The sequence below is a fragment of the Amycolatopsis sp. NPDC043885 genome (assembly GCF_056435685.1).
Genome location: NZ_JBWKEA010000006.1, coordinates 99,678 through 155,599 on the forward strand (window position 1 = coordinate 99,678; position 55,922 = coordinate 155,599).

Genomic DNA, 55,922 nt, shown 5'->3' on the forward strand with positions numbered 1-55,922 from the left:
ACGTGGCACAGGATGCCGGAGAACGCCGCGTGGAAGCGTTCGCATTGTTCACCGTCTTCACCAAACCGGCATCCTGCTCGGACCCGTCATCGGGCTCGCGTTGACCAGCCTTGCCTTCCAGGTCACCTGCCTGACCGCCGCCGCGGTGTTCGCCGTGCTCACCGGGTTACAAGTCCGGTCGTCCGTACCGTTCTCGCTGGCGATGGTCGGCTCGTACGTCCTGTCGTTCCAGGTGTTTCTCGCGCTCCCGCTGGACGCCCGCCGCATCGCCGGTCCGGGCGTGGCCGGAACTGTGTTGGTGACACTGGTCTTCGCGATGTGGTGCCGGACGACGTGGAGTGCGGGCCGCCGCCTTCATACCCCGGCCTTGGCCTCCGGCGGGATCTCAGGAATGCCAACGATATCGCGATGGCTTCCACTGCTCATCTCCGCCGCGCAGCTGGCGCTGGGCACGATCGTGGTGTTTCCCTTCGAGATGGACACCATCGTCGGGGTCGGCGTCCTGCTCGGCAACCTGCTCACCGGCAGCGCGCTCGACGCGGCCGGCCACCTGGCCGCCGTTCGGTGCGATAGCCGGCGGTAGCGTCCCGCCAGGTTCGAGGTCGCGCGTGCCCGCGACGCGCACCGAGCTATGACGTCTTCACATTGCCCTGTGCCGCAACAGAGCCGCCATGAAGTCGCGGAGCCATGCTGCTGGCCTCTTGCGGCCGCTTGTCCAAGACCGTCATGCTATCGACGTGACATCCGAACCGCCGCATGCCAGGTATGCCTCGCGCCGTCGCCTTTGGCGCGACCAAGCAGGTTCTCTCACCTTATCTGTCCACATTGGATGAATTGATGGTGCCGAGAAGGCCACCTGACCGGACAGCGCCGAGTGAGCTCGGGTGACTGCCGGGCGGAGGACGTCGATGACGCCTCGCCATGCCCATCGACTGTCGGGGCATCCGGCGGAGCCACCCGTGGATTCTGCTCGATACGGTCGATGTGCGCGACCTGAACCGTGACGGGCTTCGTCGGCTAATTACCGACGTGCCGCAAGAAGAACCACTGTGCGGCGAGACCGTGCGCGAGGAGCACTCCGCACCATGGGACCTGCCCTCGCCGTCACTCACGGCGAAGGCGGATCGGATCGTGTTGATCGACGAAGGCGGGCTCGTGCCATCGGCAGTACACGGCGCCAGTGAGAGCCGTCCCCACCCACCTTTCGTGAACTTGCTTTCTGTCCCGGGCGATCCGAGCCCGGTGGATCTTAGGAGATGATGCGATGTTCGGCCGGTTTCGCGCGTTCGTCATTCTGGCAATGGCCGTCGGACTGACGATGGTGCCCGGGGGCACCGCCGTCGCGATCGAGGGTGGCGCCGAGGTGCCACCTGGCACCTATCCGTGGCTGGTGAGAGTCGGGAACCCGGAGGAGGGCTACTGCTCGGGTTCGCTGGTGTCGCCCCGGCACATCGTGTCGGCAGCGCATTGCTTCGCCAAGAAGCCCGACAAGCCCGAGGGCATGTTCGCCTACTTTCGCACCGGGCCCCAGACCCAGACGGTCAAGGTGGTTCGCGCCGAACGCCACCCGTGGGGTACGGGTGATGCCCGTACCGCCGACGTCGCGGTGGTGACGCTCGAGCGTCCGGTTCGGACCACGCCGATCAAGCTCATCGCCTCCGGCGAATTCTGGCCGACCTGGCCCGGCATGAAGCTCACGGTCGCCGGCTACGGCAGTACCGGTCAACAGCGGCCGGAGCATGCCCACGAAATGGCTTTCACCGCGGCCTACCGGTGCGCCAAGCCTGGCCCGCAATGGTTCTGCGCCGACGCGCCCCGGCAGGGGGCCGGTGTGCGCCCGGAGGACAGTGGTGCCCCCGCCTTCAGGAAGGCCCGACTTGGCGGGGGCGGCCACGTGCTGGTGGGCACGGTCAGCAACCATCGCGATCACCACACCTGGTTCACCAATCTCGCGCAGCCGCCGGTGAACGAGTGGATCCGGTTCAAGATCTTCGGCGGCTGGTCCGCGTCCCGTGACCGTGACGCGGCAAGTGTGGCCGGGGAGCCGCAGCCCTGATGGCGGTCGTGTCAGCTGCCGTCGGAGACGTACAGGCCGCCCGGCGTGATCGTGTACAGCTGGCCGTCCGGGCCCGCGACGGCGTCACGCGTGCGGCCGAGATTGGTCCAGAGCTTGCCGCCGTTGCCGTTCAGGTCGAGCTTGTACGTGCCACCCTTGAGGGACGCCATGTACAGCGAACCCTTGTAGGCCGCGAGCCCGCTCGGCGTCGCCGAGGACGTCGGCCAGGACTTGACCGGATTGGTCATCCCGGCCGTGTTGCACGGGCCTTCGCAGGTCGGCCAGCCGTAGTTCTTACCCGGCTCGATCTTGTTCAGCTCGTCGAGCCTGTTCGCGCCGATGTCGGAGACGTACAGCTGGCCGTTCGCCCACGTCAGGCCCTGGACGTTGCGGTGGCCGTAGGAGTAGACGCGGCTGTTGAACGGGTTGCCGGGCGCGGCCGCGCCGTCGGTGGTGACCCGCAGGACCTTGCCGCCGAGGGAGTTCTTGTTCTGCGCGTTGGCGCCGTTCTGGCCGTCGCCGGTACCCGCGTAGAGGTAGCCGTCCGGGCCGAACCTGATCCGCCCGCCGTGGTGATACTGCGAACCACGCGGGATGCCGGTGACGATCGGCGTCGGCGTCTGGCCCAGCTTCAGCTTGGCGATCCGGTTGTCGGAACTGGTCGTGTAGTAGATGAAGACCGTCTGGTCGGTGGCGTAATTCGGCGAGACGGCGATGCCGAGCAGGCCGGCCTCCGCGGTGACGCTCACCCCGGGGATGGTCTGGACCGTGGTGACCTTGCCCGCCTTGTCGATCTTGCTGATCGTCCTGGCGTCCTTCTGCGTGAAGACGCCGGTGCCGTCGGGCAGGAAGTCGATCGACCAGGCCTGGTTGAGGCCGCTCGCGAGCTGTCTGATCGCCTGGATCGACGGCGCTTCGGCGGCTGTGGCCGGGACGGCCGCGATCGACACGGCCGTCGCCGCGGCGAACGCGGCGGCGAGAGTACGACGTAAGGACATGGGACGCCTCCTTCAGCTACACCCCTGGAGCTCGGATGGCGGCGGTAGGCGGGTGGTCGGGGCGCACCCGTCGAGTTGGATAGAAACACACCACGGGACGAAACGGACACCACTGGATGGGCTATCGGCGGCACCGGTCGTTAACCGTTGCGTGCGCCGAGCGTGACGACCGGCCCAGCTCGATCGGCCATAGGTAGGAAACTTTACAAAATGCCGCCGGAAGTCGGTCCTTACGTCTGGTCAGAATCGGCGACGCGCTTCTAGGGTGACGGTGGCTTCGGCCCTGTTCGATCCCATGTGGACGTTAGGAGCAGAAATGATCGAGGTATGGACCACCCCGGACTTCGTCGAATACGAAACCCCCATGGAGGTCACCGCTTACGCGGCCCGCATGGAGGACTGAATGCGCATCCGGTGGTGGGGGCCGTCCCCCACCACCGCCGCCGTCCCGATCAGCGAGCACCCGGAGGCAGCACGGTGTCCCTCATGTCGTCGTCGGAGTTCATCGCGGCGTTGCGCGGGCTTTCGCACCGCTACTGGGACACCCACCCCTTCCACGTGCGGATGCACGACGGTGACCTGTCCCAGCACGAGCTGAAGATCTGGGCCGCGAACCGCTGGTACTACCAGTGCGTTCTCCCGCAGAAGGACGCGGCGATCATCAGCAACTGCCCGTTGCCGGAGATCCGCCGGGAATGGCTCGACCGCATCGTCTACCACGACGGGACGAAGGCCGGTGACGGCGGAATCGAGCGATGGCTCCGTTTGTGCGCCGCGGTCGGGCTCGACCGCGAAGAGGTTCTCGATCAGCGGCACGTCGCCCCCGGGGTCCGGTTCGCTGTCGACGCCTACGTGAATTTCGCCCGCACGAGACCTTGGCTCGAAGCGGTCGCCTCGGGGCTGACCGAAATGTTCGCCGGCCATCTCATGCAGCGGCGGGTCGCCGACATGCTGGCGCACTATTCGTGGATCGCGCCGGAGGACCTCGCCTATTTCACCAATCGCATCGACAAGGTCTCCGGTGAGGGCAAGGGGACGCTCGACATCGTCGTCCGGCACGCCGTCACCCGCGAGCAGCAGGACAAGGCGATCGCCGCGCTGTCGTTCAAGACCGACGTGCTCTGGTCGATGCTCGACGCCATCGAGCGCGCGGCGGCCAAGGAGTAGTGATGACCACCCTCGAACCGGGCTCGGTGCCGCGGCTGCGGCGCGGAGTCCGGCTGAGCTATGACCAGACCAGGGAAACGCACGTCCTCCTGTTCCCCGAAGGTGTGCTCGTCCCGAATCCGACCGCCGCGGCCGTGCTTTCCCTCTGCGACGGCGTCGCGGATGTCACGGGAATCGCTTCGGCGTTGCGCGAACGCTACACCGGTGTGCGCGAGGAGGATATCCTGGACGTCCTGTCCCGGCTGGGAGAACGGCGGATCGTCGAATGGACCTGAAAACCGCGCAGCCGCCACTGGGCATGCTGGCCGAGCTGACTCATCGCTGCCCGCTGCACTGCCCGTATTGCTCGAATCCGGTCGAGCTGATCGCCCGCGACGGGGAACTGTCCACAGAGGAATGGCTTTCCGTGCTCACCCAGGCGCGGGAACTCGGCGTGCTCCAGGTGCACATGTCCGGCGGTGAGCCGCTCGCCAGAACGGATCTGCCCATCCTTGTCGAACACGCCACGAAACTGGGGTGCTACGTCAACCTGGTGACGTCCGGGCTCGGGCTGACGGAGTCCAGATTGGACGATCTCGCCGAGCGCGGCGTCGCGCATGTCCAGCTGTCCGTCCAAGGCGCGACCGCCGACCGCGCGGACCGGCTCGCCGGAGCACGGGCACACGACCGGAAGCTCGTCGCCGCCGAACTGATCAGGAAGGCCGGGCTGCCGCTTTCGGTGAACGTCGTCCTGCACCGGCGGAACCACGATCAGCTCGCCGGGATCATCGGCCTCGCCGAGGAGATGGGCGCGGACCGGCTCGAACTGGCCAACACGCAGTACTACGGCTGGGCCCTGCGCAACCGTGACGCCCTGATGCCGACCCGGCGGCAACTCGAGGAGGCCGAGCCGATCGTGCGCGCGGCCACCGAACAGCTGCGTGGCCGCATGGAGATCATCTATGTCGTCGCCGATTACTACGAGAAGTACCCGAAGCCGTGCATGTACGGCTGGGGCGCGCGGCAATTGACCGTGGCGCCCGACGGGACCGTGCTGCCGTGCCCCGCGTCGACAGCGATCGAGACGCTGGAATTCGACAACGTGCGGGACAGGCAGCTGGCCTGGATCTGGTACGAATCCGCTTCCTTCAACGCCTATCGCGGCGAGGACTGGATGCCCGACACCTGCCGCACCTGTGATCGGCGCACGATCGACTTCGGCGGCTGCCGGTGCCAAGCGTTCCAACTCACCGGTGACGCCTCGGCGACGGATCCGGTGTGCTCGCGTTCGCCGCATCGGGAGGTCGTCGACCTCATCCTCGCCACGCAGGCGAAAACGGACGAGCTCGTGATGCGGACGCCGCGATGAGGGTGATCTTGCTCGGCACCGCGGCGGGCGGCGGATTCCCTCAGTGGAACTGCGCCTGCGCCCTGTGCGTTTCGGACGCGCCGCCGCGGACGCAGGACTGTGTGGCGGTGAGCGCGGACGACGAAGGCTGGTACCTGCTCAACGTTTCGCCGGACATCCGCGCGCAGATCCTCGCCACACCACCGTTGCGCGCCGGGCCGGGGCCGAGGGAGATCCCGTTGCGCGGGGTGCTGCTGACCGACGCCGAACTCGATCATTCACTCGGCTTGCTTCTCCTGCGGGAAGCGGGCGGTCTGCCCGTGTGGGCACCGGACGCCGTGCTCGGCGCCTTGTCCGAGCACTTCCCCGCGCGGTCGATCATCGACGGGTACGGCGGCTGGGACTGGCTGCCGTCGTCGAGGGTCGCCATCGACGGGCTGCGGGTGAGCATGCTTCCCGTGAGCGACAAGCGGCCGAAGTACGCACGTTCGTCCACAGAGGACGGTCCTTGGGTGGTGGCGTATCGGATCGAAGACGTCGTGACCGGCGGCGTTTTCGTGTACGCGCCTTGTCTTAAGAGCTGGCCGGACGGATTCGACGACTTCACCCGCGATGCAGGGCTGGTACTGCTGGACGGGACCTTCTACGCGCCGGACGAGATGTCGGGCGCCACCGCGGCCGAGGTCGGCGACGGCGCCCAGCTGGCGATGGGGCATCTGCCGATCACCGGCAGTCTCGCGAAGCTCCGGCCCGGCCCGCGGTGGGCGTACACACACCTGAACAACACGAACCCGGTGATCGATCCCGCGTCGCCCGAACACGCCGCCGTACTGGACGGCGGCGCATCGCTTCCCTTGGACGGTACCGAGTTCAAGCTTTAGGCGACCCCTTCGGGGCTCGCGCCGGACACGGGAACGGCGTCGGCGGTGAGCCGATCGATCTCCGCGAGTTCGTCGGTGGCCAGATCGATGTCCGCGGCGGCGAGACTGGCCTCGATGTTGGCCGCCTTCCGCGCGCCCACGATCGCGACGTGCACGCCCGGCTGGGCGAGCGTCCAGGCGATCGCGAGCTGACTGACGGAGATTCCTTTGTCCGCCGCGAATTCCTTGAGCCGGTCGACGACGGCGAGAGTGCGCCGGAAGGTCTCGCCGGTGAACGCCGACGACCGTGAACGCCAGTCGGTCTTCTCGAACGTCGTCTCCGGCGTGAAGGACCCGGTCAGCAGTCCGCTGCCCAGCGGGCTGTACACGAGCACGCCGATGTCGTGCTCACGCGCGTACGGGAGAGGATCGGTTTCGATGTCGCGGCGGAACAGGTGATAAGGCGGCTGCAGGGTTTCCACGGGCCGGGTCTTGTCGAAGGCGGCCAGCCCCGCGGCGTCGTAGTTCGAGACACCGACGTGCCGGATCTTCCCGGCGTCGACGAACTCCTGCAGGATCCCCGCAGTCTCCTCGGCGGGAGCGTCGGGATCGGGCCAGTGGATCTGGTAGAGGTCGATGTGGTCGACGTCGAGGAAACGGAGGCTGTCCTCGATGCCCTGTGACAGCCACTCGCGCCGCGAGTCGCGCGGCCGTTCGGAACGCGGCTTGATACCGCCCTTCGTGGCGATGACGAGGTTGTCGCGGTCGCGCTTGAGTTCCTCACGCAGCGCCTTCCCCAGCATCGCTTCGGATTTCCCGAAACCGTAGGCCTGTGCGGTGTCGAAGAAGTTCACCCCGAGTTCGCGGGCGTGGTGGATCGCCGCGATCGCCGTGTCCTCGTCGAACGAACCCCAGTCCCCGCCGAGTTGCCAGGTGCCGAAAGCGATCCTCGACACCTCGAGACCGCTCCTGCCCAATGTCGCCGTACGCATGTCTCCAGCAGAGCACAGACATCGGATCACCGCACCGGATCTCCCGGCCAACGAGACCCCCAAATAACTGTTTGACGGTTCGCGTCCCGGCAGTCGATACTCGTCCCATGTCCGAGCCCCCCGGCCTCGACGGCTTGCGTGTCCTCGCCCATCCCGTGCGGCTGCGCATTCTGTCGCTTTTGACCGGTGTCGCGATGAGCGCGGCCGAAGCCGCCCGCGAACTCGGTGAGACACAAGCGAATGTCAGCTACCACCTGCGGCGGTTGCACGAGGCCGGCCTGCTGGACGTCGCCGAGGAGGTCCGGATCCGGGGCGGCCTGGCGAAACGCTACCGGCACGATCCGGAGTCCGGATCGCGGTTCACGTCGGCGAATCCGGGGGAGGAACAGCTTCTCATCGCGACGATGGCCGAAGAACTCAAGCGCCGCAGCGAATTCCGCGTTCCCGGCAAGCAGGGATCGACGAGCGACGCGGAGATGTGGGTCGACCGCGAGACGTGGGAGAAGGCACTCGAACACGCTCGCGAACTGAGCGACCTTCTGCACTCCGCCGCGAAGCCGCCCCGGACCCGGGGCACGATCCCGGTCAGCGCGACGGTCTCGCTGTTCGAAATGAGGCGACGGTGACGTCCCTGCGCGAACCATTGCGCCGGCACAACTTCCGCTGGCTGATCGCCGGCCGCACGTTCGGGGAGTTCGGCAACGCCGTCGCCCCGCTCGCGCTCGCCTTCGCGGTGATCGACCTGACCGGTTCGGCCGTCGACATCGGCATCGTCGTCGGCGCGCGGTCCGTGGCCAGCGTCGTCTTGCTGCTGTTCGGCGGCGTGCTGGCCGACCGGCTACCGCGGTCGGTGATCCTGCAAGGCACCGAAGTCGCCGCCACCCTGACCCAGGCGGTCATCGCGGCGAGTGTCCTTTGTGGATTCGCTTCGATCCCGCTGCTGGTCGGCCTGAGCGTGGTCAACGGCGCGGTGGCCGCGATCTCCGCCCCCGCGTCGGCGTCGCTCACCCCGCTGACGGTGCCCGCCACCCTCCTCGCGCAGGCCAACGCGCTGGCCAGATTGCTCTCGAACTCCGGCCGGATCGCCGGCGCCGGGCTCGGCGGCATCCTGGTCACCGCGGTCGGCCCCGGCTGGGCGCTCGCCGGGAACGCGCTGCTGTTCCTGGGCTCCGCCCTGTCCTACCGATGCATCCGCCTCAGCCGCCGGGAACGGGTCCCCGGCAGCCGCCCGCTGGCGGAACTCGTCGAAGGCTGGCACGAGTTCCGGTCGCGCACCTGGGTGTGGGTGGTGGTCGTGCAGTTCATGGTGGTGAACGCCGTCATCGCCGGCGGGATCGCGGTGCTCGGCCCCGTCGTCGCCGACAGCACCTTCGGGCGCTCCGGCTGGGGATTCGCCCTCGCCGCGCAGACGATCGGCTCGCTCGTCGGCGGGATCCTCGTGGCCCGATGGCAGCCGCGGCGCGCGCTGTTCGTCGGCGTCGCGGTGATCCTCTTCGAAGCGCCACCACTGATCCTGCTCGGCCAGGCACCCTTGCTTCCGCTGCTGCTGGCGGCCATGTTCGTCTCCGGGCTGGCGATCGAGCAGTTCGTGGTCGCGTGGGACGTCTCGCTGCAGGAGAACGTGCCCGAGGACAAACTCGCGCGCGTCTACTCCTACGACATGCTCGGTTCCTTCATCGCCCTGCCCCTCGGGCAGATGGCGGCCGGGCCCGCCGCGCAGCACTTCGGGGTCAGCACGACTCTGCTCGCGTGCGCCGCGCTGGTCGTGGCCGCCACCGGTCTCGCGCTGTGCAGCGGCCAGGTGCGCGGGCTCGTCCGGAAGTCGCACGCCGCGCAGCCCTGACGCCCAAGTGGCAGCAAAGGTCCCTTGCTCCCTTTCCGCAGGTCACGGCCAGGGACGGACCTCCTCGAGGAGCTTCGCGACCGCGAGCACCAGGTCGTCGGAGTGCCGCGGGCCGACGATCTGCAACCCGACCGGCAGGCCGCTGGAGGTGCGGCCCGCCGGCACGCTGATCGCGGGCTGCTGGGTCATGTTGAACGGGTAGGTGAACGGCGTCCAGTCCGGCCAGCCGCTCAGCCCGCTGCCCGGGGGGACCTCGTGCCCGGCTTCGAAGGCGGGAATCGGGAGGGTCGGCGTGATCAGCACGTCGTAGCGCGTGTGGAACTCGCCCATCAGGATGCCCAGCGCGGCCCGCTCGGCGTTGGCGCCGAGATAGTCGCTCGCCGAGAAGGTCTTGCCGAGTTCCCACACCTTCCGCAGGCCGGGATCGACCTTCGTCTCCGAACCGGCGGGGAAGGTGTCCAGCCACTTGGCCGCCCCCGTCGACCACAGGATGTCGAAGGCCGGTTTGGGGTCGGTGAAACCGGGATCGGTCTCTTCGATGTGCAGGCCCGCGTCGCCCAGCGACCGGACCGCCGACTTGACGATTTCCGCGACCTCCGGGTCGACGTCGACGTAGCCGAGCGTCGGCGAGTAGGCGGCGATCAGCCCGCGCACGTCCCGGCGGACGGCCTCGCGATAGGTCGAAACCGGTGGGGCGAGCGCGGCCGGGTCTCGATGATCGGGCAGGGCGAGGACGTCGAGGAGCAGCGCCGTGTCGTCGACCGAACGCGCCATCGGTCCGGCGTGCGAGAGCGGGCCGAACGGGCTCGCCGGGAACAGCGGGATCCGGCCGTGTGTCGGTTTGAGCCCGACGATTCCGCAGAACGAAGCCGGGATCCGGATCGAGCCGCCGCCATCGGTGCCGACGGAGAGCTCACCCATCCCCGCCGCGACGGCCGCGGCACTGCCCCCGCTGGACCCTCCCGCCGTCGTCGACGGGTCGATCGGGTTGCGGGTGATCCCGGTCAGCGGGTTGTCGGTGACGCCCTTCCACGCCAGTTCCGGCGTCGTGGTCTTTCCCAGCAGTACCAAGCCGTTCTCACGCAGCCGCGCGGTGACCGGGCTGTCGACGTCCCACGGCTGGTCGGGGTCGATGCACCGCGAACCGCGCAGCGTCGGCCAGCCCTGGGTCAGGAACATGTCCTTGATCGAGGCCGGGACACCGTCGAGCCAGCCGATCGGATTGCCGTCCCGCCAGCGGATCTCGGACGCCTTCGCCTGTTCGAGCGCGCCGTCGGCGTCGACCAGGCAGAAAGCGTTGGTCTCGCCGTCGCGTTCCTCGATGACACGCAAGGCGTTCTGAGTGGCCTCGACCGGCGACAGCTCTCCGGTGGCGTACGCGGCGACGAGCTCGCTCGCGGTCAACTTGGTGTCGTTCAATCCTGCCCCTAACCTTGGCGAAGCGTCTCCGACGGCACGTACCCGAGCCGCTTGTCCACGACGTTGCGCAGTGGCTCCCCCGCGCGCCAGCGACGGAAGTTGTCCGCGAACACCTCTACCAGAGTATTACGCCAGCCGACGAAGTCGCCCGACATATGCGGCGAGATCAGAACGTTCTCCATAGTCCACAAAGGACTGTCGGACGGCAGCGGCTCGGTGTCGAAGACGTCGAGCGCCGCGCCGCCGAGCCGCCCGTCCCGCAGTGCGCCGATCAGGTCCGAAGTGACGACCAGCTCGCCGCGGCCGACGTTGACGAACCGCGCTCCCGGTTTCATCGCGGCGAAGGTCTCGGCGTCGAACATGCCCTTCGTCTGCTCGGTCAGTGGCGCGACCGCGACGACGTAGTCCGCCCCGGGAAGATGACGGGCGAGGTCCGAAGACGCGTACACGTCCCCGAAGTCGGGATCGCCCTCACGAGGACGGCGTCCGACGCCCGCCACCGACATCCCGGCCGCCCGCAGCATCCGCGCGATCGACCGGCCGATCGGCCCGGTTCCGACCACGAGGACCTGGCGGCCGGAGATCCGTTCACTCTCCCGGTGCTTCCACTGCTTCTGCCGCTGCAGGTCCCACGAGCGGACGAAATCCTTGGCGAACGCGAGAACGACTCCGAGGACGTACTCGGCTATGGCCCCGTCGAAAACGCCTCGGGAGTTGGTGAGCACGACGTCGCTCTCCTGCAGCGCCGGGAAGAGGACGGGGTCGACGCCCGCGCTGGCGATATGCAGCCAGCGCAGCTTGTCGGCCGCGTGCCAGGCCCCCGGAACCGCGGTCGAAAGGAAGTCGTAGACGAAGAACGCGTCGGCGCCGGACAACGCGTCGGCCAACCCGGCCTCGCCGGTGTAACGAACCACCGCTCGGTCTTCGATAGCGCGCATGTCCGGTGGGCGCGTGTCTCCGCAGAGCACCGCCAGCACAGGGGCCACTGAGGAGATCACGTTGACACCGTAAAAGTGGCTCGTATGATTGTCAACAATCCGAGGAACGACCCCCGGAGCACCGGACCTGTGACAACAGAAGCTTTCCGGAGGCTGAGACTTGGATTTCGACTTATTGGAGTTCGAAGGCCCGTTGGCGCAGCGCGGCATCGGTGTGATCGCCCCCTTCGACCTGGCCCTGGAACGTGAGCTGTGGCGCTGGGTGCCCATGGAGGTCTCCCTCCATCTGGCGCGGACGCCGTACGAGCCCGTGCCCGTCAGCATGGAGATGGCCCAGCTCGTCAGCGACAGCAGGCATCTCGCCGCCGCCACGCGGGACGTGCTCCACGTCGAGCCCGAAGTCGTCGCCTATCTGTGCACCTCCGGCAGTTTCGTCAACGGTGTGGACTACGAACGCTCGCTGACCAAGGCGATCTGCGACGCGGGCGCGACGGACGCCGTCACCACGTCCGGAGCGCTGGCGGAGGTCCTGCACCAGCTCGACCTCCACCGGGTCTCGGTGCTCACGCCCTACGACGGCGACCTGACCGGGAAGCTGCACGACTTCCTGTCCGAACTCGGGGTCCGCACCGTCTCGAGCGACCATCTCGGCCTGGGTGGCGGCATCTGGAAGGTCAGCTACCGGACCATCGCCGAACGCATCCTCGCCGCCGACCACGCCGACGCCGAAGCCATCTTCGTCAGCTGCACCAACCTCCCCACCTACGATCTGATCGAGCCACTCGAAAGCGCGCTCGGCAAACCGGTCCTCACCGCGAATCAGCTCACCATGTGGGCCTGCCTCCGGCGGATGAACCTGCCGATCGTCGGGCCCGGCAAGTGGCTCCGGGAGGTCGACTGACCTCTTCGCCTACGATTGTCGACAATCTGCCCTCCGGAGGTTCCGTGCCCATCACGCCGTTCGCCCCGCCCGAGCCGCCGTCCGAGACGACCACCATCGGATTCATCTACCCCGATCACGCGGCCGAAGACGACTACCCGCTCGCGGAACAGCTCCTCGGCGGGGACATGGCCGGGATCAAGCTGCCGGTCGAGCACATCTACGGAACCGATCTGCACGCCGTGCCGGAGCTCTTGGACCTCGGCAGCGAAAGCCGGCTCGCCGACGGCGCCGCGCTCCTGGCCAAACACGAACCCGACGCGGTGGTGTGGGCATGCACCAGCGGCAGCTTCGTCTACGGCTGGGAAGGCGCCCGCGAACAGGCCGACCGGCTGGCCGCCGTCGCCGGTGTCCCGGCGTCGAGCACCTCCTTCGCCTTCGTCAACGCCGCGAGGGCCCTCGGCGTCCGGCGGGTCGCGGTCGCCGCCAGCTATCCGGACGACGTCGCCCGGCTGTTCGTCGAGTTCCTCGGCGCGGGCGGGGTCGAAGTGGTGTCGACGGGCAGCGCGGACATCGACACCGCGGCCGAGGTCGGCGAACTCAGTCCGGAAGCCGTCGTCGAGCTCGCGGTGAGCCGGGACCACCCGGCCGCCGACGCGCTGCTCGTCCCCGACACCGCCATGCGGACGCTCGGCGAGATCAACACGCTCGAAACCAGGCTCGGCAAGCCGGTGCTGACCGCCAATCAGGTCACCGTCTGGGAAGGTCTGCGGCTCACCGGGAAGTCCCCGCTCGTCCGCACCTTGGGCGCACTGTTCGGAAAGAGGGGCAACTGAACCATGTCCTTGCCGGATATCGAGCCGGTCAGCCGGGAGTCGACCGCCGGGATCATCGCGCGGCAGTTGCGGGACGCGATCATGACCGGCGCCCTCCCTCCCGGCACCCAGCTCGGTGAAACGGATCTGGCCTCCCGGTTCCAGGTTTCGCGGGGGCCGCTGCGCGAGGCGATGCAGCACCTCGTTTCCGAAGGGCTCCTGCGCAGCGAGCGCCACCGCGGCCTGTTCGTGATCGACCTCGAGCCCGGCGACGTCTACGACATCTACTCGGCGCGCTCGGCCATCGAGCGCGCCGCGATGCTGCGAGCGCTGCGCGGGGACCGTGAACGGGTCGCCGCCGAGCTCGAAGAGGCCGTACGCGCCATGGCCACCGCCGCGGACGACGACGACCCGACCGCGCTCTCCTGGGCGGACCTCCGTTTCCACGAGGCGCTGATCGCCGCTTCCGGCAGCAAACGGCTCGTGCGCATGGCCCGGACCCTGCTGATCGAGACCCGGATGTGCCTCACCGCGCTGCAGGCGACCTATCAGCAGGTCGAGGAACGGGTCACCGAGCACACCAGGATCATCGAAGCCCTGCGGGCCGGCGACGAAGAGACCGCGCTGTCGCTGCTGGAAGCACATATGGAGGACGCCGTCCAACGGCTCGCCCCGGGAACCAGCCTGCGGGAAGGCGAAGCTCCCGCGGTGCCTTAGGGATTCAGCCACGGCCCCGCACCCCCAGCACCGGCTGACCGCCCGTCCCGCCGCGGAAATCCCTGTCCCATGGCCACTTTCCGTGCTCGTCCTCGTAGACCAGTTGCAGCGCACGGAATTCTTCGCCGTACAGGAGAACGGCGGTGAGCAGATGCGCCGGCGGCGAACTGAGCGGAACGATCTCGAACGACGGCCATCCCACCGCGGCGGGCAGCACCTCACCCGCCTCAGGCGGCCCCGATCGGACCACCTGCTGGGCGAAATAGTTCAGCAGCTGGCCGGATCTTCGTTCTCTCAAGCCGGTGACGACGAGTTCGGGCAGCCCGGCGTCGGTGAGCCCGACCGTGTACGCGAAGCCCGGTTGGACACTTCCGCGCTCGACCGTCTGCACCATCCAGCCGTACTTCCGGATCAGCGGACGGACCTCCTCGACGAGGTAGTCGTCGCGGGTCTTCCCGGGGTTGTCGCAATGCCAGCACATCGGCGCTCCTCCAGTCGTCGAATCCGATGACCGGCACTGTGCACCGGGGCACCGACAAAAACTCACGGCCCCGGCTGCCAGGCAGGCGGCGAACGGTCCTTCGATGGCGAATCTCGCACCCAGATTCCCTTTCAGGGCAACATTTACGCCTTTTCTCGAGAAATTCGCCGAGGGGCAAGGCCAGGTTGCGTGACGGACTGCCAGCGCCTTACCTCGGGATCCCTAGTGACATGTGCTGGACAGGGAATGCTTGCAGGGAGCCGAGTTCACGGGCCTTGACGTCCCCAATGCGGCATTGGCGACCCTCAACGACTCCAATGCCACAACGGGAGCGCCGAACGAGTCACCCGACATGCTTGAGATCTCGGCGTATCTGGCTGCCCCAGGGGCGCAAGTGGCGAATCAAGAGCCGGCCAGGTTCCCAATGTCGCATTGGGGACGCTGAGCCTGGATCCACCGATGTGTTTGTTAGGTGATCTTGGTGGGGTTTGTTGATCTTTTGGCTGGTTGCTGGCAGGGCGGGGTGCCGGTCGTCTCATCCGGTGTGTCCACTGTGGTCTGTTGTCGGGGTGTGGGGTCAGGGTGTTCGGTGTGTTGCGGTAAAGAGGGCCTGGTAGGCGGCTTGCCAGGGCCAGTTGGCGGGTAGTCGGAGGGTGATGTGGCGGGCGGTGCGGGTGATGCGGGCGGGGATGGTGATCAGGTGCCGGCGAAGGGTGCCGGTGCGGGCTTTGGAGTGGAAGATGCTGGTCAGGCAGCCTGTGGCGCGGAGCAGGTTGTGGGTGAGGCAGGCCAGGATCAGCCAGGCGTGGTTGGCCGGGAAGCGGCCTGAGGGGAAATGGGCGAGGGCGGAGTCGTTGAGGTCGGCGAAGACCTGTTCGATGATCGCGTGCTCGCGGTGATATTTGTCGGCGGTGTGCAGGTCGAAGCCGGTGTCGGTGAACACGGCGTGGTAGTTCCAGACGTGGAACAACTCGCCCTGGTCGTTGGTGAGGAATCGCGGGGTGCGGCGGACCAGCAGTCGTGCGGTGACCTCGCGGCCGGGGTTCTGGGTGGTGTTGATGAACGCGGTCAACGTGGTTTCGGCGATCTCGGCATGTGTGATCAGCTCGCCGGATAGCGGGTCGGGGATCGGGTGCCGGTATTCGATCGTGCTCCAGTCGTCCTCGCCGATAGCGTTGATCGCGGCCTTGGTGGCCACGTTTTTCTGGGCTGTGACCGAGAAATACGCGCCCGCTTTCCGGATCGCGGCGATGATCGGGCCAGTGAAGAACGCCGAATCCGCGCGGACCACGATCGTCCCCGTCGCTCCGGCCCGGCGCGCCAGCCTGATCGCCTCGGTGATCATCGACGCCGCCCCGCGGCGGGAATCGCAGTTCCCGCTCCGCAGCCGGGCGGTCAGGATCACCGGCGCGCAGACCGGGGACGACAAGGTCGCTATCAGGTGGTTCAGGCCACGGACCCCGTTATAGGCGAACCCGCTGCCTTGTTTGCCGTGGCCGTAGGTTTCCTTGATCTTGGCGTCGATATCGACGAACGCCAGCTGCTCGATCCCGGGCAACAGCGACGGAATCCGCCCGGCCAGCCGGACCAGGGCCTCCGCGGCGGCCGAGGCAAGCTGGCCGACGTGGCCGTGGGTGAACCCCCGCAGCCAGGACCCGCAGGTCGAGGGCGCCCGAAGACCCGTGAACAACCGGCGCATCCCGCCGTGCCGGATCACGTCCAGATCCTCGATCGAGTCAGCCCCGGCAGCCATGCCCGCCACTACCGACAACGCTTTCGCGTCCGGGTTCGCGCCGACTGGAATCCCCAGGTCAACGCGCTGCTCGATCAGCTGGCCCAGGCCGATGTCCTCGGCCAGCCGCAGCACCGGGACAAGCCCCGCGCACGACACGAGACCCTCGTCATCGAACCTCACCGACACCGCCGAGGGGGTATGAGATGATCGCATCCAGCAGATGCCCTCTCGCTCAGTGGATTTTGTTCCGTCGCAAGAACAATCATCCCAAGCCAGAGGGCATTTGCGTGCCCGGACACACCCCAAACACCCACATCACACCGGTGGATCCAGGCTGAGCGTTTCCAATGCGACATTGGGAACCTGACGCGACTACAGACTTACGTCCCTTGAGTACATGAAGGGACCGTTCATGACTTCCGGGACTTGACACGCCACCATGCGGATGGTTCAAGATAGAGAGGCGACCACCGCGGACCCGAGTTCGGCGGTGGTGGACTTCCCGCCGAGGTCGGGGGTTCGCACGGCCCCCTCCTCGAGAACCTTTTCCACCGCCACGCGTACATCTTGTGCCGCGACGGTTTCCCCGAGATGGTCGAGCAGCATCGCCCCCGCCAGGATCTGCGCCACCGGATTCGCGATGCCCTGTCCGGCGATGTCGGGGGCGCTGCCATGCACCGCCTCGAACATGGAAGGGAGCTCACCGGTCGGATTGATGTTGCCCGAAGGCGCCATTCCGAGCCCGCCCGTCACGGCCGCCGCCAGATCGCTCAGGATGTCGCCGAACAGATTGGAAGCCACCACGACGTCGAGCCGGTCCGGCGCCTGCACCATCCGCGCGGCGAGCGCGTCGACATGGCACTGCTCGGCATGCACGTCCGGGTACTCCGCTGAGATTTCGGCGAAGATCTCGTCCCAGAAAGGCATCGAGTGAATGAGCCCGTTGGACTTGGTCGCCGAACAGACCCGCCCTGTGCGCGTCTTCGCCAGCTCGAAGGCGTAGCGGATGATCCGCTCCACCCCGACCCGCGTGAACACGGATTCCTGTAAGACGAACTCGTTCCCCAGCCCACGATTGTGCCTGCCGCCGAGCTCCGAGTACTCGCCCTCGGAGTTCTCCCGGACGATCACCATCTCCAGTTCGTCGGCACCGCGGCCCGCCAGAGCCGACGTCGTCCCCGGCAGCAGCCGGACCGGCCGGAGGTTGACGTACTGGCTGAACGCGCGCCGGACCGGAATGAGGAGACCCCACAACGACACATGGTCCGGGACGCCGGGAAAGCCGACGGCGCCGAGAAAGATCCCGTCGAAAGCGGAAAGCCGCTCGATCCCGTCGGCGGGCATCATCGAGCCGGTTTTGGTGTACCGCTCACAACTCCAGTCGAACTCCGTCCAGGACAAGGAGAAACCATGCGATGCCGCCGCGCGGTCGAGGACCTTGCGGGCCTCGACCGTCACGTCCACGCCGATCCCGTCGCCGGGAATGCTCGCAATGCGATAGGAAGTCACAGAGCCACCGCGATGTACTTGGTCTCGAGGAACTCGTCGATGCCGACGCTGCCGCCCTCACGGCCGAGCCCAGACTGCTTGATCCCGCCGAACGGCGCCGCCGGGTTCGAAACCAGTCCCTGGTTGAGGCCGATCATGCCGGCTTCCAGCCGTTCCGACACCCGCAGTGCCCGCTTGAGATCGGAGGTGTACACATAGGACACGAGACCGAATTCGGTGTCGTTCGCCGCAGCGATGGCCTCGTCCTCGCTGTCGAATGGAGTGATCGGGGCGACCGGTCCGAAGATCTCTTCCGAAGCGAGCCTGGCGTCCTTGGGCACGTCGGTCAGCACCGTGGCCTGGTAGAAGTTACCCGGACCGTCGACTGTGGATCCTCCGGTGAGGACGCGCGCTCCTCGCTCGGTGGCATCGGAGACCAGGCCACTGACCTTCTCGACGGCGGCTTTGTCGATGAGGGGGCCGACGACGACACCCTCCTCGGTGCCGCGCCCCATCGGCAAGGCCTCCATGCGCTCGGTGAGGCGCCGGGAGAACTCGTCGACGACGCCGCGCTGGACATAGAAGCGGTTCGCGGCCGTGCAGGCTTCGCCGATGTTGCGCATCTTCGCGGTCATCGCGCCTTCGATCGCCGCGTCGAGGTCGGCATCTTCGAAGACGAGGAAGGGGGCGTTGCCGCCGAGTTCCATCGAAGTGCGGAGCACCTTGTCCGCGCACTGTTCCAGCAGCTTCCGTCCGACGCCGGTCGAGCCGGTGAAGGACAGCTTCCGCGCGCGGCCATCGCGGATCAACGGCTCCATCACGCCGCCGGAGTCCGACGTCGTGAGCACGTTCAGCACACCTTCCGGCAGCCCCGCTTCGGCGAGGATCGCCGCGAGGGCCAACATCGAAAGGGGGGTTTGAGCAGCGGGTTTGATGACCATCGTGCAGCCTGCCGCGACCGCGGGTCCGATCTTGCGGGTGCCCATCGCCATGGGGAAGTTCCAGGGCGTGATCAGCAGACACGGCCCGACGGGCTGCTTCGTCACGAGGAACCGGCCAGACCCGTTGGGAGCGACGGCATAACCTCCGTCGATCCGGACGGCCTCCTCCGCGAACCAGCGGAAGAACTCGGCGGCGTAGGTGATCTCGCCCTTCGACTCCGCGAGCGGTTTGCCCATCTCGAGGGTCATCAGCAGCGCGAGTTCGTCGGCGCGCTTGATCAGCAGCTCGTAGGCGCGGCGCAGGATTTCCCCGCGTTCGCGCGGGGCGACGTTCGCCCAGTCGGCCTGTGCGGCGACGGCCGCGTCGAGTGCGCTGACACCGTCCGCCGGTGACGCGTCGGCCACCTCGCACAGGGCTTCGCCTGTCGAGGGGTCGAAAACGGGGAAGGTCTTCCCGTCCGTGGCGGGTACCCACTTGCCGCCGATGAACAGTTCCTTGCCGACCGACGTGACGACGCCGGCCTCACTGATCGAGCTCATCCCAACGCTCCTCCATGTTGTCCCGAACGCCATGCTATGGATATTGTCAACAATCGACAACAGCTCAGCCGACCTAGGAGCGCAGCCCATGGCCCAGCTATCACCGCTGCTCAAGCAGGCAACGCCGGTCGTGGTCGACCACGGTGAGGGGGTTTACCTCTACGGCACCGATGGCAAACGTCACCTGGATTTCACCGCCGGTATCGGCGTGACCAGCACCGGCCACTGTCACCCGCACGTGGTGAGCGCGGCGCGGGAACAGATCGGCAAACTCGTCCACGGGCAGTACACGACGGTCATGCACAAGCCGATGCTGGAGCTGACCGAGAAACTGGGCGGTGTCCTCCCGGAAGGCCTGGATTCCCTCTTCTACGCGAACTCGGGCAGCGAGGCGGTCGAGGCGGCACTGCGGTTGTCGCGGCAGGCCACGAAGCGGCCCAACGTCATCGTCTTCCAGGGCGGGTTCCACGGCCGGACCGTCGCGGCGGCGACGATGACGACGTCGGGCACCCGGTTCAGTGCCGGGATCTCGCCGCTCATGTCCGGCGTGCACGTCGCGCCCTTCCCCTACGCGTTCCACTACGGCTGGGACGAGGAGACGGCGACGAAGTTCGCGCTGCGCGAGCTCGACTACCTCTTCGCGACGGTCTGCGCGCCGAACGAAACGGCCGCGTTCTTCATCGAGCCGGTGCTCGGCGAGGGCGGGTACGTCCCGGCGAACACCGAGTTCCTGGCCGGACTGCGGGAACGCGCGGACAAGCACGGGATCCTGCTGGTGATGGACGAGATCCAGACCGGCTTCGGCCGGACCGGCCGGTTCTGGGGACACGAGCACTTCGGGGTGCGCCCGGACATCGTGCTCATCGCGAAAGGGCTCGCGAGCGGGTTCCCGATCTCGGGTATCGCCGCGTCGGAAGAACTGATGGCGAAGGCGCTCCCCGGCTCCCAGGGCGGGACCTACGGCGGCAACGCGGTGGCCTGCGCGGCGGCGATCGCCACGCTCGAGGTGATCCAGCAGGAGGGCCTGGTCGAGAACGCCGCCGAACGAGGACGCCAGCTCCTGGAAGGCGTGCGGGTGATCGCGGACAAATCAGCGTCGATCGGTGATGTCCGAGGGCTGGGGCTGCTGGTCGGTTCCGAGTTCACCACGCCGGACGGCGAGCCGGACACCGCGAAGGCCCAGGCGGCCCAGAAAGCCGCGTCCTCCAACGGCTTGCTGCTGCTGACTTGCGGGGCGTACATGAACGTCGTCCGGATGGTGCCGCCGCTGATCGTCGACTCAGCACAGGTCGACGAGGCACTGCGCATCTGGGGCGACGTGGTGGCGGGGGTCGAGTGATGGCCCGCTACATCACGATCACGCTCGACAAGCGCGGAGTGTCCTGCCGGGCCCGGCTGCTCGACGCCGAAGCCCCGCGGACCTGCCGCGCCGTCTGGGACGCGTTGCCGCAGAGCGGTTCGGCGTACCACGCGAAGTACGCGCGCAACGAGGTCTACACGCTCGTGCCGCCCTTCGCCGAACCGAAGCCGGGCCGCGAAAACCCCACGGTGACCCCGATTCCGGGGGATGTCGTGTACTTCGGGTTCGAGGCGTGGGAGATCGGCAACCCGGCGTACGGCTACGACGAGGGCAGCGAGGCGCACAGCGACCAGGGCGCGACGGACCTCGCGATCTTCTACGGCCGCAACAATCTGCTGATCAACGGCGACGCGGGCTGGGTACCCGGCAACGTGTTCGCGACGATCGAAGAGGGACTGGCGGAAATGGCCGAAGCCGCCCAGGACCTTTGGCTGCGAGGTGTCGAGGGCGAGACACTTTCGTTCGCACGCGCGTAGGAAACCCGTGGGCGGTGCGGGCTCCCACCCTCACCGCCCACGGGCCGGCACCCCACCCTGGCTTACTGTCGCGCTTCGGTGAGCCGGTACTCGACACCACCGACCTCTTCACCACGCTGGTCGACCTGGGTCACGTGGACGGTGTACTGCCCGCCGGCAGCTTCGGCCCCGGCGGTGAAGCTCAGCTTGGCGCCGACCTGTTCGCCCGATTTGAAGGTCAGGCCACTGATCCGGGCTCGCTGCGGGTTCACGATGGCCAGCTCGGTCTCACCGACCCGTTCGACGCCCTCGCCCTTCGCACCGGCCGCCCGAACTCGACGCGCCCGCACGAGGGCACCGCCAGCGCCGCCCCCAGCGCCGCGCTCCGTCTCATCCTGGATCCCATCGAGCGTCCACCCCTTCCGGCGGACCACCGCGGCCCGCTGCGACAGGGGTAACCGAGCGAGGTTGTCACGAGGTTGTGGACACAGAGGAAGACAAACGTGAAAAGGATTCATGGCCATCCTCGCCCACGACGTACTACGCTTCGACAACCAGGCAAAGAGGCGTGAGGAAGGGCAGTCGATGGGCGATGTTGCGGCACGGTTCGCCGAGATCGTCGGGGACACGAACTTGCTCTCGGGCGAGGCGATCCCCGAGGACTACGCACACGACGAGGCTTTGACCACCACCGCGCGGCGGCCCGCCCACCTGGCGAAACCGGGAAGCGCCGAGGAGGTCGCGGAGCTGCTCAAGGCGGCGACCGAACACGGCGTGCCGGTCACCGCGCGAGGGTCGGGCACGGGGCTCTCGGGTGGCGCCACACCACGCGAAGACAGCCTGGTGATCTCTTTCGAACGAATGAACGCGGTACTGGAGATCGACACGGAGAACCACGTCGCCGTCGTCCAGCCGGGTGTCACGCTGTCCGATTTGGACGAAAAGACCACAGCGGCCGGACTCGGCTACACCGTCTACCCCGGCGAGCTGAGCGCGAGCGTCGGCGGCAACGTCGGGACGAACGCGGGCGGCATGCGCGCGGTCAAGTACGGCGTCACGCGGCACAACGTCGTGGGCCTGCAGGCCGTGCTGCCGACCGGCGAGATCATCCGGACCGGCGGCAAGACCTCGAAGGTCTCGACCGGGTACGACCTGACCCAGCTGATCATCGGCTCCGAAGGCACTCTCGCGATCGCGACCGAGGTCATCGTGAAGCTGTATCCGCGCCTGCCGCACGGCGCCACGGTGTTCGCCCCGTTCGAGACCTTCGACGAGGTGATGACCGTCGTCCCGAAGATCGTCGCCAGCGGCCTCGCGCCGCACATCCTCGAGTACATCGACAACCTCACGCTCGCGGCGATCAGCTACAACGAGAAGCTCAGCCTCGGTGTCCCGGACGCCATCCGTGACAAGGCGCAGGCGTATCTGGTGGTGGCACTGGAAAACCGCGACAACGACCGGCTGCACGCCGACATCGAGGAACTCGGCGGACTGCTGGGCGATGTCGGCGCGATGGACGTGTACGTGCTCGAGGGCGCTTCGGCGCGCAAGCTCATCGAGGCGCGCGAGAAGGCGTTCTGGACGGCCAAGGCGGCCGGTGCCGACGACGTCATCGACGTGGTGGTCCCGCGGTCCGCCATGCCCGAGTTCCTGCGCAAGGCCAGGGAAATGGCGTTGTCGCGCGAGGCGGGCGCGCTCGGCTGCGGGCACGCCGGCGACGGCAACGTCCACCTGGCCATCTTCTGCAAGGACCCGGAGAAGCGGAAGCAGCTGCTGACCGACATCTTCGCACTCGGCATGGAACTCGGCGGCGCGATCTCCGGCGAGCACGGACTCGGACGGGCCAAATCCGGCTATTTCCTCGATCTGGAGGACCCGGCGAAGATCGCGCTGATGCGCCGGATCAAGGAGAGCTTCGACCCGGCCGGGATCCTCAACCCCGGCGTTCTTTTCGCTGAGAGGGCTTGAAAAGTGAGTGAGATGAACGGCGCCCAGTCCCTGATCCGCACGCTCGTCGACAGCGGTGTCGACGTGTGCTTCTCGAATCCGGGCACCTCGGAGATGCACTTCGTGGCCGCGCTCGACTCCGTACCCGAGATGCGCGGTGTGCTCGGCCTCTTCGAAGGCGTCGTCACCGGTGCCGCGGACGGATACGCGCGGATCGCCGACAAGCCGGCGGCCACGCTGCTGCACCTCGGCCCCGGTCTCGGCAACGGGCTGGCGAACCTGCACAACGCGCGCCGCGCGCGCACCCCGATCGTCAACGTGATCGGCGATCACGCGACCTACCACAAGCAGTACGACGCCCCGCTCGAATCGGACATCGAGGCCGTCGCCGGTTCGCTCGAAGGCTGGGTCCGCCGCTCCGAGCACACGAAGGACGTCGGTGCCGACGCCGCCGCGGCGGTCGCGGCCTCCCAGGACGCCCCCGGCCAGGTGGCGACCCTGATCCTCCCCGCCGACGCGTCCTGGGGTGAGGGCGGCGAGACCTGCGCGCCCATCCCGCCACGGATCCCGCAGGTCGTCGACGCGACGACGGTGAAGAACATCGCCGAGGTGCTGGCCAGTGGTGAACCGGTCGCGCTGCTCGTCGGCGGCAGCGGCTGCCGAGAAGCCGGTCTGCGCGCGACCAGCCGGATCGCGGCCGCGACCGGCGTGAAGGCGTTCGTCGAGACCTTCCCCGCCCGGCTCGAACGCGGCGAAGGCCTGCCGACGATCGAGCGGCTGGGCTACCTCGCCGAGCAGGTCGCGTACCAGCTCGACGGGATCAAGCACGTGATCGTCGCCGGGACCAAGGCGCCTGTGTCGTTCTTCGCCTACCCCGGCAAGGCGAGCAACCTGGTTCCCGAAGGCGCGCAGGTCCATGTGCTGGCCGAAGTCGCGCAGGACGTGCCGCGAGCGCTGAACGACGTCGCCGACCTGGTCGCCGCCGAGACCGAGCCGGTGCTGCAGGAGTCCTCCCGGCCCGCGCTGCCGTCCGGGCCGTTGACGCCGCAGAACTGGGTCGACGTGATCGGCGCGCTGCTGCCGGAGCGCGCGATCATCGCGGACGAGGCGAACACCTCCGGTCTGCTGCTGCCCGCCGCGACCGCGGGCGCGCCCCGGCACGACGTGCTGACCCTGACCGGCGGCGCGATCGGCTACGGCATGCCCGTCGCGACCGGGGCGGCCGTCGCCGCGCCGGACCGGCCGGTGATCAACCTGCAGTCCGACGGCAGCGCGCTGTACACGATTTCGGCGCTGTGGACGCAGGCTCGGGAGAACCTCAACGTCACCACGGTCCTGCTGAACAACCGGGCGTACGCGATCCTGCGGCTGGAGCTGCAGCGGGTCGGCGCGGACGCCAACGGCCCGAAGGCGAACGAGCTGCTCGACCTCTCCCGCCCCGACATGGACTTCGTCAAGATCGCCGAGGGCATGGGCGTCCCGGCGACCCGGGCGACGACGGCGGAGGAGCTGGCCGAGCAGTTCCAGCGCGCGCTCGCCGAGCCGGGCCCGCACCTGATCGACGCGATCGTTCCGACGCTGTTCTGAGCGGAGCCGCCCCTGCGTGCGATGAGTCCCTTCATCGCACGCAGGGCGCTAGCGGACCGAAACGACCATCGGCTCGGGCTGACGTTGCTTCGGGACGAAAACGGTCAAGACGAGTCCTAGGAGCGCCGCACCGGCGGCGACCACGAAGCTCAGCCGGAACCCCGTCGCGGACGGGACGGAAACCCCGCCGATGGTGATCGCCAGCGACGCGAGCATGGTCGCCATCACCGCGCTGGACGTCGACGTGCCGACGGAGCGCATCAGCGAGTTCAACCCGTTCGCGGACGCGGTTTCGGTGACCGGGACCGAGCCCATGATCAGCGCCGGCATGGCCGCGTAGGCGATGCCCACGCCGCCGCCGATGATGATCGACGCCGTGATCAGCTCGAAGGCGTTGTCCATCAACACGGTCGCGAAGGCGTATCCGGCCGCGATGGTGGTGGCGCCGACCATCAGTGTCGTCCGTGGTCCGTAGCGCTCGATGAGCCTGGCCGAAACCGGCGACAGCATGAACATGACCAGGCCGTTCGGCGCGAGGCACAGCCCGGCCTGCACCATGGTCAGGCCGAGGCCGTAGCCGGTCGACGCGGGCGCCTGCAGCAGCTGCGGGAACGACAACGCCATCGAGTACAGCGCGAACCCGATCATGATCGACGCGAGGTTGGTGAACAGTACCGGCCGCCGCGCGGAGACCCGCAGGTCCACGAGCGGATCACGCCGCCGCAGCTGGTAGGCGCCCCAGACCAGCAGGATCACCACCGCGCTCCCCGCGAAGACGAGGGTGCGGCCGCTGCCCCAGCCCCATTCGCCGCCCTTGACGATCGGCAACAGCAGGCAGACCAGTCCGATCGTCAGCCCCAGCGCGCCGAGGTAGTCGAACGGCGCCGGTGTCTTCACCGGCGACTCCGGCACCACGAACAGGATCAGCAGGCCGCAGACGAGCCCGAGCCCCGCCGACGCCCAGAACAGGACGTGCCAGTCTGCGTTCTGCGCGACCAGCGCCGACACCGGGAGCCCGATGGCACCGCCGACGCCGAGCGTCGAACTCATCACCGAGATCGCGGCGCCGACCCGCTCCGGCGCGAGTTCGTCGCGCATGATGCTGATGCCCAGCGGGATCGCGCCCATGGCGCAGCCTTGCAACCCCCGGCCGAGGACCATCAGCGCGAGCGAACTGGTCAGCGCGGACACCACCGAACCGGCGACCAGGAAGCCCAGGCTGATCAGCAGCAACCGGCGTTTGCCGTAGAGGTCGCCGAGCCTTCCGCTCACCGGCATCACCACGGCTCCGGCGATCAGGGTCGCCGTGACCACCCACGACGCGTCCGACGGTGTCGCGTTGAGCAGCCGGGGAAACGCGGGGATGAGCGGGACGACGAGCGTCTGCATGAACGACGCCACCAGACCGCAGGTGGCGAGCACGACGACGAAGATCCGGGGCGAAGGTGCCCGTCCGACCGGTTTCACCCTGTGCATCCCATGATCCGACCTTACACAGCATCACCCTTCTCAGTGAATGGTTGACCGACGGGATCACAGCCAGGTGCGAACCCCACCATGGCCGGAACAGGTACCGCGGCGATTCTGGCTGTAGCTATAGGAACCGTCCTCGCAGAGGGCGGTCGCTCCGTCGGCCGCGCCGGGTCCGGCCGACGGCCGATGGACACAGACACCGTCGGTGTTGCGGTAGTAGTCGCTCCCGCACTCCGCCAGGTTCGGCACCTTCGCCGCCTGCGTGGTCTTCGGAGGTGTTTTCGTCGGTTTGGGCTCGACCTGCTTCGGCACCTCGACCGCGGCCGTGGTCGTCGGCACGAACTGCTGAGGCGTCGGCGGTGCCCAACTGCTGGTCGGCGTCGACGTTGTGGTCAGCGCTGTCGGGACTGTCGGCGTTGTCCGCACCGGGTCGCTCTGCGGCGTGACCCGCCCGGTGGGCACGGTCTCCACACCGCAGCCTCCGGCGACCAGAAGTCCGATCGCCAGTGCCATGCCCAGCTTCGTCGTTCTCTTCGGCATAACGACCTCCCCGGCACCTGATGGTGCCGCGTAGTCGGGAGATCGCCCGCCGGTGTTACCGCCGGCGAGAGGGTCAGTCGACCATCGAGCCGCAACTGATGTTCAACGCCGTCGCGGTCATGCTGCGCGCATGGTCCGACGCGGCGAAGGCGGCCACACGGGCGACGTCTTCGAGCGATGCCGTCCGCTTGAGCATCGTCGCGTCGACCATGTCACGGATGGCGTCGTCGAGGCCGGCGCCCGCCGGAATCGTCTCCGGGATCCCGCCGGTGCGCAGGGTCACGACACGGATGCCCTGCGGCCCGAGTTCGCACGCCAGCCCGCGCCGCAACGCCTCCATCGCGCTGAACGCGACCTGCAGCCCGCCGAGGTGGTACCCCGGCAGCGGGTCACCGTCGCCACCGAACATCAGGATCACCCCGGACCCCTGCCCGATCATGTGCCGGGCGGCGGCCCGTGCGGTGAGGAAGTTCGTCCGCACCGCCGTCCGGACCGGGCTTTCGAGGTCCTCCAACGACATCTCGACCAGTGGAGTGCCCTGGACGTCGTTGTGTGTGATCACGTTCATCGAGATGTCGACGCTGCCCGCCGAGGAAACCACCGAAGCGGCATGCTCGTCGATGGCGGCTTCGTCGAGAGCGTCGAATTCCGCGGTTTCGGCTTTCCCGCCCGCCTCCCGGATTTCGTCCGCGAGCGCGTCGAGCTTCTTCAAGGTGCGACCGGTGAGGTGGACGGTCGCGCCCTCCCTGGCGAATCCGCGGGCCACCGCGCTCCCGATTCCGCCCGCCGCCCCGTAGATGATCGCGTTCCTGCCTTCGAGCAACATCGCTTCCTCCTACTTGCCATCCAAGGTGATGAGTCCTTCGGGTGTTCCCTCCAGCTGGATGTCGACCCACAACGGGCGCCACGAGTGGACCTCGTGGAACCTGCGTAGTTCCGCCAACCCGCTGAGCCAGCCCATCCACATGCCGTACGGCGGTTTCTCGTCGGAGAATCCACTTTGGACGAAGGTCAGCTTCGTACCGCCGCCGGAGTCCTCGAGCTCCCAAGTGGCGACGACACCGTCCTGGTACGCGAGCGACATCTTCGAGTCGGGCACCAGGTCGACGATCTTCGCCGGGTCCGGATCCTTTTCCAGTGAACCCATCGCCCAACGTCCGCCGACGTGGGGCTCCGCCTCGATCCGGGCGCCGAACCAGCGCGTGAACACGGCGGGATCGGCGATCGAGGAGTAGACCTCACCTCGCGGCGCGTCGATCCGCACTTCTTCGCTCATCAGCGGGGAAGTGAGGTCACAGCGGGCGGTGAGCGGCCGTCCTTCGACGTGGTCGACGAGGTTCGCGACGGAAAGCGCCCAGAACGTGTGCATCATGCCGAGTGACGAGTCCGGATCGGCCAGCATCGCGGCGTAGTCCGGCAGACCGCTCTGACTGAACGACAAGGACGTCTCGTCCCCGTCTTCCGCCAGCGCGATCTCGACGACGGTCTCCGTCCCGTCGACGGTCCAGGCGAACCGCAGGACATTGTTCTCGGCCAGTAGCAGCCGCTGGCGCGGACGATCGCCTTCCGGCGTGTAGCGACCCCAGAACTCGTACCGGGACAGCAGGTCGACTTCCGCGTACTCGGAAAGCCACACGCGCAGTGCCCCGGGATCGGTCAGCGCGTGCCAGACCTCGTCGATCGGCGCGCGCAGGCGCACCTCGAACCTCGTCGGTTCAGTCACGGGCATCTCCCTTCGGGTAACAGGCCACGGCGAGCTTGAAGGCGTCGCCTTCCGCTCCGCCGTAGCGGGTGAACAGATCCTGCAAAGTCGTCTTCAGTTCGTCGAGGAACTCCTGGCGCCGCTCCGGCTCCACCCGGATCTCGCCGGCAACGCCGATCGACGGCAGCTCCGGCGCGGTCCTGTCGAGCGCGGCGACGTCCGCCTGGACCTCCTCCATGAGGTCCACCAAGTAGCCAAGGCTCAGCTCGTCCCGCGCCGCCCGCGGGCCCAGCCGTCCGACCAGTCCGGGTGACAACCAGTACGAACGGGCTGTCGCCTGATACACGCCCTCACTGACGGCGCGCACCTTCCGCTCCGACACCTGCTTCACGAGACCGGCTTCCACCAGTCGTTTCACGTGGTAGTAGACCCGCTGCGGAGTCTGATCCAGCACCGTCGCCACCTCGGTGCACGACCGCGGCTCCGCCAGCTGCCGCAGGACGTCCACCCGCTGCGGTTTCAGCAACGCCTCCGCCTGCTCCAACCGCTCCAGGTACTCCACGTCTCTCACAGCACCACGTCCTTGATCACAAAAATCAGTTTGAACGTAAAAATCTATTTTGTCAATCGCCCCGGTTCGCGCTACTCTCGTCGTGTGGCGATCCTGCGGCGGTACACGGCGGACATCGCGGTCACCGCGGCGGTGATCGCGGGTTCCGTCGTGGTCTCGCTCGGGGACGGCGCGGAAGCACCGCGCAACGCGGTCATCGGCTGGACCTGCGTGGCACTCGCCTGCGCCGCGCTGTTCCTGCGCCGCCGGTATCCACTCCCCGTCGCGATCTTCACCGCGGCCTGCTGCGCGATCCACTATCCGCAGACCGACCCCGACGGATTCGTGCTGCTCGCGTTCGCCTTCGCGCTGTACGACAACGCCTCGACCGGGCGGATCCGCAGCGCGGCGGTCGTCGCGGCGGCCTCGATGGGCGGCGTCGTGATCGGCGAGGCACAGGCCGGCGCCGTACGGCAGGTGGACGACTTCGCGTTCCTGCTGATGACGGGCTGGTTCATCGCGCTCGTCGCGGTCGGCGCGCTGACGTACTACCGCCGCGAAGCCGAACGCACCAAGGAGACCGAGGCACGGCGGAGGGCCACGGACGAGCGGCTCCGGATCGCGCGCGAACCGCACGACGTCCTCGGCCACAACCTGGCGCTCATCAACGTCCAGGCGGGCGCGGCCCTGCACGGCAAGGATCCGGCGAAATCAGAGGAGGCACTGACCACGATCAAACAGACCAGCAAGGAGGCGTTGCGTGAACTCCGCGCCACATTGGGCATGCTGCGACAGGTGGACACGCCCAGCCTGGCCAGGGTCGCCGAGCTCGCCGAATCGGCGGGCTTCACGGAACGCCCGGGTGTAGGTGACGCCGCCCGCGAAGCGCTCCCGCAGGTCCTCCGGCAGCAGGCGGTACATCGCGCGGCTGTCGGCGATCGGCGTCGCGCCGCCGGTTTCGGCCGCGGTGTCGCACAGGAAGAACAGGCGGGCGGGCCAGCGCGCCGAGTACGAGTTCTCGTTGTGCATCGGGATCGACTCGGCAGGCGGGTACTCCGTCGAGGTGTAGATGTTGCCCGAGACCGCCGACCGCGGCGTCGACCGTTCCGTGTACGTCAGCAGCGAGCCGCCGATCTCCTCCGTGACCTGGTTGAACACCGCCAGATCGGCAGGCATCCCGCGCAGCAGGATCGCGCCGTGCTCGCGCAGCCGGCCCTGCAGCACTTCGCGATGCGCGCGCACCCAGTCCAGACCCGTGGCCGCGTACACGGTGATCTCCGTGTGTTCGTTGCCACCTCCTCGAAGCTGGGCCCCGAGGAATCCCGACCCGGAACATTGGGCACCCATCGGCACAGACCCCCAGCCTCCTGGGTATTGGCTCCCTCAGCTGAACCGCAAGAAGAAGTAGCAAGAGCGTCGCAGTACGAAACCGGCCCGTTCCTGGCGAATTTCGCAAGGAACGGGCCGTTCACGAAGCGGCTTATTCGTAGATCTCGCCCTTCGCGGCCTTCTCGACCAGCGAAGCGGGCGGGGTGAAGTGGTCGCCGTAGCGTTCCGCCAGCTCACGAGCCCGGTCGACGAAGCCCTGCAGGCCACCCTCGTACTGGTTGATGTACTGGATGACACCACCGGTCCACGCCGGGAAACCGATACCGAAGATCGAGCCGATGTTGGCGTCGGCGACGGTGGTGAGCACGCCCTCGTCGAAGCACTTCACGGTCTCGAGCGCCTCGGCGAACAGCATGCGCTCCTTGAGGTCCTCGAAGGGAACCTCGGCGGTGCCCGACTTGAACGCGTCACGCAGGCCCGGCCAGAGACCGGCCCGCTTGCCGTCTTCGTCGTAGTCGTAGAAGCCCGAACCGGTGGAACGGCCCTTGCGGTCGAATTCCTCCACCATCCGGTCGATGACGCCCTCGGACGCGTGCGCGTTCCAGGTGCCGCCGGCGGCCTCGATCGCTTCGCGGGTCTCCTTGCGGATCTTGCGCGGCAGCGTCAGGGTCAGCTCGTCCATCAGCTGCAGCGGCGGGGCCGGGTACCCGGCCTGGGCGCCGGCCTGCTCGATCGACGCCGGCTCGACACCCTCGCCCAGCGCGGCGACGGCCTCGTTGAGGAACGTGCCGATGACGCGCGAGGTGAAGAAGCCGCGGCTGTCGTTGACGACGATCGGGGTCTTCTTGATCTGCAGCGTGTAGTCGAAGACCTTCGCCAGCGTGGCGGGCGAGGTCTTCTCACCGCAGATGATCTCGACCAGCGGCATCTTGTCCACCGGCGAGAAGAAGTGGATCCCGATGAAGTCCTCGCTCCGCTGGACACCTTCGGCGAGCGCGGTGATCGGCAGGGTCGAGGTGTTGGAGCCGAGCACGGCGTCGGGGTTGACGACGCCCTCGATCTCCTGGAACACCTTGTGCTTCAGCTCGACGCTCTCGAAGACGGCCTCGATCACGAAGTCGACGCCGGCGAAGTCCTCCGCCTTGTCGGTCGGCTTGATCTTGGCGAGCAGCGCGTCGGACTTCTCCTGCGTGGTCTTGCCGCGGGAGAGCGCCTTCTCCTCCAGCTTGACCGCGTAGCCCTTGCCCTTTTCGGCGCCTTCGAGGGTGACGTCCTTGAGCACGACGTCGATGCCGGCCTTCGCCGAGACGTACGCGATCGCGGCACCCATCATGCCCGCGCCTACAACGCCGACCTTCTTGGCGGTGTACTTCTCGAAGCCTTCCGGACGCGAGCCGCCGGAGTTGATGCTCTGCAGGTCGAAGAAGAACGCCTTCGTCATGTTCTTCGAGACCTGGCCGGTGGCGAGGTGCACGAAGTAGCGGGTCTCGACGGTGATCGCGGTGTCGAAGTCGACCTGCGAACCCTCGATGGCCGCGGCCAGGATCGCCCGCGGAGCCGGCATGTTCGCGCCCTTGATCTGCTTGCGCAGGTTCGCCGGGAACGCGGGCAGGTTCGCCGCGAAGCTCGGGTTCGACGGGGTACCGCCCGGGATCTTGTAGCCCTTGACGTCCCACGGCTGCACGCCGCCTTCGGGGTTGGCCTTGATCCACGCCTTCGCGGCCGGGACCAGCTCCTCGACGGTGCCGACGAGCTCGTTCACGAGGCCGAGCTCCTTCGCCTTGGCGGGGCGGTGCCGCTGGCCCTGCAGCAGCACGTTCAGCAGCGCGCTCTGGATGCCCAGCAGGCGCACGGTGCGGACGATGCCGCCGCCGCCGGGGAGCAGGCCGAGGGTGACCTCGGGAAGGCCGATCTGGCTGCCCTTGACGTCGGCCGCGATGCGGTGGTGCGTCGCGAGCGCCAGTTCGAGACCGCCGCCGAGCGCGGCGCCGTTGATGGCGGCCACGACCGGCTTGCCCAGCTGCTCGAGCCGTCGCATCTGGCCCTTCATCAGGGCGCTGCTCTCGGTGATCTCGGCGGCGTGCTCCGGCTTGGCCTGGATCAGGTCGTTGAGGTCGCCACCGGCGAAGAAGGTCTTCTTGGCCGAGGTGAGGACGACACCGGTGATGCTGTCCTTCTCCGCCTCCAGGCGGTCCACGACCACGCCGAGCGACTCGCGGAAGTCGGCGTTCATCGTGTTGGCGGACTGCTTCGGGTCGTCCAGGGTGAGCACGACGATGCCGTCGGCGTCCTGCTCCCAGCGGATGGTCTTCGCTTCAGTCATTGTCTCTTCCTCAGACCCGCTCGATGATGGTCGCGACGCCCATGCCGCCGCCGATGCACAGGGTGACCAGGGCGCGGCGCGCCTGGCGGCGCTCCAGCTCGTCGACGACGGTGCCGACCAGCATCGCGCCGGTGGCGCCCAGCGGGTGCCCCATCGCGATGGCGCCGCCGTTGACGTTGACCTTCTCCTCGTCGAGGTGCAGGTCCTTGATCCACTTGAGGACGACCGAGGCGAAGGCCTCGTTCAGCTCCCACAGGTCGATGTCGTCCGGGGTGAGGCCGGCGATCTTGAGGACCTTCTCGGTGGCCGGGGTCGGGCCGGTGAGCATGATCGTGGGCTCGGAGCCGACGGTCGCGGTCGCCACGATGCGGGCGCGCGGGGTCAGGCCGAAGTCCTTGCCGATCTGCTCGTTGCCGACCAGCACCACCGCGGCGCCGTCGACGATGCCGGACGAGTTGCCACCGGTGTGGACGTGGTTGATCTTCTCGACCGAGTGGTACTTCTGGAGCGCGACGGCGTCGAAGCCGCCCAGCTCGCCGATGCCTGCGAAGGCGGGCTTGAGCTTGCCGAGGCCCTCGATGGTGCTGCCGGGACGACGGTGCTCGTCGTGGTCGAGGATCGTGACGCCGTTGATGTCCTTCACCGGGACGACGGACTTCGCGAAGTAGCCGCCGGACCAGGCCGCTTCGGCCCTTTCCTGCGAACGCACGGCCCACGCGTCGACGTCCTCTCGGGAGAAGCCCTCGATGGTCGCGATCAGGTCGGCGCCGGTGCCCTGCGGGACGATGTAGTTGTCGTACGCGGTGGCCGGGTCCATGAACAGCGCGCCGCCGTCGGAGCCCATCGGCACGCGCGACATCGACTCGACACCACCGGCGATGATCAGCTGGTCCCAGCCGGAACGCACCTTCTGCGCGGCGGTGTTGGTGGCTTCGAGGCCGGAGGCGCAGAAGCGGTTCAGCTGGACGCCGGCGACCGACTCGGGAAGACCCGCGTTCAGCGCGGCGGTTCGCGCGATCACGGCGCCCTGCTCGCCGACCGGGGACACCACGCCGAGGACGATGTCGTCGATCACGGCGGGGTCGAGGTTCGGGTGCCGGACCTTCAGTTCCTCGATGAGGCCGACCACGAGATCGACCGGCTTGGTGCCGTGGAGGGCACCGCCCTTGTTCTTGCCGCGAGGCGTACGGATCGCCTCGTAGATGTAGGCCTCGCTACTCACAGAAAAACTCCTCCGCAGTACGGCGCTGTATCAGGGATGGACACAGCCGGGTCGTACCGGCCGGTAGCCATGCTAATGGTCATTAACATAAACCGCGATAACCCCAAGGTGTCAATGGGTTGCGATGCACGCAACCGGCGCTATCGTGTGTTCACCCATGGATCACCCGACCGAGCGTTCAGCCCGACCGCGCGACCGCAAGGCCCAGCTGGCAGGCCTCGCCGCGGAGCTGTTTCGCGCCCGCGGGTTCCACGGCGTCGGCATCAACGACATCGCCGCCGCGGCCGGGATCACCGGGCCCGCGCTGTACCGGCATTTCTCGGACAAGCAGGCGGTGCTGTCCTACGTCGTGCTGTCCGGCATCGACGACATGGAGACGGCCACCACCGAGACGCTCGCGGACGTCGACCTTCCCGTTCCCGCCCAGGTCAACGCCCTGTTGGGCACCCTCGCGGCGCAGGCGGTGGAGCGGCGCGAGGTCGCCGCGCTGTGGCGCTGGGAGGGCAGACACCTGCCGCGGGAGGAACGGCGCGAGATCCGCCGCCGGTCGGGCGCGGTGCTCGAAGCGTGGTCGAAGGCACTGCTCGCGTTGCGGCCCGAACTGACCGCCGACGACGCCGAGCTGCTGTGCTGGGCGGGGCTGAGCGTGTTCGGCAGCGTCTCCGTGCATCACACGTCCGTGGCGAAGAAACGCTTCGCGCAGATCCTGGTGCAGCTGGCGGAGTCGGTGCTGCATGTCACACTTCCCGAACCCTCGGAGCCGCCGGAAGAGACGCCGTCGATGGCACTCGGCGAACCGTCCCGCCGCGAGCAGATCCTCGCGGCCGCGACGGAGCTGTTCGGCCGACGCGGCTTCCGTTCGGTGAGCATGGAGGAGATCGGCGCGGCCGCCGGGATCGCCGGGCCGAGCGTGTACCGGCACTTCCCCAGCAAGGCCGCGCTGATGGTGGCGATCGGGCACCGAGCTGCCGACCGGCTGGCGCTCGCCGCGGAACGCGCGTTGCGGACCGGCGACGAACGCGACGCGCTGCGCAGGCTCGCGGCGTCCTATGTGCACACCTTGCTGCACACGCCCGAACTGCTGGTGTCGTTCTCCGGCAGCCCCATGGAACTGCCGGAACGCGACAAGGCGGACCTGATCCGGGTCCAGCGAGACTACGTCGCGCGCTGGATCGCGCTGGCGTCGGAGGTCCGGCCGGAACTGAGCCTGCGCGAAGTGAAGATCACCGTGCACGCGGCGCTGACCATCGCGAACGACCTCGCGCGCACCCGGCGCGTCAACGGCCGCCCGAATATCGAGGCCGAGCTGACGACGTTGATGCACGCCGTCCTCGGGGTCTGAAAGTCCGCTTTGGGCAAACTCGCGTGTCCCGCAAAGGAGTGAAGGGCACGATATGCGCGTGCCCACGAAACGCGGCCTGCATCTGGTGACCCGGGAAGAAGACCACAAGGTCACCACGCTGGAGCTCTTCTTCGATCTGGTCTTCGTCTACGCCATCACCCAGACCACGCAGCTGATGGCCGATCACCTCACCCCGCTCGGCATCGGACAGGGCGTCGCGATGATCGCCGTGCTGTGGTGGTGCTGGTGCGCCTACGCCTGGCTGGCCAACACCCTGCACGTCGACCGCGGCATCGCCCAGCTGGCGATGTTCGCCGCGATGGGGACGATGTTCCTGGTCTCACTGACCATCCCGGAGGCGTTCACCGACCTGCCCGGCGGCCTGTACGCGCCGCTGATGTTCGTCGGCTGCTACTTCCTCGTCCGGCTGCTGCATCTGACCGCGTACTTCGGCGCCGCGCGGACCGACCCCGAGCTGCGCAAGACCGTCTTGAAGATGTTCGTCGGCCTGCTGCCGAGCGTCGCACTGCTGACTGTCGCCGCGTTCTTCTCCGGCTGGGCGCAGCTCGGCATCTGGGCCGTCGCGATGCTGGCCGACTACGTCAACGTCTTCCGGACCCGTTCCTCGGACTGGCGGCTGCACCAGCCCGGCCACTTCGCCGAGCGGTTCGGGCTGATCGTGATCATCGCGCTCGGCGAGTCGATCGTGGCGATCGGCATCGGGATCAGCTCGTACCCGATGTCCTGGCCGATCACGCTGGCCGCCGTCTTCGGGCTCACGCTGGCTTCGGCGATGTGGTGGATGTACTTCGCCGTCGTCGCGCACGTGTCCGAGCACAACCTGAAGCGCGCGGAGGGCGTGGAGCGGGTACGGATCGGAACCGATACGTACACCTTCCTGCACCTCCCGCTCATCGCCGGGATCGTGCTCGTGGCGCTGGGGCTGAAGAAGTCGCTGCTTTACGTGTCCGACACCGAGCACCACAGCCTCGCCGACGGCCTCCACGGAACCCCGATCTGGGCGCTGACCGGCGGGCTCGCGCTGTATCTCATCGCGTTGAGCGGGCTGCGGCGCCGGAACCTGGGCTCGTGGAACGTGCGGCGACTGGTACTCGCGGTGGTCCTGCTGGCCGCGACTCCGCTGCTGGAACTGGTGCCGGCGATCGCGCTCGTCGGCATCGTCGCGCTGGCGGCGGTGGGTCTCGTGGTCGTCGAGAGGCGCAAGATCGTGAGTAATCCTGGCCTGCCCGGCCTCCCGGATCACTCACCGGCGTGACGTTCGCCTCCCCCATGGTGGCGCATCAGCCCAAGGCGAGTTAACCTACTCACGAGTAGGTAAGCGAGGCAGGGAGACTCACCGTGGGTGCGCCTAGGAAACGAGACGCGATGGGCCTTGGCCTGTCCGCGCTCACCCGGCTGGCCGGGAGCAAGGTCATTGAACGGGCCGGACTTCGGAAGCCCGTGCAGAACCTGGTCAGTGCCGGGACGCGCAACGGCTTCCGGGTCGCGGGCGCGGCGGGACGGACCTTCAAATCCGCCCAGAAGCTCGGCAAGCCCGCGCGGCTCGCGCCTGCCGAGGACACCGGGCTGTTCGACCTCACCCCGAGTGAGGACCAGCAGCTCATCGTCGAGACCGTGACGGAGTTCGCGGCCGAACAGTTGCGGCCCGCCGCGTCCGACGCCGACGCGAAGCTCCATGCGCCCGAGGGCCTGTTGAGCCGTGCCGCCGAACTCGGCATCACGCTCGTCGGCATCCCGGAGGAGCTGGGCGGGGTCGGCACCGAACGGTCGGTCGTCACGAACGCGCTGGTCGCCGAGGCCCTCGCGCACGGCGACCTGGGTCTCGCGGTCGCGGTGCTCGCGCCGTCCGCGGTCAGCACCGCGCTGGTGTCCTACGGCGACGAGCAGCAACAGGCGGACTACCTGCCCGCGTTCGTCGGCGAGAACGTCCCGGCCGCGGCGCTCGCGTTGCAGGAGCGCACCGCGCTGTTCGACCCGTTCAAGCCCGCGACCAAGGCCCGCCGCACGCCGAAGGGCTACCAGCTCGACGGTGTGAAGTCGCTGGTCCCGAGGGCCGCCGACGCCGAGCTGTTCATCGTGTCGGCCGACCTGGAAGGCCGCGGCCCGGCGCTGTTCCTCGTCGAGTCGTCGAACTCCGGTGTCACCATCGAAAACGAACCGGCGATGGGCCTGCGCGGCGCGGCGACCGGGAAGCTGCACCTGGAGAAGGTCGCCCTTCCGGCCGGTGCGCTGCTCGGCGGCGGCAAGGCCGAGGTCTTCACCGAGGTCGTCCGGCTCTCGCGGCTCGGCTGGGCCGCGCTGGCCGCCGGTACCGCGAAGGCCGTCCTCGACTACGTGGTGCCGTACGTCAACGAGCGCAAGGCGTTCGGCGAACCGGTGAGCCACCGGCAGGCCGTCGCGTTCTCGGTGGCCGACATCGCCATCGAGCTGGAAGGGTTGCGGCTGGTCACGCTCCGCGCCGCTTCCCGCGCCGAACAGGGCAAGCCGTACGCCCGCGAGGTCGCGCTGGCCCGGAAACTGGCCGCCGACAAGGGGATGCAGATCGGCAGCGCCGGGGTGCAGCTCCTCGGCGGGCACGGGTTCGTCAAGGAACACCCGGTCGAACGCTGGTACCGCGACCTCCGTGCGATCGGCGTGATGGAAGGCGCCGTCCTTCTTTAGGTCGTGCCCTGCAAGTCATGTCCGCGGTCTTCGCGCCCAGGCGGCCACTGACGGCACCAGAAACCACCTGGATCACGAAGCCCACCGAACGGACTCACAGGACACGACCCAGGACTTTCGAAAGGCAGTCATGATCAACCTTGAGGTTCCGAAGAAGGCCGGTACCCTGATCAACCAGGCGTACCAGGCCGCGGCCGAGGTGTTCCGGCCGATCTCGCGCAAGTACGACCGCGCCGAGCACACCTATCCGGCCGAACTCGACATGTTCGCCGCGCTGCTGGACGGGCTGAACTCCTCCGGCGAGGGCGGTGCGGGCGCGGCGGGTGTCCGCCGGTCCGAGAAGAACGAGAAACCGGGCAACCGCAACGGTTCCAACCTCAACATCGTGCTCGGCACGATCGAGATGTGCTGGGGCGACGTCGGTCTGCTGCTGTCCATGCCGCGCCAGGGGCTCGGCAACGCCGCCATCGGCTCGGTCGCCACGGATGAACAGCTCAAGAAGTTCTCCGGGCTGTGGGCCGCGATGGCGATCACCGAGCCGGACTGCGGCTCGGACTCCGCCGCGATCACCGCGACCGCGCGGCTGGACGGCGACGAGTACGTGCTCAACGGGGAGAAGATCTTCGTGACCGCGGGCGAGCGCGCCGACGCGGTCGTCGTCTGGGCCACGCTGGACAAGACGAAGGGCCGCGCGGCGATCAAGTCGTTCGTCGTCGAGAAGGGCACACCCGGCTTCGAGGTGGTGCGCGTCGAGCACAAGCTCGGCATCCGTGCCTCCGACACCGCCGTGCTGCGGTTCGAGAACGTCCGCGTGCCCAAGGAGAACCTCCTCGGCACGCCGGAGATCGACACCGCCAAGGGTTTCGCCGGGGTCATGCAGACCTTCGACAACACCCGCCCGCTGGTCGCCGCCATGGCCATCGGTGTCGCCCGCGCGGCGCTGGAAGAGACCCGGAAGATCCTCACCGACGCCGGGGTGACCATCGACTACGACAAGCCCGTCCACAGCCAGCACGCCGCCGCCGCGACGTTCCTGCAGCTGGAGGCGGACTACGAATCGGCGTACCTGCTGACCATGGAATCGGCGTGGATGGCCGACAACCGCAAGCCGAACTCGTTGCAGGCCTCGATGGCCAAGGCGAAGGCCGGCCGGTCGGTCGTCGAGATCACGCTGAAATGCGTCGAGCTGGCCGGAACCTTCGGCTACACCGAGGAATCGCTGCTGGAGAAGTGGAGCCGGGACGCGAAGATCCTGGACATCTTCGAAGGCACGCAACAGATCCAGCAGCTGATCGTGGCGCGCCGGATCCTGGGCAAGACGTCGGCGGAGCTCAAGTAAGGCGTGGGGCTCGTGAGTGGTAAGGACGGTTAGAACCGTCCTTACCACTCACGAGCCCGTTTATTTCCACCATTTCGACAACACCTCCGCGGCCGCCGGACAGGGGTACTCTCCTAGCTTCCTCAGCCAGCGAAGGCCGGAGTCGTGATGAGACCGCTTTCCCCCGCCGCACGCTGGTGTCTCATCGTCCTCGGCGTCACGATCTGCTACTTCGCCACCGCCCGGATCGGGATCCAGTGGGCGATCGTGCGGGGACAGATCTCGCCCCTGTGGCCGGCCGCCGGTGTCGCGCTGGCGGTGCCGATGCTCCTGGGGCCCCGGTTCTGGCCGGGCATCTTCCTCGGCGCCCTCCTGACGAACATCGCCCTCGGTCCTTCGCTGGGCACGGTCCTGGCGATCTCCGCGGGCAACACGATCGGCCCGATGCTGGCGTACGCGGTCATGCGGCGGCTGGGTTTCCGCAACGAGCTCGACCGGCTTCCCGACGCCGTCCTCCTGGTGGCGGTCGGAGCGATCGGGGGCACGGCCTTCAGCGCCGCACTGGGCACCGGCGTGCTGATCGTCGGCGGCGCGCTGAGCCCCGGCGACTTCTGGGCGACCGCGCTCGTGTGGTGGACCGGCGACGCGATGGGCGTCCTGACGATCACGCCGTTGCTGCTTCTAGCGCCGAGGTTCCGTCTGCCCAGGCGGGTTCCGCTCCTCCGCTGGGGCGAGGCGGCGACGCTCGCGCTCTTCGCCGTCGGCACGTCGATCCTCGCGTCCACGACGACGGCGAAGCTGTTCCTGGTCTTCCCCGTGCTCGTGTGGGCGGCGCTGCGCTTCCGGCAGGCCGGGGCGCTGCTGTGCTCCTTGTGCGTCTGCACCGTCACGATCATCGCCGCCATACGCGGGCTCGGTCCTTACGGCTCCTACGAACTGGCCGCCCGGATGCTGCACGTCCAGGCCTTCGACGCCACCGTCGGCCTCACCGCGCTCGTGTTGTCCACGGTCGTCCTGCAACGCGACCGCGCGACGGCCGAGATCGCCGACGCCTGGCGCCAGATCACCGAGATGGTGGACATGATCGCGCCACGCCAGTCCCTGCGCAGCGCCATCACCCAGCGCACCGAAGACGAGGCTCAAGCGGCCTGTTCGTCGAGGAAACGGTCGAGGTAGCGCCACGTGGTCCCGCGGGCCTTCCGGCCGGTGAGGACGCCGAGGTGCCCACCGGGCGCGGTCTCGAAGGTCACCGACGGCGAGTTGTCCAGCAGCTCGGTGAGCCGTTCGACGGCCGCGCGCGGCGCGATCGTGTCGTTCTGCCCGGCGATGACCAGCGTCGGCACCTTGACCCCGGACAGCGCGATGATGCGGCCGTTGAGGTCGACCGTGCCCTCGGCGAGGTCGTTGGCGCGGAAGAACCGGTGGTAGATCTGGCCGAACGTACGCCCGGGGTAGGCGATCATGTTGTCCATGAAGTGGTCGACGGCCTCGATCTGCGCCAGGTAGTCCCGGTCGTCGAGATTCTTCAGGATGGCAAGGGGTTTGGTGATCTCCTTGCTGATCCCGGTCGCCCGGAAGACGCGGCTGACCAAATAGGACGGTGCGCCGCCGAGCGCCCGGTAGAACGGGGTCAGCAGGTGGCCGCCGGTGAGGTCGACCAGCGGGCGGAACGGGGCGATCAGCGGGATCGCGGTGAAATCGAACGGCGACGCGATGGTGGCGATCGACTCGATCGGCAGATCGGGCTGGTCGGCGGTGGTCAGCAACGAGAAGATCCCGCCGAGGCACCACGCGACGACGTGCACGCCCTGGCCACCGGAGTCCTCGCTGACCTTGCGGATCGCGCGCGGGAGCACCTCCTCGATCCAGTGCTCGATGCCGAGGCGCCGGTCGGAGAAGGCGACGTTCCCGTAGTCGACCAGGTACGTGTTGCGGCCGCCCTCGACCAGGTGCTCGGCGAGGCTGCACCCGCGGCGCAGGTCGAAGCACAGCGCGGGCGCGGCCAGCGGCGGCACCAGCAGCACCGGCGGGCCCGACTGGGGGCTCTTGCCGTTCGTCAGCCGGTACAGCGAACGATTCGGGCCCTGGTCGATCAGGACGCGCGGCACCGGGCGAAGATCGGCGACACCACCGTGCAGCACCTTCCCGACGACGTTCGACGCGGCGGCGGCGAGCCGTGCCGGGGGTGTGGCCATGGTGTGCCTCCTGGGGAATCAACGCGGTAAGACGTAATCTTGCCGCCTGGGAGCGCACGACTCAACACCCCGGCCGCCACAGGTCGTCCATTTCGGACAGTGGCTAGGCCGTACGAGTTAAGAATCGGTGCCCTTTTCCGCCCCTGGAGCACTCCGCGCGGCACGCGATTCGTACTCCGCGCGAGCACTGGAATGCGTTGCGGAGGAAAGAATCTTGTCGCCGCCGAGCGCGCGAAGCAGGCCTTCGCCGAGGCGGCGCGGAAGCAGCCGTGTGATCCTGCCCATGGCGTCCAGCGACGCGGGCACGAAGACGTCGAACTTGGGACGGCGTAACGCATCGACAATGGCCTGCGCCACATCTTCCGGCTGCACCGATTTGAAGAACTTCGCCTCGCCGAGCCCGCTGGCCAGTTCCGTGCGCACCACCGCGGGCATCACGCAGGACACCAGCACGCCCGTGCCGTGCAATTCCAGATGCACCGATTCCGACAGGCCGACGACGGCGTGTTTCGTGGCGCAGTAGGTGGCGGCGCCGGGGAAGCCCGCCTTTCCCGCCATCGAAGCGATGTTGACGATGTGGCCGGTGCCACGCGGGCGCATCCGCTTCACGGCTTCCCTGGTGCCGTGGATGACCGCGTGCAGGTTGATCTCGAGCAGCCTGCGGGTCGCCGCGTCGTCCTCTTCGTCGAGCGGTGCGAGCGGCATGATGCCCGCGTTGTTGATCAGCACGTCGATCGGGCCGACGCGCCGCTCGACCTCGTCGAGGAACTCGGTGAAGCCGCGCGTGTCGGTGACGTCGAGCGGCAGCGCCTCCGCGCCCAGTTCGGCCGCGGTCTTCTCGGCGAGGACCTGGTCCAGGTCGCCGATGACCACCTTGGCGCCGAGCCGGGACAGCGCCGTCGCGGTGCTGGCCCCGATGCCCTGCGCCGCTCCGGTGATCACGACGACCTTGCCTGCCAGGGAACGTTCACGCTTGGCCATGCTGGGCTCCTCCGCGGCTTCGCTGTCCGGGCACTGTTGGCGTTGTGTCAACTATGGTGCACCCGAAGCCGGGACGACGCCAGTCCTACGGACGCTGCTCGAACACCTGCCCGATCCAGCCCTTGACGTCGAAGCGCTCCGTCGGCTTGAAGCCCTGGCTCTCGTAATAGCGCTGCAGGTCGCCGTCGCCGCCCGCCCAGCAATCGACCCGCACCAGGCCGATACCGCGTTCCCGCGCCTCGGCCAGCGCGAACTCGATGAGCCGCGAGCCGACCCGGTGACCGGTGAACCGGCGCGAGGTCAGCAGCAAGCCGATGTAGATCTCCGGTTCGTCGACCGGCGAGACATGCGGGAAACGGTCACCGAGGATGATCGCACCGGCCACTTGGCCGTCGATCTCGGCGAGGTACAGCCCCGGCCCGTCCGCCATTCCTCGGACCCGCTCGACCCTCTTCGGGATCGTGGACCACGGCTCGGCCCCCCACTGCCCTTCGCTGCCGCGCGAGGCCAGCCACGCGACGACCTCGTCGAACATGTCCAGCAACGTTTGGAAGTCCCCAGAACCACCCTGGCGGATGATGAAGTCGCTCATCCTCCCGTTCTACAACATCGTGAGCACGCGCGGGCCTTCTGTGGTGATCGCTACCGTGTGCTCGACGTGCGCGGCCCTGGCGCCGCGCACAGTGCGCAGCGTCCAGCCGTCGTCCTCGATCCGGTAGCCGTCGCGGCCGTCGGCGATGAACATCGGCTCGATCGCCAGCACCAGCCCCGGCTTGAGCCGCATGCCGCGCCCCGCCTTGCCTTCGTTCGGCAGATGCGGATCCTCGTGCATGCTGCGGCCGATCCCGTGCCCGCCATGGTGAGCGAGGAGGCCGTACCCGGCTTCGCGACCGACCGCGCCGACGGCATGGGAAATATCGCCCATCCTGCCGCCCGCCAACGCGGCGGCGATCCCCGCGGCCAGCGCGCGTTCGGTGGTCGCGATGAGTTCGAGGTCGGCGGGATCGGCCTCGCCGACGACGTAACTGATCGCCGCGTCGCCGTGCCAGCCGTCGATGTAGGCGCCGGCGTCGATGCTGACCAGGTCGCCGTCACTCAGCCGGTGGTCCGACGGGATGCCGTGGACCACGGCGTCGTTGACGCTCGCGCAGATCACGGCGGGAAACGGCGCCGGGGCGGAATGCGGCTGGTAGTGGAGGAACGACGGCTTCGCGCCACCGTCCCGGATCACCTGCGCGGCGATCTCGTCCAGTTCTTTCAGGCTCACGCCGATCGCCGACGCCTCTTTCACGGTGTGCAACGTCTGCGCCACGACACGGCCGGACTCGCGCATGGCGTCCAGCTCGGCGGCGGATTTCAGCTCGACCATGCAGATAACTATACCGGTATAGTTATCTGCATGGTCAAGGGTGTCAGGCGACGCCGAGGTGCCGCGCGATCAGCATCCGCTGCACCTCCGAGGTCCCTTCACCGATCTCGAGGATCTTCGCGTCCCGGTAGAAACGGCTCACCGGGAACTCGTTCATGAAGCCGTACCCGCCGAAGATCTGCGTCGCGTCGCGCGAGTTGTCCATGGCGGCGTTCGACGCGACGAGCTTCGCGATCGACGCCTCCTTCTTGAACGGCTCGCCGCGCAGCATCTTCGACGCCGCCGCGTAGTACGCCAGCCGTGCGGTGTGCGTGCGCACCTCCATGTCGGCGATCTTGAACTGGATCGCCTGGTACTCACCGATCTTGTGCCCGAACGCCTCGCGTTCCTTGACGTAGGTCAGGCATTCGTCGACGCAACCCTGCGCGAGCCCGACGCTCAGCGCGGCGATCGCGACCCGGCCTTCGTCCAAAATGGACAGGAACTGGGCGTAACCGCGGCCCCGTTCGCCGACCAGGTTCTCGGCCGGAACGCGGACATCGTCGAACGAGAGCTCGTGCGTGTCCGAGCAGTTCCAGCCGACCTTGGAGTACTTCGGCGCGACGGCGAAACCCGGGGTGCCGGACGGGACGATGATCGCCGAGATCTCCTTGCGCCCGTTCTCCTTCACGTCGGTGACGGCGGTGACCGTGACCAGTTTCGTGATGTCGGTGCCGGAGTTGGTGATGAAAGACTTACTGCCGTTGATCACCCAGGTGTCGCCGTCGAGTTTCGCGCGCGTGCGGGTGGCACCGGCGTCCGAGCCGCCGCCGGGCTCGGTGAGCCCGAAGGCGCCGAGCGCGGTGCCGGCGCACAGCTCCGGAAGCCACTTCTGTTTCTGCTCCTCGGTGCCGAACCGGTAGATCGGCATGGCGCCCAGGGAAACACCCGCCTCGACGGTGATCGCGACCGAGGAATCGACGCGCGCCAATTCCTCCAGGGTCAGGCAGAGCGCGAAGTAGTCGCCGCCCATGCCGCCGTATTCCTCGGGGAAGGGCAGGCCGAACAGTCCCATCTCGGCCATCTTCGCGACGATCTCGTACGGGAACTCCTCCCGCTCGTAGAGGTCGCCAATGACCGGGGCGACCTCGGAGCGCGCGAACTCCTCGACCGTCTTGCGCAGCGCCTCGTACTCGTCATCCAGCCGAAAGTCGATCATCGCTCATCCTTTTGGGGTGTCACAACGGCTACCGTCTCGTCCAGCGCGACCTGTTGGCCCGCCCGGACGGGGAGTTCGCTGACCACGCCGTCGATCGGCGCGGTGATCGTGTGCTCCATCTTCATCGCCTCGACGACCACGAGCGGCGTCCCGGCACTCACGACGTCACCGGCGGCGGCCTTGACCACCAGCACGGTTCCGGGCATCGGGCTGGTGACCGGTCCGGCGCCGCCCGCGGCACCGGCCGCCGAGCGCAGCCTCTCGCGCTCGCCGATCGCGAAGCTGTGACCGTCACGCGCGAGCCACACCGTCCGCCCGCTCCCGGCCGCGTGCCGATAGCGGTGGAAACCGGTGGGATGCCGGACTTCCAGCAGATCACCCTCGTGTCGCGCGGAAACCCGTACCGGCTCGGCGCCGTCGACGCTCACGAGCGCGTTCGCCGGAGTGCCCTGCACCCGCACGACGACTTCGGAACTTCCCGACTTCAACGCGAAGTCGATCCCGCCGGATCCGCCGAGCCGCCAGCCGTCCGGCACGTCCCAAGGATCGATGACGGCTCCCCGCGGTTGCAGGGAAAGCAGCCTGTCGAGCGCCGCCGCCACGAAGAACTCCGGCGGCACCTCCTCGGAGACCAAAGTGGACAGTCGCCGGTCGACGAGTCCGGTGTCGAGCTTGCCGTCGCGGACGTCGCCGTCGGCGAGGAGCCCGCGCAGGAAGGCGACGTTGGTGCCGACGCCGAGCAGCGCGGTGTCCGCGAGCGCCAGATCGAGCCGGTGCAACGCGGCCGCGCGATCCGGGCCCCAGGCGATGACCTTGGCCAGCATCGGGTCGTAGTTCGAGCCGATGACCGCGCCCTCGCTCATCCACGAGTCGACGCGCACGCCCTCGCCGGACGGCTCGTGGACCGCGAGCACGGTTCCCCCCGTCGGGATGAAGCCGCGAGCGGGGTCTTCGGCGTAGACACGGGCTTCGACGGCGTGGCCGTCCAGCCGGACGTCGTCCTGCGCCACGGTGAGCACGTCCCCCGCGGCGATCTTGACCTGCCACTCCACGAGATCCAGCCCGGTGACCAGCTCGGTCACCGGATGCTCGACCTGGAGGCGGGTGTTCATCTCCATGAAGAAGAACTCGTCGGGCGCGGTGGCCGAAACGATGAACTCGACCGTCCCCGCGCCGACGTAACCCACCGAGCGCGCGGCCTCGACCGCGGACGCGCCCATCTTCGCGCGCGTGGCTTCGTCGAGGAGCACCGACGGCGCCTCTTCGATGATCTTCTGGTGCCGCCGCTGAAGACTGCACTCGCGCTCGCCGAGGTGGATCACGTTGCCGTGCGTGTCGGCGAGCACCTGGATCTCGATATGGCGCGGCGTGGTGACGAACCGCTCCATGAGCAGGGTGTCGTCACCGAAGGAACCCTTGGCCTCACGGCGCGCGGACTCGACCGCCGCGTCCAATTCGGAAAGTTCGGTGACCAGCCGCATACCCTTGCCACCACCACCGGCGGACGGCTTGAGCAGCAGCGGGAAGCCGACCTTTTCCGCGGCGGCCGCGAACCCGCCTTCGGGAATGTCCACATCGGACGCACCGGGCACCACCGGGACACCGGCCTTGGACACCGTCGCCTTGGCGCGGATCTTGTCACCCATGGCGTCGATGGCCTCGACCGGCGGGCCGATGAAGACCAGGCCGGCGTCGGCGCAGGCACGCGCGAATTCCGCGTTCTCCGCGAGGAAGCCGTAACCGGGGTGGACCGCCTGCGCGCCCGTGTCGACCGCCGCCTGGACGATGGCCGGGATGGACAGGTAACTCTTCGCCGCTTCGGCCGGGCCGATGCGGACGGCGGTGTGCGCCTCCCGGACGTGCCGGGCGTCGGCGTCCGCGTCGCTGTACACCGCGACCGAACGGATACCGAGCCCCCGCAGCGAGCGGATCACGCGGACGGCGATCTCGCCGCGGTTGGCGACCAGAACCGTGTCGAACATGCTCACATCCTGAAGACGCCGTAGTTGACATCGGACAAGGGCGCGTTGGCCGTCGCGGACAGCGCGAGGCCGAGCACCGTGCGGGTGTCCGCCGGGTCGATCACACCGTCGTCCCACAGCCGCGCCGTCGAGTAGTACGGGCTGCCCTGCGCCTCGTACTGGTCTCGGATCGGCTCCTTGAAGGCCTCTTCGTCCTCTGTGGACCATTCGCCGCCGCGAGCCTCGATGGCGTCCCGGCGGACCGTCGAAAGCACCGACGCCGCCTGCTCGCCACCCATCACGGAGATCCGCGCGTTCGGCCACATCCACAGGAACCGCGGCGAGTACGCGCGGCCGCACATCGAATAGTTGCCCGCGCCGAACGAGCCGCCGATGACGACGGTCAGCTTCGGCACGCGCGCGCAGGCCACCGCGGTGACCATCTTCGCGCCGTGCTTGGCGATGCCGCCCGCCTCGTAGGCCTTGCCGACCATGAAACCGGTGATGTTCTGGAGGAACAGCAGCGGGATCGAGCGTTTGTCGCACAGTTCGATGAAGTGCGCGCCCTTCATCGCGGACTCGGCGAACAGCACGCCGTTGTTCGCGATGATGCCGACGGGGTGGCCGTGGATCCGGGCGAACCCGGTGACCAGCGTCGAGCCGTACTCCTTCTTGAACTCGCCGAACCGGCTGCCGTCGACGATCCGGGCGATGACCTCGCGGACGTCGTAGGGCACGCGCGGGTCGGTCGGGACGACGCCGTACAACTCGTTCGGGTCGGCGACCGGAGCCTCCGTCGGGAGGACGTCCCAAGGACGCGGCGTCCGCGGCCCCAAAGTCGACACGATCGAGCGAACGATGCGCAACGCGTCGGCGTCGTCCTCGGCCAGGTGGTCGGTGACGCCGGACTGACGCGAATGGACGTCGCCGCCGCCGAGCTCCTCCGCCGTGACGACCTCGCCTGTCGCGGCCTTCACCAGCGGCGGGCCGCCGAGGAAGATGGTGCCCTGGTTCCGCACGATGACCGCTTCGTCGCTCATGGCCGGGACGTACGCGCCGCCGGCGGTGCAGGACCCGAGCACCGCGGCGATCTGGGGAATGCCGCGCGCCGACATCGTGGCCTGGTTGTAGAAGATCCGGCCGAAGTGCTCACGATCCGGGAAGACCTCGTCCTGCCTGGGCAGAAACGCGCCGCCGGAGTCGACCAGGTAGACGCACGGCAGGTTGTTGTGCAGCGCGACCTCCTGCGCGCGCAGGTGTTTCTTGACCGTCATCGGGTAGTAGGTGCCGCCCTTGACCGTCGCGTCGTTGGCGACGATCACGCATTCGCGGCCGGAGACCCGCCCGATTCCGGTGATGATCCCGGCCGAGGGCGCCTCGTCGTCGTACAGTCCGGTAGCGGCCAGCGGGGACAACTCCAGGAACGGCGAACCCGGGTCGAGGAGGGTGTCGACCCGGTCGCGTGGCAGGAGTTTGCCCCGCTCGACGTGGCGGGTGCGGGATCTCTCCGGGCCCCCGAGCCGGGCCGCGGCGAGCCGCTTGCGCAGGTCCTCGACCAGCTCGGCGTGGGAGGTGACGCTGCGGGCGTACTCGTCGCTGCCCGGATCGGCAGAAGTGCTCAGTACGGGTGTGTCCATGGCTCCTCGTCGCCAAGTTAGCCGTCGTTAACTCGCTCGCCCAGGTTAACGCCCACTAACCCGCTCTGTCCACCGCATCCCTCGAAGCGCGTGAAGGCCCCCTTCCCCTTGGCTGAGCCGAGGGGAAGGGGGCCTTCACGCGCGAAACGATCAGCCGATCGCGGAGACCAGCGGGTTGTAGTAGCCGCCCCGCTGACCGGCGGCCGTCGGGTGATACGAGTTCACGATCGGCCAGGTGAGGCTGTGCAGGTAGTCGTCGGCCGACGAGCAGATGTTGTGCCCGGTGAACGCGCCCCGCACGTCGACGAACTTCGCGCCGTGCGCGGCGGCACGGACCGAGAGCACCGACGCCAGCGCGTCGGAACCCGAGTTGATCGCGGTGCGCTTCGTGTCGCTCAGCCCGACCGAGCACGAACCCGGCACGGTGTAGAAGCGCGGGTACCCGAGGACGACCAGCTTCGCGCCGGGCGCCTTCGCCTTGATCTTGCTGTAGACGTTGTTCAGCAGCCCCGGAAGCGTGTTGTTCACGTACGTCTTCGCGGTGTTGACCCGGTTGATGCAGGTCTGGTCGCTGCCGGTGGTGCAGGTGGTCATGACGTCGGCGAACCCGGCGTCGTTGCCGCCGACCGAGACCGTCACCAGCGTGGCGCTGGAGGTGACGTTCGCGATCTGGTTGAGGACGTCGCCGGTGCGCGCCCCCGAGCACGCGACGAACTTGAAGGTGGTCCCGGCGTGGGCGTTGGCCCACAGCTGGGGATAGGCGTTGGCACTGCGCATGCAGTCACCCGAGTTCCCGTAGCTGCCGGCACCGACGCCGGACGAGTACGAGTCACCGAGCGCCACGTAGTTGGTCGCCGCTTGGGCGGTGCCCGCGAGACCGAGGGTGGCAAGGACAGCGACCCCCAGGGCCGCACCTAAACGAGTGAAGGAAAGAGCTTTGATCCGAGCAGGGACGGCCATGGTCACTCCTTCGTGACAAGTTAACGAGAGACAGCATTACCAGGTGGTAGCCCCACGCAACAGGGTCATTTCCCCAGGTAACCCGCTTGGCTCAGGCTGGAAGTAAGGGTGGCGTGTCGGCGCTCGCTTACTGTGATGATGAGCTCTCGGCGGAAAAGCGTGCCTCGAGCTGTGCGGCCTTAATATGGCCAGATGCCGGCGAACCCCACCCCACTCGTGAACGGCGAGAAGGCGAACAGGCGCGAACAGATCATGGCCGCCGCCGCCGAGCTCTTCGCCCACCACGGTTTCCACGGCGTCGGCATCGACGACATCGGCGCGGCCGTCGGCATCTCGGGTCCGGCGCTGTACCGGCATTTCCGCAGCAAGGACGCCATCCTCGGCGAGATGCTGAACTCGATCAGCCGCTATCTGCTCGACGGCGGGACGGCGAGGGCGAGCCAGCGGGACGAGCCGGGCGAGGTCCTCGAAGCACTGGTGGACTTCCACGTCGACTTCGCGCTCGCGCATCCCGCGTTGATCACCGTCCAGGAACGCAACCTCGCCAATCTCACCGACAGTGATCGCAAACAGGTCCGGGCCCTACAGCGCCAGTACGTCGAGGTCTGGGTGCGCGCGATCAGTGACGCCGTCCCCGGGATCGGCGAGCGTCAGGCGCGGTCGGCGGCGCACGCGGTCTTCGGGTTGATCAACTCGACGCCGTACAACCGCCATCTCGGTGACAGCGAACTGGCCGAAATGCTCTGCCGCCTCGCGCTGGGTGCACTGCACGCCGCCAAGTGACCACGTCCGGGTTTCGGCCTATCCCCACTTTTCCGTCCTCTGGTGTTTGATAGGCACGTGGAGCCGGACAGGAGCGAGTACGAGCGGAGGCTCGTCGAAAAGGCGCAGCGCGCGCTCGTGGCGATCAGCCTCGGGGAGGACGCCGAGGCGCTCGACGAGCTCACGCCGACCGCCGTCGAGCCCCAAGCCCGCTCCGAAGAGACCAAAGAGCTCGTGATGATGCTCTTCGGTGAATGCAGCGCCATGGTGTCGACCCTCGGTGACGGCGGCAGCGCGCCGGTCAAGGTCCAGGTGTTCGACGAAGACGGCGAAGAGGTCTCGATCGACCAGGCGGACCCGCCCGTGCGGACGGCCGTGCGCACGCTGCTGGCCGAGGTGCACGGCAACAGCGAGGCCGCGCAGGAACAGGTCGAGATCGCGCTCGCCAACGCCGCGCCGGACGAGGTCGACAGCCTCGTGCTGCAGGCGCTGCGCTGGACGATCCGGCTGTCGGCGGAATGCCTGGACCGGGATCTGCCGGTGGCGCCCTGGATCTCGGACGCCGTGGCGGACTAGGCGGTGTCCTGACTCCGAGGAGCCGCCAGGTTCCCAATGTCGCATTCGAGACGCTCAGTGTCCCCGATGCGACATTGGGGACACTGAGCGTCGGCGGCAGGGCGGACAGTCCGGCGGGCCGCGTTGCGAAAGTGGCTTTCGCAACGGCACCTTCCCCGCGCCAGTAGGTACCACCGACTAGCCCGTAAGGGACGACACGCGTGATCAGCCGGACATCACGCGAGTCACCTGATCGAGCAGCAGCTTCACCAGCCGCGCGATCTGCTCGGTCTCGATCAGGAACGAGTCGTGCCCGTACGGCGAGCCGATGACGGCGAACTCCGCCCCGTCGATCCCGTCCGCGATGGCCTGCGATTGGTACAGCGGGTAGAGCCGGTCACTGTCCACCCCGGCCGCGACCGTGCGCGCGGTGATCCGGCCGAGCGCGCTCGCGACCCCGCCCCGCCCGCGACCGACGTCGTGCGTGTTCATCGATTCGGTGAGCACCACATAGCTGCCGGCGTCGAATCGGCGGGAAAGCTTCCCGGCATGATGGTCCAAATAGGACTCGACGGCGAACCGCCCGCCGCGCAAGGGGTCTTCACCGTCTTGGTAACGCCGGCCGAAGCGTTGCGCCAGTTCGGCTTCGCTGCGATAGGTCGCGTGCGCGATACGGCGCGCGATACCGAGGCCGGCGTCCGGGCCGCCGCCGGGGACGTCGTAGTAGTCGCCGCCGTGCCAGCCCGGATCCGCGCGGATGGCGTGCAGTTGCGGCGCGGCCCAGGCGATCTGGTCCGCCGACGCCTGCGCCGTCGACGCGAGCACGAGCAGCGCCGCGACCCGATCCGGCTCGCTCACCGCCCATTCCAGCGCGCGCATGCCGCCCATGGAGCCACCGGCCACCGCGGCCCACCGGCCGATGCCCAGCGCGTCGGCGAGGACGGCCTCGGCGCCCACCTGATCCCGGACGGTCACGGCGGGAAACCTGCTGCCCCAAGGCTTTCCGTCCGGATGCCGCGAAGACGGGCCGGTCGAGCCCTGGCAGCCGCCGAGTACGTTCGGGACCACCACGAAGAAGGCGTCGGTGTCGATCGCCTTGCCCGGCCCGATCAGGCCGTCCCACCAGCCGGGACTGACGTGGCCTTCCTCCGCGGGGCCGACGGCGTGGCTGTCCCCGGTCAGCGCGTGCTCGACGAGGATCGCGTTGGAGGCGCTGGAATTCAGCGTTCCCCAGGTCTCGTAGGCGAGGGTGAAAGGCAGCGTCCCGCCGGTTTCGAGCGCCTGGACGCCGCCGACGAACCGGCGACGTCCAGGCGGCTCTCCCTCTCGCCACGCACCGGTCACAGAGCGGCCTTGGCCGCCCGGAATCCGGCCTCGAGATCGGCCTTGAGGTCCTCGATCCCTTCCAGCCCGACGGCGAGCCGCACGAGACCCGGCGTGACCCCGCTGGAGGCCTGCTCCTCGGGCGTGAGCTGGCTGTGCGTGGTCGAGGCCGGGTGCACGATCAGGCTGCGCACGTCACCGATGTTGACCAGCTGGCTGTGCAGTTCCGTACCGTCCACAAAGGCCCGTCCGGCTTCGACACCGCCGCGCAGATCGAACGACAGCACCGCGCCGGCACCCTTCGGCAGGTACTTCTTCGCCGCCTCGTGGTGCGGGCTCGACGGCAGCCCGGCGTAGTACACCTTTTCGACCTCGTCGCGCTGCTCCAGCCATTCGGCCAGTGCCTGTGCGTTGGCCACGTGCCGCTCCAGACGCAGCGAAAGTGTCTCGATTCCTTGCAGGATCAGGAAACTGTTCAACGGCGCGATCGCGGCGCCGGTGTCGCGCAGGATCTGGACCCGGGCCTTGGCGGCGTACGCTCCCGGGCCGAGGGCCTCCCAGTACTTGAGGCCGTGGTAGCTCGGGTCGGCTTCGTTGAATCCGGGGAACCGCGCCGGATCCTCGCCGAAGTCGAAGGTGCCGCCGTCGACCAGCACACCGGCGACCGTGGTGCCGTGCCCGCCGAGGTACTTGGTCGCCGAGTGGACCACGATGTCTGCGCCGTGCTCGATCGGGCGCACGAGGTACGGGGTCGGCACGGTGTTGTCGACGACCAGCGGGACACCGGATTCGTGCGCGGCGTCGGCGACCGCGCGGATGTCGAGCACGTTGCTGCCCGGATTGGCCAGCGTCTCGGCGAAGAACAGCTTGGTGTTGGGCCGGACGGCGGCCTTCCACTGCTCGATGTCGTCCTGATCCTCGACGAACGAGACCTCGATGCCGAGCTTCGGCAGCGTGTAGTGGAAGAGGTTGTAGGTGCCGCCGTAGAGGGAGGGGCTGGAGACGAAGTGGTCGCCCGCGTTCGCGAGGTTGAGGATGGCCGCCGTCGTCGCCGCGCTCCCGGAGGCGAACGCCAGCGCCGCGACACCGCCTTCGAGCGCCGCGAGCCGCTGCTCCAGCACGTCCTGCGTGGGGTTGTTGATCCGCGTGTAGATGTTGCCGGGCTCGGCGAGGCTGAAGAGGTCGGCGCCGTGCTGGCTGTCGCGGAACACGTACGAGGTGGTCTGGTAGATCGGGGTCGCCCGCGCGCCGGTGGCGGTGTCCGGCGCCGCACCCGCGTGGATCTGCTTGGTCTCGAACGACCATCCGTCCGCGCTCATCGCGATTCTCCTAGCGGTTCAAGGGGTTTCGGCTGTTGTCACCGACGCTAGCTCCGCCGCACGCAGCACCCAACCACTCTCAGGAGGTGGGATTCCTTTCCTGAAGAGCGAACCTGTTGCCCTCCGAATCGGTGAACATCGCCCACCAGCCCCACGGCTGCTTCTCCGGCTGGGAGGGGAACTCGACTCCCTTCGCCGAAAGCTCCTCATACGTCTTTTCGATGTCGTCGGCGTAGAAGAAGAAGTTGCCCGTCGGGAGTTCGTCCCGCACTTCGAAGCGCTTGAGGTCCTCCGGCGCGGTACTCAAAACGAGCGACGTCACCCCATCGGCCGAAGTGACCTCGACCCACCGGTTCCCTTTGTCGTCGTACGGCACGTCGGTGGTGATCTCGAACCCGACGACCTCGGACCAGAACCTCTTCGCCCGATCCTGATCCCGCACCCCGACCACGATCTTGTGCACACCTTGAATCGCCACGCCGGCTCCTTTGTATCCATGATGGATATAACGAGATCGGAGTGTATGCTTCCCGGATGGCCGACGGCAACCCGCAGCTCACCCCCGCGGCGTTCCAGACCCTGCTGGCGCTCGCGAAAGGTCGCGCGCACGGCTACGCGATCATGGGTTTCGTCGACGAGGTGAGCGGCGGCACCGCCCAACTCGGTCCGGGCACGCTGTACCGGACGCTCGCCCGGCTCGTCGCCGACGGCCTGGTCGAAGAGGCCCCGGACACGAGCGAGGACCAGCCGCACGACTCGCGCCGCCGCTACTACCGGCTGACCCCCGCCGGCCGGGACGTCGCCGCCCGCGAGGCGGAGTTCCTGAGCAGGCTCGTCGCGGTGGCCGGGCAGGCCGGGCTGCTGAAGCGGGCGGAGTCGGCGTGAGCCGGGCGCTCGGTTTGGTGCCACATCTGTTCGTCAAGGACGTCGACGCGTCGCTTTCTTTCTACACCAAGGCGTTCGGCGCCGTGGAACTGTTCCGCAACGTGCTGCCGAACGGCGTCGTGCTGTTCGTGGAAGTCGCCGTCGGCGACGCGCGGCTGCTGGTGAGCCAGGAGATCCCGCGGCTCGACGCGCTCGCGCCCGCCACCCTCGGCGGCACCCCGATGCTGCTCGTCCTGGAGACCGAGGATCCCGACGACCTCGCGCGGCGCGCGGTGTTCGCGGGCGCCCGGGTGGAGGCGCCGGTCGAGGAGATGTTCTTCGGCGAGCGCTACGGCCGCATCGTCGACCCCGACGGCCACCGCTGGGCGCTGACGACCAAACGGGAACGGTTCACGCCGGAAGACATCGACGCGCGGACGCCACGCGAGGTCTGACGTGTGCGGCGGTCCCACCTGCTGGACAATCGCCCCATGGTTTCCGTGCGGAGCGTGGTCGATCGGGTCGGTCCGACGCTGTTGCACGCCCTCCAGGTCCCCGAGGAGTCCCCGGCCGTCGGCGACGTCGTCATCGCCGAACCCGGCAACACCCTCGCCGCGGGGGATCTCGTCCTAGGTGTCGCGATCACCGAAACGCCGGACGCCGCGGAGCTCGTCCGGCTCAGCGCGGCCAAAGGTGCCGCCGCCGTCCTGCTGAAACCGCCGCTCGCGGCGAAACCCTCGGTGAAACGAGCGGCGAAATCGGCGGACATCGCGTTGATCGAGGTGCGTTCGGCGACGTCGTGGGCCCAGCTCGTCTGGCTGCTCAGGACCGTCCTCGACGCGCTGGCCGACGAGTCGGACGCGCTGGAGGACGGCGGCGGCCCCGGTTCCGGTGACCTGTTCCGGCTCGCGGACGCCGTCGCTTCGGTGGTCGACGCGCCCGTGACCATCGAGGACACCAACTCGCGGGTGCTCGCCTACTCCGCCCGGCAAGACCTGACCGACTCGGCCCGCGTGTCCACGATCATGGGCCGCCGCATCCCCGACGACGTGCTCGCGCGGTTCCGTTCGCGAGGGGTGTTCCGCGAGCTTTCCCGCGGGCGGCAGACGATCTTCGTGCCCGCGCAGCGCGACGGCACCCTGCCCCGGCTCATCGTGCCGATCCGGATGGGCGGTGAGCTGCTGGGGTCGATGTGGGCGGTCGTCGCGGGCCCGGTCTCCGACGAACGCGCGGCCGCGTTCGCCGACGCGGCGCCCGTCGTCGCGCTGCACCTGCTGCGCCGCCGCGCGCACACCGATTCGCAACGCCGGGTCTCGGCCGAGCTCCTGCGTGCCGTACTGGAAGGGAAGGCCAGCCCGCGCAAGGCGATCGCGGAACTCGACCTCTCCGAGGAGCCGCACCGCGTCGTGGTCATCGAGGTCTCCGGCGGCGACGGCCGCGACGACGAGGGCCTGCGGCTCGCCCTCCTCGAACGGATCTCGCAGGGTGTCGGCAGGCGGCCGGTGGCCACCGAACTCGGCGGCGTGCTCTACGCGGTCGTCCCCGACGGCGACGGCTGGAACGAACTCCGGGCCGCACTCGAAGCCCTGCCGTCGTCGAGGAAGGGCGGGACACCGCGGGCGGCCGCCGGGTCGGCCTGCGAAATCGGCGAGCTCGCGACGTCACGGCTTCAGGCCGACGAGGCACTGGGGCTGCTTCGCGCGAAGCTCGTGCCCGGCCGCGTCGTGGCCTTCGACGAGGCGTGGACCGCACTTTCGCTGCACCGCGGGGC

General features: G+C 68.3%; 54 protein-coding genes and 1 pseudogene (1 of these 55 only partly in view). 27 read left to right on the top strand and 28 right to left on the bottom strand.

The features are described from left to right. Positions 1-100: 100 nt before the first annotated feature. On the top strand, positions 101-583 hold the full coding sequence (locus AC069I_RS19910; RefSeq protein WP_478266163.1) for a hypothetical protein: 483 nt from the start codon (positions 101-103) through the stop codon (positions 581-583). Between the two features lie 681 nt (positions 584-1,264). Further along, entirely contained in the window at positions 1,265-2,056 is a 792-nt protein-coding gene (locus AC069I_RS19915; RefSeq protein ID WP_478226382.1) for a S1 family peptidase, read from the top strand. Positions 2,057-2,067: 11 nt separating this feature from the next. Here the strand turns inward: AC069I_RS19915 and AC069I_RS19920 are convergent, their stop codons facing one another. After that, a complete protein-coding gene (locus AC069I_RS19920; protein ID WP_478226381.1) occupies positions 2,068-3,054 on the bottom strand; it encodes a PQQ-dependent sugar dehydrogenase in 987 nt (328 codons plus the stop codon). A 271-nt stretch (positions 3,055-3,325) separates the two neighbouring features. Here AC069I_RS19920 and pqqA point away from each other — a divergent pair, with 271 nt between their 5' ends. From pqqA to pqqB, 5 genes are all read left to right on the top strand, one after another. Further along, positions 3,326-3,457: a pyrroloquinoline quinone precursor peptide PqqA gene (pqqA, locus tag AC069I_RS19925; protein WP_478226380.1), complete on the top strand. Its 132-nt coding sequence runs from the start codon at positions 3,326-3,328 to the stop codon at positions 3,455-3,457. An 83-nt stretch (positions 3,458-3,540) separates the two neighbouring features. Beyond that, on the top strand, positions 3,541-4,221 hold the full coding sequence (pqqC, locus tag AC069I_RS19930; RefSeq protein WP_478226379.1) for a pyrroloquinoline-quinone synthase PqqC: 681 nt from the start codon (positions 3,541-3,543) through the stop codon (positions 4,219-4,221). 2 nt (positions 4,222-4,223) lie between these two features. Beyond that, the gene (gene pqqD / locus AC069I_RS19935) at positions 4,224-4,496 is read left to right on the top strand and encodes a pyrroloquinoline quinone biosynthesis peptide chaperone PqqD (RefSeq protein WP_478266164.1); all 273 of its coding nucleotides are present in this window, start codon (positions 4,224-4,226) and stop codon (positions 4,494-4,496) included. Next, positions 4,487-5,569: a pyrroloquinoline quinone biosynthesis protein PqqE gene (gene pqqE / locus AC069I_RS19940; RefSeq protein WP_478266165.1), complete on the top strand. Its 1,083-nt coding sequence runs from the start codon at positions 4,487-4,489 to the stop codon at positions 5,567-5,569. Before pqqD ends, pqqE begins: the two co-directional genes overlap by 10 nt. Further along, a complete protein-coding gene (gene pqqB, locus AC069I_RS19945; RefSeq protein ID WP_478266166.1) occupies positions 5,566-6,429 on the top strand; it encodes a pyrroloquinoline quinone biosynthesis protein PqqB in 864 nt (287 codons plus the stop codon). The genes pqqE and pqqB overlap by 4 nt, the downstream gene beginning before the upstream one ends. Here pqqB and AC069I_RS19950 read toward each other — a convergent pair. Beyond that, positions 6,426-7,364 (bottom strand): aldo/keto reductase, encoded by a 939-nt coding sequence (locus tag AC069I_RS19950; RefSeq protein ID WP_478266167.1) that lies wholly within the window; start codon positions 7,362-7,364, stop codon positions 6,426-6,428. The genes pqqB and AC069I_RS19950 overlap by 4 nt on opposite strands. A 143-nt stretch (positions 7,365-7,507) precedes the next feature. Here AC069I_RS19950 and AC069I_RS19955 point away from each other — a divergent pair, with 143 nt between their 5' ends. After that, positions 7,508-8,026, top strand: coding sequence for a helix-turn-helix domain-containing protein (locus tag AC069I_RS19955; protein ID WP_478226374.1), 519 nt, complete (start codon positions 7,508-7,510; stop codon positions 8,024-8,026). Further along, positions 8,023-9,243, top strand: a complete 1,221-nt coding sequence (locus AC069I_RS19960; RefSeq protein WP_478226373.1) for an MFS transporter — start codon at positions 8,023-8,025, stop codon at positions 9,241-9,243. The genes AC069I_RS19955 and AC069I_RS19960 overlap by 4 nt, the downstream gene beginning before the upstream one ends. A gap of 42 nt (positions 9,244-9,285) precedes the next feature. Here the strand turns inward: AC069I_RS19960 and AC069I_RS19965 are convergent, their stop codons facing one another. Next, the gene (locus AC069I_RS19965; protein WP_478226372.1) at positions 9,286-10,662 is read right to left on the bottom strand and encodes an amidase; all 1,377 of its coding nucleotides are present in this window, start codon (positions 10,660-10,662) and stop codon (positions 9,286-9,288) included. Between the two features lie 8 nt (positions 10,663-10,670). Continuing rightward, the gene (locus tag AC069I_RS19970; RefSeq protein WP_478226417.1) at positions 10,671-11,600 is read right to left on the bottom strand and encodes a D-2-hydroxyacid dehydrogenase; all 930 of its coding nucleotides are present in this window, start codon (positions 11,598-11,600) and stop codon (positions 10,671-10,673) included. Positions 11,601-11,760: 160 nt separating this feature from the next. Here AC069I_RS19970 and AC069I_RS19975 point away from each other — a divergent pair, with 160 nt between their 5' ends. From AC069I_RS19975 to AC069I_RS19985, 3 genes are read left to right on the top strand one after another with little or no spacing between them, the layout of a single operon-like run. Beyond that, entirely contained in the window at positions 11,761-12,501 is a 741-nt protein-coding gene (locus AC069I_RS19975) for a maleate cis-trans isomerase family protein (RefSeq protein WP_378442929.1), read from the top strand. A 44-nt stretch (positions 12,502-12,545) separates the two neighbouring features. After that, complete coding sequence (locus AC069I_RS19980; protein ID WP_478266168.1) at positions 12,546-13,316, top strand: maleate cis-trans isomerase family protein; 771 nt, start codon at positions 12,546-12,548, stop codon at positions 13,314-13,316. Between the two features lie 3 nt (positions 13,317-13,319). Next, on the top strand, positions 13,320-14,012 hold the full coding sequence (locus tag AC069I_RS19985) for a GntR family transcriptional regulator (protein ID WP_478266169.1): 693 nt from the start codon (positions 13,320-13,322) through the stop codon (positions 14,010-14,012). Between the two features lie 4 nt (positions 14,013-14,016). On the opposite strand, the gene AC069I_RS19990 is transcribed toward AC069I_RS19985, so the two are convergent. The 4 genes from AC069I_RS19990 to AC069I_RS20005 all read right to left on the bottom strand — a co-directional run bounded on the left by AC069I_RS19990 (position 14,017) and on the right by AC069I_RS20005 (position 19,197). Next, complete coding sequence (locus tag AC069I_RS19990; RefSeq protein ID WP_478226370.1) at positions 14,017-14,493, bottom strand: DUF4262 domain-containing protein; 477 nt, start codon at positions 14,491-14,493, stop codon at positions 14,017-14,019. A gap of 577 nt (positions 14,494-15,070) precedes the next feature. Continuing rightward, a complete protein-coding gene (locus tag AC069I_RS19995; protein WP_478266170.1) occupies positions 15,071-16,441 on the bottom strand; it encodes an IS1380 family transposase in 1,371 nt (456 codons plus the stop codon). A gap of 237 nt (positions 16,442-16,678) precedes the next feature. Further along, positions 16,679-17,737, bottom strand: a complete 1,059-nt coding sequence (locus AC069I_RS20000) for a tartrate dehydrogenase (protein WP_478226369.1) — start codon at positions 17,735-17,737, stop codon at positions 16,679-16,681. After that, positions 17,734-19,197 (bottom strand): NAD-dependent succinate-semialdehyde dehydrogenase, encoded by a 1,464-nt coding sequence (locus AC069I_RS20005; RefSeq protein WP_478226368.1) that lies wholly within the window; start codon positions 19,195-19,197, stop codon positions 17,734-17,736. Before AC069I_RS20005 ends, AC069I_RS20000 begins: the two co-directional genes overlap by 4 nt. Positions 19,198-19,285: 88 nt before the next feature. Here AC069I_RS20005 and AC069I_RS20010 point away from each other — a divergent pair, with 88 nt between their 5' ends. Continuing rightward, positions 19,286-20,536, top strand: a complete 1,251-nt coding sequence (locus AC069I_RS20010; RefSeq protein ID WP_340683852.1) for an aspartate aminotransferase family protein — start codon at positions 19,286-19,288, stop codon at positions 20,534-20,536. Continuing rightward, positions 20,536-21,033: a DUF3830 family protein gene (locus tag AC069I_RS20015; protein ID WP_007033814.1), complete on the top strand. Its 498-nt coding sequence runs from the start codon at positions 20,536-20,538 to the stop codon at positions 21,031-21,033. The genes AC069I_RS20010 and AC069I_RS20015 overlap by 1 nt, the downstream gene beginning before the upstream one ends. A gap of 62 nt (positions 21,034-21,095) precedes the next feature. Here the strand turns inward: AC069I_RS20015 and AC069I_RS20020 are convergent, their stop codons facing one another. Continuing rightward, entirely contained in the window at positions 21,096-21,362 is a 267-nt protein-coding gene (locus AC069I_RS20020; RefSeq protein ID WP_478226366.1) for a hypothetical protein, read from the bottom strand. Positions 21,363-21,597: 235 nt separating this feature from the next. Between AC069I_RS20020 and AC069I_RS20025 the strand changes: the two genes are divergently transcribed. Then, positions 21,598-22,980 carry an FAD-binding oxidoreductase gene (locus AC069I_RS20025; RefSeq protein WP_340683855.1) on the top strand — a complete coding sequence of 461 codons (1,383 nt, stop codon included), beginning with the start codon at positions 21,598-21,600 and terminating at the stop codon, positions 22,978-22,980. 12 nt (positions 22,981-22,992) lie between these two features. After that, complete coding sequence (locus AC069I_RS20030) at positions 22,993-24,546, top strand: acetolactate synthase large subunit (RefSeq protein ID WP_478226365.1); 1,554 nt, start codon at positions 22,993-22,995, stop codon at positions 24,544-24,546. Between the two features lie 48 nt (positions 24,547-24,594). Here the strand turns inward: AC069I_RS20030 and AC069I_RS20035 are convergent, their stop codons facing one another. The 5 genes from AC069I_RS20035 to AC069I_RS20055 form a co-directional block, all read right to left on the bottom strand. Further along, the gene (locus tag AC069I_RS20035) at positions 24,595-26,022 is read right to left on the bottom strand and encodes an MFS transporter (RefSeq protein WP_478231909.1); all 1,428 of its coding nucleotides are present in this window, start codon (positions 26,020-26,022) and stop codon (positions 24,595-24,597) included. A 57-nt stretch (positions 26,023-26,079) separates the two neighbouring features. Further along, positions 26,080-26,559, bottom strand: coding sequence for a DUF3761 domain-containing protein (locus AC069I_RS20040; RefSeq protein ID WP_478226363.1), 480 nt, complete (start codon positions 26,557-26,559; stop codon positions 26,080-26,082). A gap of 73 nt (positions 26,560-26,632) precedes the next feature. Beyond that, on the bottom strand, positions 26,633-27,385 hold the full coding sequence (locus tag AC069I_RS20045) for an SDR family NAD(P)-dependent oxidoreductase (protein WP_478266171.1): 753 nt from the start codon (positions 27,383-27,385) through the stop codon (positions 26,633-26,635). 9 nt (positions 27,386-27,394) lie between these two features. Continuing rightward, the gene (locus AC069I_RS20050) at positions 27,395-28,282 is read right to left on the bottom strand and encodes an SRPBCC domain-containing protein (RefSeq protein ID WP_478266172.1); all 888 of its coding nucleotides are present in this window, start codon (positions 28,280-28,282) and stop codon (positions 27,395-27,397) included. Next, positions 28,275-28,832: an ArsR/SmtB family transcription factor gene (locus AC069I_RS20055; protein WP_478226360.1), complete on the bottom strand. Its 558-nt coding sequence runs from the start codon at positions 28,830-28,832 to the stop codon at positions 28,275-28,277. Before AC069I_RS20055 ends, AC069I_RS20050 begins: the two co-directional genes overlap by 8 nt. A gap of 84 nt (positions 28,833-28,916) precedes the next feature. Here AC069I_RS20055 and AC069I_RS20060 point away from each other — a divergent pair. Continuing rightward, positions 28,917-29,597, top strand: a pseudogene (locus AC069I_RS20060) (sensor histidine kinase); the annotation flags it as partial. Here the strand turns inward: AC069I_RS20060 and AC069I_RS20065 are convergent. The 3 genes from AC069I_RS20065 to AC069I_RS20075 form a co-directional block, all read right to left on the bottom strand. Further along, positions 29,523-30,158 carry a TauD/TfdA family dioxygenase gene (locus AC069I_RS20065; protein WP_478266240.1) on the bottom strand — a complete coding sequence of 212 codons (636 nt, stop codon included), beginning with the start codon at positions 30,156-30,158 and terminating at the stop codon, positions 29,523-29,525. The pseudogene AC069I_RS20060 and the gene AC069I_RS20065 overlap by 75 nt on opposite strands. Before the next feature lie 133 nt (positions 30,159-30,291). Further along, complete coding sequence (locus tag AC069I_RS20070; protein ID WP_478266173.1) at positions 30,292-32,463, bottom strand: 3-hydroxyacyl-CoA dehydrogenase NAD-binding domain-containing protein; 2,172 nt, start codon at positions 32,461-32,463, stop codon at positions 30,292-30,294. Between the two features lie 10 nt (positions 32,464-32,473). Further along, entirely contained in the window at positions 32,474-33,685 is a 1,212-nt protein-coding gene (locus tag AC069I_RS20075) for an acetyl-CoA C-acetyltransferase (RefSeq protein WP_478226358.1), read from the bottom strand. A gap of 157 nt (positions 33,686-33,842) precedes the next feature. Between AC069I_RS20075 and AC069I_RS20080 the strand changes: the two genes are divergently transcribed. The 5 genes from AC069I_RS20080 to AC069I_RS20100 all read left to right on the top strand — a co-directional run bounded on the left by AC069I_RS20080 (position 33,843) and on the right by AC069I_RS20100 (position 40,203). Then, on the top strand, positions 33,843-35,027 hold the full coding sequence (locus AC069I_RS20080) for a TetR/AcrR family transcriptional regulator (protein WP_478226357.1): 1,185 nt from the start codon (positions 33,843-33,845) through the stop codon (positions 35,025-35,027). Between the two features lie 52 nt (positions 35,028-35,079). After that, complete coding sequence (locus AC069I_RS20085) at positions 35,080-36,303, top strand: low temperature requirement protein A (protein ID WP_478226356.1); 1,224 nt, start codon at positions 35,080-35,082, stop codon at positions 36,301-36,303. A gap of 110 nt (positions 36,304-36,413) precedes the next feature. Continuing rightward, entirely contained in the window at positions 36,414-37,709 is a 1,296-nt protein-coding gene (locus tag AC069I_RS20090) for an acyl-CoA dehydrogenase family protein (RefSeq protein ID WP_478226415.1), read from the top strand. 130 nt (positions 37,710-37,839) lie between these two features. Further along, complete coding sequence (locus AC069I_RS20095; RefSeq protein ID WP_478226355.1) at positions 37,840-39,048, top strand: acyl-CoA dehydrogenase family protein; 1,209 nt, start codon at positions 37,840-37,842, stop codon at positions 39,046-39,048. A gap of 147 nt (positions 39,049-39,195) precedes the next feature. Further along, positions 39,196-40,203: an MASE1 domain-containing protein gene (locus AC069I_RS20100; RefSeq protein WP_478226354.1), complete on the top strand. Its 1,008-nt coding sequence runs from the start codon at positions 39,196-39,198 to the stop codon at positions 40,201-40,203. Here AC069I_RS20100 and AC069I_RS20105 read toward each other — a convergent pair. The 8 genes from AC069I_RS20105 to AC069I_RS20140 form a co-directional block, all read right to left on the bottom strand. After that, positions 40,167-41,222 (bottom strand): alpha/beta fold hydrolase, encoded by a 1,056-nt coding sequence (locus AC069I_RS20105; RefSeq protein WP_478226353.1) that lies wholly within the window; start codon positions 41,220-41,222, stop codon positions 40,167-40,169. The genes AC069I_RS20100 and AC069I_RS20105 overlap by 37 nt on opposite strands. A gap of 117 nt (positions 41,223-41,339) precedes the next feature. Then, entirely contained in the window at positions 41,340-42,203 is an 864-nt protein-coding gene (locus AC069I_RS20110) for an SDR family oxidoreductase (protein ID WP_478226352.1), read from the bottom strand. Positions 42,204-42,288: 85 nt separating this feature from the next. Next, positions 42,289-42,795 (bottom strand): GNAT family N-acetyltransferase, encoded by a 507-nt coding sequence (locus AC069I_RS20115; RefSeq protein WP_478226351.1) that lies wholly within the window; start codon positions 42,793-42,795, stop codon positions 42,289-42,291. A gap of 9 nt (positions 42,796-42,804) precedes the next feature. Next, positions 42,805-43,572 carry a type I methionyl aminopeptidase gene (gene map / locus AC069I_RS20120; RefSeq protein ID WP_478266174.1) on the bottom strand — a complete coding sequence of 256 codons (768 nt, stop codon included), beginning with the start codon at positions 43,570-43,572 and terminating at the stop codon, positions 42,805-42,807. A 43-nt stretch (positions 43,573-43,615) separates the two neighbouring features. Then, a complete protein-coding gene (locus AC069I_RS20125; protein ID WP_340683876.1) occupies positions 43,616-44,770 on the bottom strand; it encodes an acyl-CoA dehydrogenase family protein in 1,155 nt (384 codons plus the stop codon). After that, positions 44,767-46,752 carry an acetyl/propionyl/methylcrotonyl-CoA carboxylase subunit alpha gene (locus tag AC069I_RS20130; RefSeq protein WP_478266175.1) on the bottom strand — a complete coding sequence of 662 codons (1,986 nt, stop codon included), beginning with the start codon at positions 46,750-46,752 and terminating at the stop codon, positions 44,767-44,769. Before AC069I_RS20130 ends, AC069I_RS20125 begins: the two co-directional genes overlap by 4 nt. A gap of 2 nt (positions 46,753-46,754) precedes the next feature. Next, positions 46,755-48,368 (bottom strand): carboxyl transferase domain-containing protein, encoded by a 1,614-nt coding sequence (locus tag AC069I_RS20135; RefSeq protein WP_478266176.1) that lies wholly within the window; start codon positions 48,366-48,368, stop codon positions 46,755-46,757. Between the two features lie 150 nt (positions 48,369-48,518). After that, complete coding sequence (locus AC069I_RS20140; RefSeq protein WP_478266177.1) at positions 48,519-49,328, bottom strand: SGNH/GDSL hydrolase family protein; 810 nt, start codon at positions 49,326-49,328, stop codon at positions 48,519-48,521. Positions 49,329-49,520: 192 nt separating this feature from the next. Between AC069I_RS20140 and AC069I_RS20145 the strand changes: the two genes are divergently transcribed. Together AC069I_RS20145 and AC069I_RS20150 are read left to right on the top strand one after the other, a co-directional pair. After that, positions 49,521-50,111, top strand: a complete 591-nt coding sequence (locus tag AC069I_RS20145) for an SACE_7040 family transcriptional regulator (RefSeq protein WP_465420411.1) — start codon at positions 49,521-49,523, stop codon at positions 50,109-50,111. A 57-nt stretch (positions 50,112-50,168) separates the two neighbouring features. Then, positions 50,169-50,666, top strand: coding sequence for a hypothetical protein (locus AC069I_RS20150; protein ID WP_034309225.1), 498 nt, complete (start codon positions 50,169-50,171; stop codon positions 50,664-50,666). A gap of 204 nt (positions 50,667-50,870) precedes the next feature. On the opposite strand, the gene metX is transcribed toward AC069I_RS20150, so the two are convergent. The 3 genes from metX to AC069I_RS20165 form a co-directional block, all read right to left on the bottom strand. After that, a complete protein-coding gene (gene metX, locus AC069I_RS20155) occupies positions 50,871-51,989 on the bottom strand; it encodes a homoserine O-acetyltransferase MetX (RefSeq protein WP_478226346.1) in 1,119 nt (372 codons plus the stop codon). Then, positions 51,986-53,287: a bifunctional o-acetylhomoserine/o-acetylserine sulfhydrylase gene (locus AC069I_RS20160; RefSeq protein ID WP_478226345.1), complete on the bottom strand. Its 1,302-nt coding sequence runs from the start codon at positions 53,285-53,287 to the stop codon at positions 51,986-51,988. Before AC069I_RS20160 ends, metX begins: the two co-directional genes overlap by 4 nt. Positions 53,288-53,366: 79 nt before the next feature. Beyond that, on the bottom strand, positions 53,367-53,765 hold the full coding sequence (locus tag AC069I_RS20165) for a VOC family protein (protein WP_478231928.1): 399 nt from the start codon (positions 53,763-53,765) through the stop codon (positions 53,367-53,369). 56 nt (positions 53,766-53,821) lie between these two features. On the opposite strand from AC069I_RS20165, the gene AC069I_RS20170 reads away from it, so the two are divergent. The 3 genes in view from AC069I_RS20170 to AC069I_RS20180 are tightly spaced (at most 36 nt apart) and all read left to right on the top strand, a layout consistent with a single transcriptional unit that may run on beyond the window. Further along, a complete protein-coding gene (locus tag AC069I_RS20170; RefSeq protein ID WP_478226343.1) occupies positions 53,822-54,172 on the top strand; it encodes a PadR family transcriptional regulator in 351 nt (116 codons plus the stop codon). Then, entirely contained in the window at positions 54,169-54,606 is a 438-nt protein-coding gene (locus AC069I_RS20175) for a VOC family protein (protein ID WP_478226342.1), read from the top strand. The genes AC069I_RS20170 and AC069I_RS20175 overlap by 4 nt, the downstream gene beginning before the upstream one ends. Before the next feature lie 36 nt (positions 54,607-54,642). Then, on the top strand, positions 54,643-55,922 hold the 5' portion of the coding sequence (locus AC069I_RS20180; RefSeq protein WP_340683884.1) for a helix-turn-helix domain-containing protein. Its footprint extends 274 nt past the window's final position; only the first 1,280 of its 1,554 coding nucleotides appear in the window; the start codon lies at positions 54,643-54,645; its stop codon lies off the right edge, out of view.

What these genes read in the sequence shown, in the direction of transcription:
- AC069I_RS19915 (WP_478226382.1), top strand. Translation starts at nt 1,265, where the DNA reads ATGTTCGGCCGGTTTCGCGCGTTCGTCATTCTGGCAATGGCCGTCGGA.
- AC069I_RS19920 (WP_478226381.1), bottom strand. Translation starts at nt 3,054, where the DNA reads ATGTCCTTACGTCGTACTCTCGCCGCCGCGTTCGCCGCGGCGACGGCC.
- pqqC (WP_478226379.1), top strand. Translation starts at nt 3,541, where the DNA reads ATGTCGTCGTCGGAGTTCATCGCGGCGTTGCGCGGGCTTTCGCACCGC.
- pqqD (WP_478266164.1), top strand. Translation starts at nt 4,224, where the DNA reads ATGACCACCCTCGAACCGGGCTCGGTGCCGCGGCTGCGGCGCGGAGTC.
- pqqE (WP_478266165.1), top strand. Translation starts at nt 4,487, where the DNA reads ATGGACCTGAAAACCGCGCAGCCGCCACTGGGCATGCTGGCCGAGCTG.
- pqqB (WP_478266166.1), top strand. Translation starts at nt 5,566, where the DNA reads ATGAGGGTGATCTTGCTCGGCACCGCGGCGGGCGGCGGATTCCCTCAG.
- AC069I_RS19955 (WP_478226374.1), top strand. Translation starts at nt 7,508, where the DNA reads ATGTCCGAGCCCCCCGGCCTCGACGGCTTGCGTGTCCTCGCCCATCCC.
- AC069I_RS19970 (WP_478226417.1), bottom strand. Translation starts at nt 11,600, where the DNA reads ATGCGCGCTATCGAAGACCGAGCGGTGGTTCGTTACACCGGCGAGGCC.
- AC069I_RS19985 (WP_478266169.1), top strand. Translation starts at nt 13,320, where the DNA reads ATGTCCTTGCCGGATATCGAGCCGGTCAGCCGGGAGTCGACCGCCGGG.
- AC069I_RS19990 (WP_478226370.1), bottom strand. Translation starts at nt 14,493, where the DNA reads ATGTGCTGGCATTGCGACAACCCCGGGAAGACCCGCGACGACTACCTC.
- AC069I_RS19995 (WP_478266170.1), bottom strand. Translation starts at nt 16,441, where the DNA reads ATGCGATCATCTCATACCCCCTCGGCGGTGTCGGTGAGGTTCGATGAC.
- AC069I_RS20005 (WP_478226368.1), bottom strand. Translation starts at nt 19,197, where the DNA reads ATGAGCTCGATCAGTGAGGCCGGCGTCGTCACGTCGGTCGGCAAGGAA.
- AC069I_RS20010 (WP_340683852.1), top strand. Translation starts at nt 19,286, where the DNA reads ATGGCCCAGCTATCACCGCTGCTCAAGCAGGCAACGCCGGTCGTGGTC.
- AC069I_RS20015 (WP_007033814.1), top strand. Translation starts at nt 20,536, where the DNA reads ATGGCCCGCTACATCACGATCACGCTCGACAAGCGCGGAGTGTCCTGC.
- AC069I_RS20025 (WP_340683855.1), top strand. Translation starts at nt 21,598, where the DNA reads ATGGGCGATGTTGCGGCACGGTTCGCCGAGATCGTCGGGGACACGAAC.
- AC069I_RS20030 (WP_478226365.1), top strand. Translation starts at nt 22,993, where the DNA reads ATGAACGGCGCCCAGTCCCTGATCCGCACGCTCGTCGACAGCGGTGTC.
- AC069I_RS20035 (WP_478231909.1), bottom strand. Translation starts at nt 26,022, where the DNA reads ATGCACAGGGTGAAACCGGTCGGACGGGCACCTTCGCCCCGGATCTTC.
- AC069I_RS20040 (WP_478226363.1), bottom strand. Translation starts at nt 26,559, where the DNA reads ATGCCGAAGAGAACGACGAAGCTGGGCATGGCACTGGCGATCGGACTT.
- AC069I_RS20045 (WP_478266171.1), bottom strand. Translation starts at nt 27,385, where the DNA reads ATGTTGCTCGAAGGCAGGAACGCGATCATCTACGGGGCGGCGGGCGGA.
- AC069I_RS20065 (WP_478266240.1), bottom strand. Translation starts at nt 30,158, where the DNA reads ATGGGTGCCCAATGTTCCGGGTCGGGATTCCTCGGGGCCCAGCTTCGA.
- AC069I_RS20070 (WP_478266173.1), bottom strand. Translation starts at nt 32,463, where the DNA reads ATGACTGAAGCGAAGACCATCCGCTGGGAGCAGGACGCCGACGGCATC.
- AC069I_RS20080 (WP_478226357.1), top strand. Translation starts at nt 33,843, where the DNA reads ATGGATCACCCGACCGAGCGTTCAGCCCGACCGCGCGACCGCAAGGCC.
- AC069I_RS20085 (WP_478226356.1), top strand. Translation starts at nt 35,080, where the DNA reads ATGCGCGTGCCCACGAAACGCGGCCTGCATCTGGTGACCCGGGAAGAA.
- AC069I_RS20090 (WP_478226415.1), top strand. Translation starts at nt 36,414, where the DNA reads ATGGGCCTTGGCCTGTCCGCGCTCACCCGGCTGGCCGGGAGCAAGGTC.
- AC069I_RS20095 (WP_478226355.1), top strand. Translation starts at nt 37,840, where the DNA reads ATGATCAACCTTGAGGTTCCGAAGAAGGCCGGTACCCTGATCAACCAG.
- AC069I_RS20100 (WP_478226354.1), top strand. Translation starts at nt 39,196, where the DNA reads ATGAGACCGCTTTCCCCCGCCGCACGCTGGTGTCTCATCGTCCTCGGC.
- AC069I_RS20105 (WP_478226353.1), bottom strand. Translation starts at nt 41,222, where the DNA reads ATGGCCACACCCCCGGCACGGCTCGCCGCCGCCGCGTCGAACGTCGTC.
- AC069I_RS20110 (WP_478226352.1), bottom strand. Translation starts at nt 42,203, where the DNA reads ATGGCCAAGCGTGAACGTTCCCTGGCAGGCAAGGTCGTCGTGATCACC.
- AC069I_RS20115 (WP_478226351.1), bottom strand. Translation starts at nt 42,795, where the DNA reads ATGAGCGACTTCATCATCCGCCAGGGTGGTTCTGGGGACTTCCAAACG.
- map (WP_478266174.1), bottom strand. Translation starts at nt 43,572, where the DNA reads ATGGTCGAGCTGAAATCCGCCGCCGAGCTGGACGCCATGCGCGAGTCC.
- AC069I_RS20125 (WP_340683876.1), bottom strand. Translation starts at nt 44,770, where the DNA reads ATGATCGACTTTCGGCTGGATGACGAGTACGAGGCGCTGCGCAAGACG.
- AC069I_RS20130 (WP_478266175.1), bottom strand. Translation starts at nt 46,752, where the DNA reads ATGTTCGACACGGTTCTGGTCGCCAACCGCGGCGAGATCGCCGTCCGC.
- AC069I_RS20135 (WP_478266176.1), bottom strand. Translation starts at nt 48,368, where the DNA reads ATGGACACACCCGTACTGAGCACTTCTGCCGATCCGGGCAGCGACGAG.
- AC069I_RS20140 (WP_478266177.1), bottom strand. Translation starts at nt 49,328, where the DNA reads ATGGCCGTCCCTGCTCGGATCAAAGCTCTTTCCTTCACTCGTTTAGGT.
- AC069I_RS20145 (WP_465420411.1), top strand. Translation starts at nt 49,521, where the DNA reads ATGCCGGCGAACCCCACCCCACTCGTGAACGGCGAGAAGGCGAACAGG.
- AC069I_RS20160 (WP_478226345.1), bottom strand. Translation starts at nt 53,287, where the DNA reads ATGAGCGCGGACGGATGGTCGTTCGAGACCAAGCAGATCCACGCGGGT.
- AC069I_RS20170 (WP_478226343.1), top strand. Translation starts at nt 53,822, where the DNA reads ATGGCCGACGGCAACCCGCAGCTCACCCCCGCGGCGTTCCAGACCCTG.